Origin of the sequence: Alkalibacillus salilacus, assembly GCF_030812915.1 — a bacterium.
GTDB lineage: Bacteria > Bacillota > Bacilli > Bacillales > Alkalibacillaceae > Alkalibacillus > Alkalibacillus salilacus.
The window spans coordinates 114029-171699 of record NZ_JAUSTQ010000004.1 but is presented as its reverse complement, the minus strand read 5'-3'; the positions used below and the strand labels follow the sequence as shown (position 1 = coordinate 171699).

Sequence of the window (57671 nt, the reverse complement as noted above, 5' to 3'; positions counted from 1 at the left end):
AAGCAGGGTTTATGCTGATGCCTGGTGCTGTTTTAATGGGGATGATGAATCCTATTACGGGTCGACTATTTGATAAATTCGGACCTAAATGGTTGTTGTATGTCGGTTTAACACTAATGACGGTAACAACATTCATGTTCTCTATTTTAACGCCAGAAACGACTTACCTGTACTTAGTTACAGTTAATGCAGTTCGAATGTTTGGTATTGCGATGGTGATGATGCCAGTGACGACAGCTGGTTTAAACGTCTTGCCAGAGCATTTAATTGCACACGGTTCAGCGATGAATAATACATTTAGACAAATGTCAGGCGCGATTAGTACGGCATTGATGGTGACGGTAATGGTCACGTTAGCTGATCCGAATGGCGGTATTCAGGGAGAGCTTCAAGGAGTGAATGCCTCATTCTTCTTAGCTGGTCTATTCTCACTACTTGGATTAGTGTTAGCATTCTATATGACAAGAATCAGTCGAAAAGAAAATCAAGATTTAGCTTCATAATAAAAATCAGGCGCCCATTTAATGGGCGCCTGATTTTTTAGTTTAAGAAATGCTTTTCTACATACGCTTTAACATCAGCGTTGGTTGATTGTGATAGGATTTCAGTTGTTGCTTCCTGTAATGTGCTATAGCTTAAGTTTTGAATTTGCTTTCGCGCTGGCAGAACAGCTGAAGCACTCATACTAAATTCGTCTAAGCCTAGACCGAGTAAAATCGGAATGGCAACTTCATCGCCAGCCATTTCTCCGCACATGCCTGTCCATTTGCCTTCTGCATGCGAAGCATCAATGACTTGCTTAATTAAGCGAAGGACTGCAGGATGGTATGGCTGATAGAGGTGACTTACATGTTCATTCATGCGATCAGCAGCCATCGTATACTGAATCAAATCATTCGTACCGATACTGAAGAAATCGACTTCTTTGGCGAATTGATCAGCTAAGGCGGCAGTGGACGGAATCTCAACCATAATACCAACCTCAATATCATCACTGATATCATGACCTGCTTGAATTAAACTTTGTTTTTCTTCTTCAAGAATGGCTTTCGCCTGACGGAATTCTTCTAATGTAGCTACCATCGGGAACATGATTTTGAGATTGCCGTACACACTAGCACGTAATAAAGCGCGCAATTGGACACGGAACAAATCATCTCTTTCTAGACATAGACGCAATGCACGAAAGCCTAAGAATGGATTTAGTTCCTCTGGTAAGTCTAAATAAGGTAAGTCTTTGTCGCCACCAACGTCTAAAGTACGAATCACGACAGGTTTATTGGCCATTGTGGACAGGACTTGTTGATAAGCTTGGAACTGTTCTTCTTCTGTCGGCAGGCTGTCACGGTCCATGTATAAGAATTCAGTTCTAAACAATCCGATTCCTTCGCCATCATTCTCAATGACGGTTTCTAAGTCTTTCGGCGAGCCAATGTTCGCAACTAATTCGACAGTATGGTTGTCTGTTGTGTTAGCGGGCTGACCGATTAATTTCTTCAACTGCTCAGCTTCTTCTTGTTCTTTTTGTTGCTTTGCTTGATATGAATTGAGTTGATCATCACTCGGGTTTATGATGACATCACCTGTTTGACCGTCAATAATGACTGTCATACCAGCATCCACTGAATTTGTGACTTCCGAGGTACCAACAACAGCCGGAATGCCCATCGAACGGGACATGATAGCTGAATGTGACGTTCGTCCACCGATATCCGTCACGATTCCTTTAACATATTTTCGGTTTAGCTGAGCCGTATCAGAAGGAAGTAAATCATGCGCAACTAGAATTACTTCTTCTGTGATATCACTTGTTGTGACTAAAGGTTCGCCTAATAAGTACGAAATCACACGTTTGGAGACATCGCGGATATCAGCTGCGCGTTCTTTCATATAATCGTTGTCCATGCTTTCGAACATGGAAATAAATTGGTTCGCTGTATCATTTAAAGCCTTGTCGGCATGAACTTGTTCGGACTCAATCTTTGTATTGACCGCATTCAATAGCTCAGGGTCTTGTAAAACGAGCAAATGAGCACCAAAGATTTTCGCGTGATTTTCGCCCATCTCTTGTTCGACATGCTTTTGGATTCGTTCTAAATCAAGCTTAGCTTGTTCAACAGCATCATTAAGTCGATCCTTTTCCTGTTGAACGTCGCTCGCTTTATCTTCATTAATCGTTAATTTAGGGTCTTGAAGTACAAAGGCTTTTCCTATTTGAACGCCGTTCGAGGCTCCGATACCTTTTATTTCAGTCATAATCAATCAACTCCTTGAGTGAATTTTATCATAAATGGATGAAGTGTTGGGAGTCAACTTTCAACAAAATCTTTGACACCGCTTACATCATCTATTATAATCAAAATCAGTCAAATACAATCATAAACAATCAAAAGTGATCATATCAGTGATTAAGAGAGGTGTTGTTTATTTGCTTTATGGTGAAGAGCGGAAACAGCTAATCCAAAACTATATCGAAAAACATCAACGTGCTTCAGTTCTACAATTATGTGATGCATTCAATGTGTCAGAATCGACAATCCGTCGTGATTTAAAGGAATTAGAACTAGATCATGGGATCAAACGAACGCATGGAGGCGCCATTGCGCTTGAAAGTGTCAATTTCGAACCGACTGTTACAGAAAAATCTGATCGGTTTCTGGCAGAAAAGCAAGCCATTGCCAAACGCGCAGCATCGTATATCCAAGAAGGTGACACCATCTTAATCGATGCAGGAACGACAACACTTCCGTTAGTTTATGAAATAAAACAGTTTCAATCCTTAACAGTTGTTACGAATTCGGTTGTCCATGCTGAGCTGTTAAAAGATTCACCCCAATTTGAAGTAATCGTTCCAGGTGGTCGTTTGCGTCATGAAACGCAAGCATTAGTCGGACCAATCACTGATCAAACTTTATCCATTTTGCATGTTGATAAAGCGTTTATCGGAACGAATGGTATTGATTTGGAAGATGGGCTCACGACACCGAACTTAATCGAAGCCTCAACTAAGCAATTGATGGTTCAACAAGCATCGGATGCCATCGTGTTAGCCGACCATAGTAAGTTTGATAAAGTAACGTTTGCGAAATTCGCTGAGCTTAGTAAGATTCATCATTTAATTACAGATGATCGTGTTGATGATTGGTATCAAACAGAATTAGACCGGATAGGTGTCAAATTAGATATTGTAAAGCTTCAGGAGGATTAAATCATGACCAAACCACTGACAGTGACACTTAATCCCGCCCTGGATAAAACGATCTCATTACCCGAGTTTGAAATTGGTGGTTTAAATCGTTTGAAGTCAGATCCTGTGACTGATCCAGGTGGCAAAGGAATTAATGTCGCTAAAGTATTAACACAGCTAGATATAAAAACACAGACAACTGGTTTCAGCGCCGGGTCGACTGGCCGCATGATTGAAAATGCGTTGGATCAGTTATCGATCGATTATGATTTCCAACAAGTTTCCGGAGATGTCAGAACCAATTTAAAAATCGTTGATGAATCTAAAGGTGTCACGACAGAAATTAATGAGCCAGGTATTAAAGTATTAGAGGATGACTTACAAGCATTCGAACAAAAATTAACTAAACTATTGACTAATACAAACTACTTAGTTTTAAGCGGAAGCACCCCAGATGGTGTAGATGATTATCAATATAATCGCTATATTAACCTCGCACGAGAACATGGTGTGAAAACGGTTTTAGATGCAAGTGGTCCCGCTCTAAAAGAAGGGATTAAAGCTAAGCCACATGTCATTAAACCGAATATCCATGAGTTAGAGGAATTATTTGAAACTAGTTTTGATTCGAGCGAAGCAATCATTAAAGCATGTCAGGAATTAGTTGAGTCAGGCATCAACATAGTCGTTGTTTCTTTAGGTGGAGACGGTGCACTATTTGTTAGTCAAACAGAAACTTATCAAGTAAAACCGTTTTCAATTACACCGCAGAGCACAGTTGGAGCGGGCGATTCAATGGTAGGTGCTATGGTGTATGCGCTTAACCAAGGATATGATTTTGAAACACTAGCCAAGTGGGCGACAACAGCAGGAACGATTACGGCTTCGAAACCAGGGACAACGGTTTGCACCTTAGAGGAGATCGAAGCATATGTCGAGTCAGTTTCTGTTGAGAAAATAGGATTAAATGATTTGGGGAGGTTAGAAACATGACAAAGTTAGTAGCAGTCACAGCTTGTCCAACGGGTATTGCCCATACTTACATGGCAGCCGAGGCATTGGACCAAGCCGCAAAAGGTAAAGACATTGAGATGAAAGTGGAAACGCAAGGGAGTGTCGGTGCTGAAAACGAATTGACAGCAGAAGACATTCGCGAAGCTCATGCCGTCATTTTAGCCGTTGACACGCATGTGGATGAAGAGCGTTTTGCAGGGAAAAATATCATTCGTGTTGGTGTCAGTGAAGCGATTAAAAATGCGGATGGCTTAATTGATCGCGCTGTGAACATGGAAGAGAAATCAACTGAAGAACATGACGCACAAGTCAGTAAACAAGAAAAAGGTGAAGGTAAAGGTTTTTATAAACACTTAATGAACGGTGTTTCCTTCATGATTCCATTGATTGTAGCTGGTGGTTTATTGATGGCATTGTCTTTTGCCTTTGGTGTAGAAGATTCGCCAGAAGAAGGGACGCTGCCTTTCTACCTAAATGAAATCGGTGGATTAGCGTTCTCGATGATGGTTCCAATTTTAGCTGGTTTTATTGCTTATTCAATCTCAGATAAACCTGGTCTTGCCCCTGGTTTAGTTGCTGGTTTGATTGCGGATGAAGTGGGAACTGGTTTCTTAGGTGGTATCATTGGTGGTTTCTTAGCAGGTTATGTCGCCCTTGCGATCAAGAAGTATGTGAAAGTACCGAAAAACCTAGAAGGACTCATGCCTGTATTAATCATACCTTTATTAGCTACTTTAATCACAGGTCTATCGTTATTTTATTTTATTAATGATCCTGTAGCGGCGATGATGACAGGATTAGAAAATTGGTTAGAATCAATGTCTGGAGCTAATGCTATACTCTTAGGTCTCATCTTAGGTGGAATGATGGCTGTTGACATGGGTGGTCCTGTAAATAAAACAGCTTATGCCTTTGCCTCAGGTTTACTTGCTAGTGACTTATTTGGTCCAATGGCAGCAGTGATGGCAGCAGGTATGACGCCACCATTAGGTGTTTGGTTAGCAACTATATTTGTGAAAAATAAATTTAACCGTGAACAACGTGAAGCCGGTAAAGCAGCTGGTGTTATGGGGATATCATTCATTACTGAAGGTGCGATCCCGTTTGCGGCGGCTGACCCATTCCGTGTTATTCCGGCATTTGTTATTGGTTCAGCCACAGCAGGTGCATTAACGATGGCATTTGATGTATTATTACGTGTGAACCACGGAGGAGTCTTCGTATTATTTATAGGCGATGCCGTCACGAACGTCTTCTTATACGCATTAGCGATTGCAATTGGTGCTATCGTAACAGCTTTATTAGTTGCACTATTTAAGAGAAAACCCGAACAAGTCACAGAAGCTTAAAACAGCAAGAAAAAAGGAGATCGATTTAAATGGAATTAAAAGAGTTATTGAAAAAAGAACATGTCTTACTTGATCTTGACGCAAGTTCTCGAGAAGAAAGTCTTGACGAATTAATCAAAGTGATGCAAAATACAGGCGTTGTAGAAGATGCAGCCGTCTATAAAGAAGCGGTGCTAAATCGTGAAGCAGAAGGATCGACAGGGATTGGTTTTGGTGTGGCTATTCCGCACGGCAAATCAACAGGTGTTAGTGAACCGGGTCTTGCCTTTGCACGTTTGACCAATGAAGTCGATTGGCAATCATTAGACGGTAACCCCGTGACGTCAGTATTTATGATTGCGATTCCTGAAGAGCAAGCAGGTAATGAACACTTACAAATCTTGTCGCAACTATCACGAAAACTCATGCATGAAGATTTCCGTCAGAAGTTACAAGACGCTTCTTCAAGTGACGAGTTGTTAGCAGCGCTCGAAGCATAAGGAGGACCTATCATGAAGCAAGTAGAAGTAGTTGTTCAAAATGAAACAGGTTTACACGCTCGACCAGCACAACAATTTGTGCAAGAAGCTAGTAAGTTTTCTTCTGATATTAAAATCGTAACAGGCGAAGAGCAGAAAGAAACTGAAGCTAAAAGTATTCTCGGCGTTATGACGCTAGGAATTGAAAAAGGGACGACAATTGGCCTTAAAGCGGAAGGCGAAGATGAAGAAGAAGCTATTGATACACTAGTTAATTTAGTCAAAAATAACTTCGAATCTTAAGAAAAAAGGTTGGCGCTAATATGGCGCCAACCTTTTTTTATTCCACTCGCACAAAAGTATCATAAAATCGCTAAAATCTATTTTAGCAAGTGATCACTTATTCAAAATCAATATCAGGATTAATCGACATCAATTGTTTCACAAATAAACTGTTATCGGATGGGGATACGCGAATCACTTGGTGATCGTATCCGTATGTAATTTCGAGTCTTGTCAGCGCCAGTGCTGGTGAAAACTTAAGACTACGAACTAAACGAATTTTTTCAATATCATGAATGTCGATTGATTTTTTAAATGGTCCATAATAAGCGGTCAAATGGCGTTCCTCTACATGATAACGAACTGTCAGCCAGAACCAAACTGCTATAATTAACGCGATGACGCTAATACTTAATAAAAGCATATCATTATTTATGAATGTCCAGATGAGAGCAATTGCAATGATGCCAAACCATAATATGGCGGTCCAAATATCTTTTCGGGATGGGTAAGTCATGTCGTCACTCCTTTAAAGTTAATAATAAATATGATTAAATGAAATTGTTAAATTTTATTTGCGAGGTATTAAGATGTCAAGTGTTATGATTATATATTTAACATGTGTCTTCGGATTGTTCATGTTAATGTTCCAATTCGGTTTTCGGTACGTCTTTGGTATGGAAGCGACAGGTGATGCGATTTTTCGCCAGCAACCATATCACGATCAGAAAAAACGGATGCAAAATAGAATCATGCAGATTATTATAGGGTTGTTATTGGTTTCTTCACTAATCGAAACAAATATATCAGATATAATAGAAAATGTGTTCCTAATCTTGTTGTTAGCTTACTTTTTTGTATCTGCGATTCTATCTTTCATACATAATCCAGAATCCAAAGAGCATTGGTTGATCATCATTAATCGTATCCTAACAATTGCTTTTATTATCTTTTTGATGTGGTTATTTTAAATCGTCATATCATGATACAGAACCATTTCAATTTCATGGACATAACGATGAGCATGCGGGACGTCATTTAAATTAGAAAGCATCCCTGTAATAACGGGTTTTCTGACTTGTTTTCGGTTCAGTTCATCGCGAATGACATCAATCGAAACTTGATAATCGCTAGCCTGAGGCAAGTTTTGCACGACTTCTTCTAACTTTGATAAGCGTAGTTCAATGGCATCGTACCACGATAGCTGTTGATCATGCGCTTTTTTTAATAATTGTTTTACTTGAATGTCGTTTAAGAATGGTAAATCTTCGCGCGTGCTAAATCCGTTAACAATATCATCGACTCGTTTGAGCACAAAACGTATGAGTGATTCCATATCATAATGTGAATTAGCATGAATGATGACAGGGATGTAAGCGCGAATCATGCCTTCTAGCATTAAGGCTAAATCATATAGAATGGGTTTGATAGGTTGTCCATAAATGGCTTCTAAACCTTGCATATAAAATCGATGAACGTCAGTATACTTATCTCGAATGACTTGGCGGATCGATTCGCTTAAGTAACCACCTTGTTCATAAGGGAGTTCCATGAATTCGCGGTGCTCAATCACATTCTCGAAAAAATAGGTTAATTGAGTGACTAATCGTTCATGCGGGTCCTTAGGTTCTGCAATGGTCGAAATCCGAACTAATATACTGTCAAAATAGTATTCTAATGCAGCAAATAATAAATCGTTCTTCGATTTGAAATAAGCATACAACGCACCTTTAGATATATCGCATTCATCAGCAATCGCTTGCATCGATGTTTGGGAGAACCCTTTGTGAGAAAATAGCTTAATTGCATTATTTAGGATGAGTTGTTCCTTATCAGTCATGGTGCGTCAACCTTTCCTCATGCTGTAAAAACGCTTGAAAGGTTTGGTAAGCACGACCTGGATTGGCTTTAAGGTCGCGTATATAACGTTCAATGGCTTGAGCAGGTACAGTTTCGCTTTGCTGAATGCGTTTGTAAATATAGTTCAGGCTTTGCTGTTGCAATGAACGATTATGGTGCATGGACTCTTTGAATAGTGCCATTCCAACAGCACCAAGAACAGCTAGCACACCGATGATTATAGCCGTATCCTGATTAATCGAAGTGGTGGTTAATAGATAAATAAGGTTAAAGACAGATATTGTAATGAGTGGAAAGGCAATCATTGAATAAATAATACTCTTCTTAAGTATAGGGGATAAGTAACTTTCCATTTCACTAAAGCCTTGTTTAACGTATGGAGATGCTTTTTTCGGTGTTAAGAGTTTCATAATTTAACACTCCTTTAACGCTGGCTACGAGCAATCATAATAAATTTAATTAACTGCAAGACAGCCATGAGTGTGCTTGCTACATAAGTTAATGCAGCAGCATTTAACACTTTTCCGACTCCACGGACTTCTTGGTTTGAGATCATACCGAGTTGAACGAGCTGGTTCTTTGCTCTACGGCTGGCGTCATATTCGACAGGCAATGTCACGACTTGGAATAACACCGCAGCCGAAAAGAGTACGATCCCCACGGTTATTAAGTTCGCCATTTCTAAAAGGAAACCACCTATGAGTAGAAAAGGGGCCATTTGCGAACCAATATTAGCAGCAGGAAATAATTTATGACGTAATAATAACATTGAATAATTCGTTGAGTCTTGAATCGCGTGACCAACTTCATGCGCTGCTACGGACAATGATGAAATAGAGTTGCCGTTATGGACTGGGTCAGATAATCGAATCGTTTTCGCTTTAGGGTCGTAATGATCGGAGAGGGCTCCTTGTTGCGAATGTGTCACTTGCACATGATGAAGCCCCTCAGCATCCAGTATACGACGTGCAACTTGAGCTCCGTTCATTCGAGCAGATGCCTGGACTTGTGACCACTTTTCAAAATTCCCTTTGACTTTTGATTGTGCCCACATGGCTAATCCGAGTGCAGCAAATATTAAAATATCCATTGGATGAAAAAACATCGTTCACATCGCCTCGCTTCAATTATTGACTACATGGTCATTATGTGACTTAATGGTCACAAGATTATTTTACTGCATAGAACACACGGGTTCAAGTAACTAGTCTTAGTTGAATGAGATTAAACTTTTTTAGCTAAATAAACAATATCATCAGGCCCTTTTGGCTGAGGAATGGACACAGTTTTAACGTCATCAAAGTAGTCGTTTAACATCCGAACAAAGGCTTCAGATGGTTGAGCGCTCCAAAAGGCGATGATTCCTCCTGGAGATAGAAGCCTTTTGAGTTGCTTTAAGGCTTTTGGCTCATAAAGAGATCCATTCTCATCATACACCGTCCAATCAGGTCCATTATCTATATCAAGACAAATCGCATTAAATTGGTCGGTAGTACGATAAATCCATTCAATTAAGTCACCGTGAATAATGTTCGTTCGTTTATCTTCAATAGCATGATTGGTCATAGGAGCTAAAGTGTCGTGATTCCATTTAATAATCGCATCTTCAATTTCCACGACTTTTACCTCGCGAACGGCATCATCTTGGAGTGCCTCTTCTAGTGAGAAGCCCACTCCAAGCCCGCCGATTAATACATGTTTGTCGCCACTTAAATCTGCCAATGCTGAACGTACAAGTTCTCGTTCAGATTCTCCATTATAGGTTGCCATTAAAAATGTGCCATTACTGATAATTTCATAGTGTTCACCGCGTTGTTGTAACTGCAAATCGCCTCGGTCTGTTTCAAGTCGTTCAATAATATTGAGTGTGGTCATATTAGTTAACTCCTTTTGCCAGAAAATTCAGGCTAACTCTATTGTACGTTTGGTATAAAAAATAAACAATCAAGAGTTATGCCTTATATTGTAAAATTTTGTCTGGTTTAAGCTGATAACTGTGTTAAACTATATACTTGTGAGGTGTTCGGCAAACAATTATGAAAATCAGGAGGTTTTCGATGAAGAAGTGGATGATGCTATCCATCATTTCATTGCTAATGATTTTGGCATCTTGTGGAAATGATGAAGGTGGAGAATCAGAAGGATCTGGAGAAACAGAAGATAAAGGTGAAATCTCAATTGGCATGAATAATTGGGCTGAAAACGTAGCCGTATCAAATATGTGGAAGATCATACTTGAAGAGCAAGGTTATGAAGTGACATTAGAAAACGTGGATAAAGCGATTCTTTATGAAGGTTTAGAGAGTGGCGACATTGATATTGGTATGGAAATTTGGTTACCGAACACAGATGGTAAATTTTACGAAGAATATCAAGATGTTATTGATTGGCGTGAAGAATGGTATGAAGGTACAGATTTAGCTTTAACTGTACCATCTTATGTTGAAGATGTTAATAGTATTGAAGACTTACAAGGTAACGCTGATCAATTCGAGGGCGAAATTGTAGGGATTGATCCAGGTGCAAGTATCATGGAATTAACAGAAGAAGTGATGAGTACTTATGAATTAGACAACTATGAATTATTAAGCTCATCAGAGCCAACAATGCTTACAGAACTTCAAACGAAGATGGACAATGAAGAACCTGTAGTTGTAACCCTTTGGAAACCACATTGGGTGTTTGCAGAGATGGATTTAAAATTACTTGAAGATCCTGAAAATGTATATGGTGATTCAGAAAATATTTCTTACGCAGCACGCCTAGGATTAGAGGACGAACATCCTGAAGTGGTAGAATGGTTCGACAATTTCATGCTAAATGATGATCAACTTGGTAGTCTAATGGCAGAATTAAACGAAGCAGATGAAGAAGCAGAAGGCGCACAGAACTGGATTGATGACAACCAAGATGTTATTGATGAATGGTTAACAACTGATGAATAATGGAAAAGGTAAGTAGCTGAGCTACTTACCTTTTAGTTTATATTTTAGCATTTGTAAAGCTAAAAGTGTTTTAAATTAAGTACGATGTGTTGAATTAAACTAGCTTTAGGTTTGATAGCTTGTTTAAAAAGAGTAAAATAAAGTTAATAAAGTGAGAATAGAGGTGGCAATAATGACTGATAACCAAAGAAGAATTCCATTGTATTTACAAATTAAACGGAAGCTAATTGATCGCATCCATAACGGTGACTTATCTCCAGGCGACCCTATTCCATCTGAAAGTCAACTTATGCAACAATATAATGTTAGCCGAACAACTGTTAGGCAAACGATTCGCGATTTGGCTAATGATGGAATAGTTGAGACGCGCCGAGGTGCTGCCTCCAGAGTGAAGGAAGAGCCGCAGGAAGATTTACATAATCCAGGAATTGTACATCATGAGTTAGGCACGGGGTTTTCAGTGAAAGTTCTTCGGTCTCAGTTTATGAAGGAACACTCCTTTGCTAAGAAGGAATTAGAGCTAAGAGAAAAGGAGCAAGTATATTTACTTGAAAGAATACGGCTGGCAGATGGATATCCTATTGGTTTACAGCAATTATTTGCACCTGTTTATATTAGTGACATGTTAACTGAAAAAGAAAACGAATGGTTTGATATATTCCCAGTACTGGGGATGCATGGAATTAACTATTCAACAATCAAAGAAAGTGTTACTGCCATTATAGCTAATCGTGATGAAGCTGATTTACTTGGTATAACAAGTGGTGATCCATTGATTGAAATAAATCGTGTCACGTTAGGTGAGGATCAGAATCCAATAGAATACTCAAAAACTAAATATCTGCCGAGTGCTTTTAACTATAGAATAGAAGTTGGACGTAAATATTAATCATTAACTTACCCTCAACATGTATTTTAGTTGGTAAACTTATTGCAATATGTTTATAACATGTTACAATAAGTTTACTGAAAGATATAAATACAGTGTTGGGGGTAAAATTTTTGGTTCAATACAATAGTGTTCGTCATGACAAAACTCAAATTGACTTAGTTAGAATGCGAAAATATCGCTTGAATCGTGTGCGAGAACAATTGAAATCACTTGGTTATGGTGGAATAGTCATTTTTGATCCTGTTAACTTGCGCTATGCAACAGGTAGTCGTAATATGCAAGTATTCATGCTACGTAATCCAGGCAGGTACGTGTTTATTCCTACTGAAGGTCCTGTGGTGTTGTTCGACTTTCCTAATTGTGAGCATTTGTCGGAAGGTATAGAAACCATTGATGAAGTTCGTCCTGCTTTGACAATGTCTTATGTCGCCTCAGGTTATAACCTTGAAGATACAGCAAAACAATGGGCACAAGAAATTGCATCATTAATGCGAGAACATGCTGGTAGAAACAATAAAATTGCCGTAGATCGAATTCATCCATCCGGCGCGATTGCCTTAGCTAATGAGGGAATGCGAGTCGTTGACGGGCAGGAGCCGATTGAGCATGCTCGTAGTATTAAGAGTAAAGAAGAAATTGAAGCCATGAAAATTTCTGTACAAACGGCCGAAGCTGGAATGGTTCGTATGGTAGAAGCTTTAGAGCCTGGTATCACAGAAAATGAACTTTGGTCTTATCTTCATCAGACAAACATTGCACAAGGTGGAGATTACGTTGAAACACGCTTATTGAGTTCTGGTGAAAGAACCAATCCATGGTTTCAAGAATGTAGTGACAAAGTCATTAATGAAGGTGAATTAGTTGCATTTGATACAGATATGAATGGTCCATTCGGTTATTTTACTGATATTAGTCGAACGTTTTTCTGTGGAGATAGTCAGCCTACAGATGAGCAACGCCGTCTATATCAAACAGCCTATGAACAGATTCAGTACAATATGGAGTTGTTAAAGCCTGGTATGACATTCAGAGAATATGCGGAGAAAAGTTGGCAAATACCTGATGAATTCTTTCCGAATCGCTATTTTACAGTAGCCCATGGAACAGGCTTAAGTGGGGAGTACCCATATATTGTGTATCCACAAGATTTTGATGTAAAAGGTTACGACGGTGTTATCGAAGAGAACATGGTGATTAGTGTTGAGAGCTATATTGGTTCTCCTGGTGGAAAAGAAGGCGTGAAACTAGAGGAACAACTTCTTGTTACAGAAGATGGAGTAGAGAATTTCTCAGCATTTCCGTTTGAAGAAAGATTATTAAAATAATAGGTGAAGTGATCCAACGAATTAAGGAAGCTTATCTAGGAGGTTATTATGAATAATATAAAAACATTAATCGTCGTATTATTGATTTCTGTTTTATTTGTGCTTGTTGCTTGTGGTGACGAATCAGGTGATGATGCGGAGTCGAAAGGCGAAATCTCAATTGGTATGAATAATTGGGCTGAGAACGTAGCTGTATCTAATATGTGGAAAATAATTTTAGAGGAAGAAGGTTATGAGGTAACATTAGAAAATGTTGAGAAGGCGATTCTTTATGAGGGTTTAGCAAATCAGGATATTGATATTGGTATGGAAATTTGGATGCCAATAACTGATGTCCCATATTATGAAGAGCATGAAGAAAATATTAATTTGCATGAAGCATGGTATGAGGGGACGGAATTAGCACTTGTCGTACCTTCGTATATGGAAGATATCAATAGTATAGAAGATTTGAGTTCAAACAAGGAGCAATTTGATTCGAAAATAGTTGGTATCGATCCAGGATCAAGCCTGATGGGATTAACTGAAGATGTCATTAGTGAATATAATTTAGATTATGAATTGCAGAGTTCTTCTGAGCCAACAATGCTTACGCAGCTCCAATCAAAAATGGATAACGAAGAGCCTGTTGTGGTCACACTATGGAAACCGCATTGGGCATTTGCTGAAATGGATTTGAAAAGTTTAGACGATCCTAAGAATGTGTATGGCGACTCTGAAAACATTTTATATGGAACACGTACAGGTTTCGAGGGTGAACATCCAGAAGTTGTTGAATGGTTTAATAACTTTAAGTTGGATGACCAGCAACTTGGTAGTCTAATGGCAGAATTAAACGAAGCAGATGAAGAAGCAGAAGGCGCACAGAACTGGATTGATGACAACCAAGATGTTATTGATGAATGGTTAACAACTGATGAATAAAATGATAAGGTAAGTAGCTTTGCTACTTGCCTTTATTTTTATTTGATTAGGATACAAGTTAAGTAAACAGATTTAATCATAAAACAAAATTTCATCAAATCGATTGTAAATTATTTGTTTTAGAACTTTTAATATGAGCAGTGATTTTCACATAACCGCTGACAGTATGGTATAAAATCTTATGAGAAAGGAAGGTGACTGTCATGTCTAAGCAGATGTGGGATAATAGTTTTTCTGATGATGATTTTATCTATGGACGAGAACCGAATCAATTTATTAGACAGCATTACTCGGTGTTACCTGAAGGTGGGAGAATTGCTTGTTTTGCAGAAGGGGAAGGGCGTAATGCTATCTTTCTAGCTGAACAGGGTTACGAGGTCACCACATATGATCAATCTGAAATAGGTCTTGAGAAAACGAAACAGTTAGCTGAAGAACGAGGTGTTTCAGTTCGAACGGTTCAGAAAGATTTAACAGTTGAAAAAGTCGACCCTTACTTATACGAAGGTGCGATTATGGTGTTTGGTCATGTGCCAAAAGATGACCAAGCATTTCTTATTAAGAGCATGATCGACTCAGTTAAGCTAGGTGGCTACATTATGTTCGAAGTGTACTCTGACGACCAGTTGCCTTATCGCTCAGGTGGACCGAAAACAGAAGAGATGCTTTATAACCCAAGTGATGTGTTAGATTGGATTAATGATTACAAATGTCTGCATTTCTATTATGGTGAAGCTGATCGAGTTGAGGGGAAGCGTCATTTAGGGTTAGGTCACGTCATCCAAGTTATTATCCAGAAGATATAAAAGAAGAGCTGGTTCTTAAGCCAGCTCTTCTTGTTCGTTTGATTGAGAATCTTGTTTGAGTGCATCAGGCTTTTCATACGTCACGTATGTATTGGCCATGAAGTCATGCATGGAACGTTTGTCTTCACGAACCCCAACCATAATTGCACTAACGAGGGCTGCGAGACCTAATGTTAATGCATAAACAATACCTGCAACCAATTGACGTAATAGCATAGTGCCGATCGTAACTTTTTCGCCATCAAGGCGCGCAATACGAATGCCCATTGCTCGTTTGCCTAGTGTATAACCATACCAGACAACTGGTAATATTAAGAAATAAAGCAAGTTTAATAAATCTAAAGGCGTGTATTCATCCAATACAAATTCTCCATAAATAGCAGCAGATAATAAAGCTAGAACAGCTCCGACGGCGATACTATCAACAATAGAAGCGACTAGTCGTATCCAAAAACCTGCTGGTGACGGTGTAGACATATACATTCTCCTTCTCTTCAAACATTACAGGTCACAATAGGTAAGATCAGCATTTGTAATAGTGATAACACCTAAAGTGAGCCAGAAGTAAGCAATCTCAGTTCATATTATGCAAACATTCAGTACAAATCGTCTTGCTATTACGATCAATAAATATTCACATGTCGAACCGATTGCTTACTATACTACCATATTTTATGGTTTGAAGAGAATGGATATTATTATTTTCTTTTAAAACATGCTTTCAACCTCGCCATTATCAGCATCAACGATATACCAGCCATAGGTTGCTGTATGCGAACCTTCTTCACGTTCGACGACTTCGAATACTTGAACGACATAATCACCGTCATCATTTTTGTGGTCAAATTCTACACGATAATTGCCTTCGTCTGGGAGATCAATTGATTCTCTAACGCGTTCTTCTGCCTCAGATTCAGTTGTGCCCGATTGGTTACCTTCTTCTGATTGACTATTTTCATTTGAAGAATTGCCCTTTTCTGCTTGGTCACCATTTTCGCCTGTTTCATTGTTTTTCTCAGATGAGCTGTTTTCTTTAGATTGATTATTTTCTTCAGTTTGCTCTTCTTTTTCTGGTTCCCCAATGGTAATGGATTGTTTGTCTGAATCAGTATTCTCTTGTTCCTCATAACCTGATGATTCTTTTGCTTCGACCGCGTCTTCACCTGCTTGATCTGTCGCAAATGAATAAACTAGAATGATTAATCCTAGTGTGACTAACGTTGTAAAAGTAAATGTTAAAAACCGTATCATATAAATAACACTCCTCTTCGCTGGTTTTATAACATTAGACGGAATTAGAGTCGATTTAGTGACATTAATTTAGAAAGATTTAAGCATGGATTAAATTTTAGTAAGATAGAATAAAAGGAGTGTAAGACATGCTAGTTCGTTTTAATTTTATGCTTTCGTTAACCGTATTCGTCCTGATTTTATTAAACTATTTTACCAATTCAGTCCAAACATCTCCGTTTATTATAACGGGTTTAATCAGTGTCGTTATTGGCTTGATTGGTGTTGAAAATGTAAGGAATGGCCTTAAATTTCAAGCTGCGTCTTTTTTGTTTGCGGCCAGTTTACTCATGCTAGTTGCAATCTTAGGTTTCGCTGGCGTCATTGAATTATAACTCAAAATATAAATGATGATGATTCAGGCAATACCGATTAAACGGTGCTTGGCAATTTGTGCAAGCTTTTGGATTGCTTAAATAGGTTTCAATAGTCAATTCCGAATGACAAGCCCCACAAAAAATGGCGTGATGATGACGTTCATCTTTATTCCACCGTTCAATCTCATGTTCCGTGTGTTCTTGATGACATTCGTAACAAGGGAAATACGTGTTGCAACATTTGAATTTAATCGCAATCCGGTCGACCTCTGAATGATAGTGCTTGCAACGCGTTTCCTCATCAATGCTTCCAATTACATTTTGTATGTTCATAAAACCTCTCCTTAGCGTCACGAAATTTTTTCTTCATTTTTATTCCAACAATCCCTATCTTAAGTTATAATAATAAGAAATGTTTAAATTATCAAAAAATATTTCTTGGGGGAATCGCAATGTTGAAGTTTCCGAAACCGACTGTTGAGCAATTTTTTCGCTCATATGTCATTTCTGATTTTACCGTAAGTCCGAATGAAGACAAATTATTATTCGCATCCAACTTAGACGGCAAAATGAACGTATGGGCCATGAACTTACCGAATCATTACCCTTATTTATTCGCGCATCATAACCAGTCTGTTGGTGCATTAAAAGTTGACCCTGAAGGGCGGTATGTGATTGCAGGTTATGATCAGGAAGGCGATGAAAATTATCAACTGTATGCATTGCCACCTGAAGGCGGATTACCACAGCCTTTAATCACTGGGGAAGAAGAGGACAAATACTTATACGGTCATTTATCTGAGGATGGTAATCGTTTGTATTACTACACATCCAAGGGAAATCCGAGCTATTTGAATACTTATGTACGTGACTTAGAATCAGGCCACGATACATTATTACATGAAGGAGATGGCGGAGCTACATTCTTATCAACTGTTTCCAACGATGAAGAAGCTGTCGTGTTCACAACACTTTATGCGAATACATACATGTTAAGCTTTGTGAAAGTGAATGGCGAAACCCACTATTTAACACCTGACCCTGAAAACGTCCATGTAACAGGAGGAGCGACATTTGTTGGCGATGATATTTACTTTGTGACAAACTATAATAGCGAATATCATTATTTAGCGAAGTTTAATCTCCAATCGAAGTCGTTTGAGTCTGTCTTGTCACTTGAAGAAGAAAGTATTGAAGATTTGAAATATGATAAAGAAAATGAGCAATTTTATATCGTAACGGTCAAAGGGGTTCAAAATTACCTTTATCGCTATGATCTCAAAAACGGCACATTAGAAGATCTTGATTTACCAGTCGATATTGTCGAAAAGCTACACGTAGCGAAGTCAGGCAATGTCTATATGCTAGGTCGGAATGCTGTTATGCCACATAATATCTTTGTACTAAATAATCAAGTTTGGCAGCAATTAACCGCTAACCATGTACTCGGCGTTAGTTCGGAAGATATGGTGGATCCTGAGATTGTTTCATATGAATCTTTTGATGGTATGGAGATTGAATCATTATTGTTTAAGGCGAAACCGGAAAATGATAACGGGTATACGATTCTATGGCCACATGGGGGGCCTCAAGCATCGGAGCAAAAGTTTTATCGTGCGATGTTCCAATGTTTATTGAATCGAGGCTATACCATCTTCTGTCCGAACTTTAGAGGCAGTACAGGTTATGGATCCTCATTCGTGAAGCTAGTAGAGCATGATTGGGGCGAAGGACCTCGATTAGATAATGTTTATGGCATTGAATGGTTGTTTGATCAAGGCATTTCAAGTCCAGATAAATTGTTCTTAGTTGGCGGAAGTTACGGTGGTTATATGGCCTTATTATTGCACGGACGCCATCCAGAATATTTTAAAGCAGTTGTCGATATTTTCGGCGTGTCGAACTTGTTCACCTTTGTCAATTCAGTGCCTGATCATTGGAAGCCGATGATGAAGAACTGGTTGGGTGACCCAGAGGAAGACTACGACCGCTTTGTCAAAGATTCACCTGTTACTTATCTAGATAGCATGGAAAGACCAATGCTCGTCATACAAGGTGCTAAGGACCCTCGAGTTGTCAAAGAAGAGTCAGATCAGATTGTTGAGAAATTACGTGGGGAAGGTCGAGATGTAGATTATCTCGTGCTTGAAGATGAAGGTCACGGGTTCTCGAAAAAAGAAAACGAAATCAAGGTTTATCAAACGATGCTCGATTTCTTAGAAAAACATCAAGGTTAATGAATTGTTTATAGGAGTGATCACCCATGCGCGAACTTGTCACAATGGACCGTGAATTGTATCCATTTGATCTATTCGGCGTACCGCATATGGTGGCGCTCCTTTTTTGTTTGGTCGTCATTTGGTTTCTCTATCGGTTTCGTGACAACCTCCGAAAACAATCGCGTAAGCCATGGACATATAGTCTGATCGGGATATTACTAATAGGAGAAATAAGCTTCCATGCTTGGTATATCGCATATGGAGAATGGAATACAACCGTTAATTTACCTCTTCAATTAAGTTCGATTTCCGTTTATTTAGTCGTGTTCATGTTATTGCTGAAGCGGCAATGGTTATTTGAAATTACATTTTTTATTGGTGTCACGGGCGGGATGATTGCCATGTTGACTCCAGAATTATTTTTCGGCTTCCCACATTTGCGATTCTTTCAATTCTTTATAGTACATGCGGCTATTGTAGTGGGTTGTTTTTATATGCTGATTATTGAACGGATGGAGTTAAATTGAACATCGGTTTTAAAATCTTTCTTGGCTTTAAACGTCATTGCTGTATTGGTATTTATGGTGAATGGCTTACTTGATGCTAATTATATGTTTTTAAATGACAAACCAGCTCAAGCTACATTGATTGACCTTTTGGGACCATATCCTTGGTATATGGTGACGTTAGAAGTTTTGGCAATAGGATTGTTTTGTCTGATATATCTTTTAGTGACTAAACAGAATGAATGATAAACCCCAAAAATTTCCACAATCTATTTGAAATATCGTCTATTATTTTAGTAAAGTATAATTAATGACGTTTAAAGGGGGCAATCATCATGAAAGTGATTTTAATTCATGGTTTCTTTAGGTCTGATCGTGATATGCAAGACATGGCGAATTATTTAAAACGAGAAAATTATGAATGTTATACCCCTAATTTGCCCCTGACCTTTAATGAATTCGATGTGATTGTCTCCCAAGTAGAAGATTTACTCGAGGCGATTGTCAAAACAGGTCTGTCACCCGGTGAGGAGATTCATTTGGTAGGTCATAGTACTGGTGGCCTCGTCATTCGAAAATTATTAACAGATACAAAATATTTAGATGCCATTGGTCGCTGTGTTCTAATCGGTACCCCGAATCGCGGCAGTCAATTGGCGGATTTAGCCAGTAAGATACGAGGGTATGTTAATATCTTTAAAACTGTAAAATCTTTACGCAAAGAATATCTAGATAATATCGAATTTCAGAACGAAACAGGCATTGATATAGGTGCAATTGCAGGTAATAAAAGCAAACTCGGTTTTGATCCACTAATTTCTGGTGAAAATGATGGGTTTGTTGAAGTCGATTCTGTTTACTTTCCAGGGTTACGTGACTTCAAAGTATTACCACTTACACATCGAACGATCCATCATGACGTTGAAACCTTCCAACAAGTCCAGCAGTTCTTAGAAACAGGCCAATTTAAGTCATAAAAAAAGCCATCAACCAAAAGGGGAAGGTTGATGGCTTTGCTATATCTATATCTAACAAACTACTATTCTAAGGAGCTATTCTTGCTGTATTTGTTTGGTTGCGCTAATTAAAAGATTTTGAAAAAGTGAAAGATGGAGCTTGATGGCTTTTCGACTTTTTTACTTGGTTGTGTGTATTGTTTTCTCTTATCAGTCACAATAGCATCGCGTAACATTTGATGATCAAACATGTAAATCGCCTCCTTATAGCGAATGGTAATTTTTTCTCTCGTTTATCCATTATTAAGTATACCCACATCTTATGTATTTGTAAACAATTTGGCACTCAAAAAATATAAAAAGTTTCATTTTGTTTTAGATGTCTAATTATATAAAACTTTCTGACAATGAATAACCATTCAATTCAAACATAATGTTAAAATTTTCAGAAAACATACAATAATGAAAAATTAGGTCTATCGTCCGACAAAAATTTTAAAAGGCTAAAGGTTGGTTCAGTTATGGCTGGATTTTATAGTGTGGCCATGATAGAATACCAATAAAAGCGAACGTATGTTTGTTGTTTCTGTCCGATTATGGTGAAAGGGGAATTCTATGAAAATATTCCATACAGCTGACTGGCATCTTGGTAAAATTGTTCAAGGTGTTTACATGACGAAAGATCAAGAGTATATTTTAGATCAATTTGTAAGGGATGTCACTGAAGAACGACCAGATGTGGTTGTGATAGCAGGTGATTTGTATGATCGTGGAGTGCCGCCTACCGAAGCAGTACATGCATTAGATCAATGTTTAGCCCATATTGTTTTAGAATTGAATATACCTGTTGTTGCAATATCAGGAAATCATGACAGCCCAGGACGTTTGCGGTTCGGTAGTCAGATGATGAAAGATCAAGGGCTTCACATTGTTTCTGAGCCATCGAAACAACCTGATCCTGTCGTGTTATATGATGATGCTGGAGCAGTTCATTTTCATTTGATCCCTTATACAGAACCAGGGACAGTGAGGCATTTATTTAATGATGACATGATTAGAAGCCATCATGATGCAACAGAAGCTTTAGTTAACTCTATTAAAGAAACGATGGATGAATCTGCACGCCATGTTATGGTAGGCCACTTGTTTGTAACTCCTAAAGGACAAGAACAGGATAATACAAGTGATTCAGAGCGACCACTGGCGATTGGTGGGGCGGAGCATGTGGATGCATCACTATTTGAAGTGTTTGATTATACGGCATTGGGCCACTTGCACCAAGCGCATTTTGTCGGACAAGAAACAATTCGTTATTCAGGCTCGCCTTTAAAGTATTCCATTTCTGAAGAAAACCACCAAAAAGGATATTTAGTTGTTGATTTAGATCAAGATGGAACAGTTAGCATTGAAAAGCGCTCGCTACAACCGAAACATGATATGCGTACGGTGGAAGGCTACATAGATGACTTGCTTAAGGGAGAAGTGAATGAAGACTATGTGTTCGTTCGTTTACTAGATGAAGAAGCGGTTCAATTTCCAATGGAGCGAATACGTTCTGTGTTTCCAAATGCCTTGCATGTTGAAAGGCGATTACCTCAGTCTAGTCATCATGCTGAACAAGAAGAGCGGGTAGCACGGCATCGAATGTCAGATATGGAATTATTTCAGGCATTTTATCAGGATGTCAGAGGAGAGAATCCTACTGAAGAAGAAGAGGCTATTATGGCCGAAGTATTCCATGACGTATTAAATCATGACTAGTATGAGAGGAGAAGCACGGCATGAAACCTTTAACCTTAACTTTAACGGCATTTGGCCCTTACCGAGAACGTGAAGTGATTGATTTTCAACAGTTAAAACATCATCGTTTATTCGTAGTATCTGGTAGAACAGGTGCTGGGAAGACGACCATTTTTGATGGAATTAGTTATGCGCTTTATGGGACAGCGAGTGGGGAAGACCGTGATCATGAACAATCGTTAAGAAGTGATTTCGCCAATGATCAATTACATACTAGTGTTGATTTAACATTTGAAATTGGTGGCGAAAGATATCGTGTTTACCGGCAAATGCCGCATATTAAAGAGGGAAACAAGACAGCAACAGGAGGGCGACATGAATTATATAACTTAACAGAAAGTGGAGAAGTACCTTGTGTTGATCGGCAAAAAAAGTCTGACGTCGATGAGCAGATTAAAGCAATTGTCGGTTTAACCCAAGATCAATTTCGTCAAATTGTCATGTTACCACAAGGGGAATTTCGCAAACTGTTAACATCTGATACAGAGAATAAAGAAGCGATTCTACGCCGAATATTTAATACCATGCCTTATCAAGAATTAAGTGAACGAATTAAAGAAAAACGTGAAGAAGCCAAAAAAGAAAATGAGCATGCTCTCAAAATGCGCGATCACTATGTGCATGCGATTTTAAACAAATTGCCTGGACGTGACTCCCGCTTATTTAATGTCTTAAATCAAGACTATTACAACATTAATCAGGTTATTGATGGCTTGACTGAAGAAAGGAAACATTATGTTGAGCTTGTGAATCAACTTGAACAAGAAAAACAACGGTTGAATAAGGAAATTGAAAAGCAAACAAGTCATATTCAACAAGCTAAAACTACACAAGAAGAAACCAAGAATTTAGAGCAAAAGTCAACGCGCTTGAATCAGTTGTTAGAACGAGAAGATGAGATGAAATACAAGGACCAATTATTACAACAAGCTGAACGCGCAGCACAGATCGAACCTTATGAACAACAGTACCGTGATCTTAAACAAGAGCTAACAGATCAACAAAAAACAGTCGAAACACTAACACAGAAACAAGAAAGAGCGAATCAGCAGTTAAATCACGCAACAACAAACTATCAGAAAGAAAAGGCAAAAGAAACGAAACGACAAGAAATCCATGTTGAATTCACCCGATTAAAGGACATACATCCCAAAGTCCAAGCTCTTCATGAACAAGAAACAAAACTTGACCAGATGAAGATCAACTTAAAAAATGCAGAGAAGCAAAGTTATGACTTAAATAAACAATATGATGAACAATTTGAAATTCTACAATCAAAACGGAAACAAGTAGAGCAATTGGAGCAAGCTGTAGAGAATTATTTATCATTAGTTGAACAACGCCAAACAAAGCGGGAACAATACCAATTCGTAAGGGATTACGCGAAACAATCCAAAGAAAAACAAGCATTGGAACAATCAATTCAAGAACAAAATCGACTCTATGAACAGGCTAAGTCAGAGTATGATGCACTGCAGAATCATTGGTTGAATAGTCAAGCGAGCATATTAGCGTCTCATTTACATGATGGTGAAGCGTGTCCAGTCTGTGGAAGTGTTGACCATCCAGATAAGCAGACTGCGACAATTGATGCTCCTTCAGATGATAAGTTAGAACAAACAAGGCAGAAGATGGATCAAGTCTATGGAAAACTCAATCAGTTGGAAGGGCAGAAAGAATCGGTTGAGTCGAATCTGAAATCGCTTGAACACCAAGTGATTGAAATGGGAGAGTCGGTTGAAGATATTGATCAAACACTTCAAAGAATAGAACGTGAAGGACAAAAATTAAAAGAACAAGTAGAAAAGAAAGAAAAACAGAATCAGGAGTTAAAACAATTAAAGCAAGATGTGAAATTGGCTGAAGACCATCTCAACACACTTCGTCAGCAGAAGGAAAAGCAAAATGAAGCACATCAAAAATTAACTGCAAATGTACTGTCTGAAGAACGGACTTATCATAATTTATTAAATGATATTCCCGAAGAAGTACGTCAACTTTCCCAACTAGAAGAGAAGCTCGCTCAATTAGATGCTGAGCAAAACCAACTTCAGAAGGATTGGGAAAATGCACAGAAGACCTATGAGCAGGCGCAAGAACAAAAAACGACCATTGATACTCAATTAAACGAAGCTCGTCATCAATTAAACCAACTTGAAGATAAACAAACACGTTTACATTCGGTGTTTGAAATGAAACGACAAGAAGCTGGGTTTACGAATGCTGAGGATTATGAAAAAGCTAAGTTACCAACTGAAAAGCGGGAACAAATGAAGCAAGAGAACGAGCAATACCGACAAGAAGTGTCTGTGCTAAAAGAGCAGATTGAAGAGTTGAAGCAGCGTTTAGAAGGGAAACAACTCGAAGATATAGAAACGTTAGAGGAACAATTACAAGCCGTTAAGAACGCCTATGAACAAACATTGAATAACTACAATACACATTTGCGACAACTTGAGACGATTGATGAGCTCATTAATAATCTCAAAGAAAACCAAGAGACTATTGCTGAGAAAGAAAAGCAATTAGGTCAGTTCACTGATCTGCATGATTTGATTCGTGGTCAAAATGAACAGCGCTTATCATTTGAACGTTATTTACAAATTGATTATTTGAATCAAATTATTGAAGCGGCCAATATGCGATTACGACATTTATCGAATGGGCAGTTTTACTTGGTAAGAAGTCAGCGTCAAGAAGCGCGGGGTAGGCAAAGTGGTTTAGGGTTAGATGTGTTTGATGCTTACACAGGTCAAGAACGAGATGTGAAGACTATGTCAGGGGGCGAAAAGTTTAATGCATCCTTATGTCTTGCGCTTGGTATGTCTGATGTGATTCAAAGCTATCAAGGGGGCATCTCGATTGAGACGATGTTCATTGATGAAGGTTTTGGTTCATTAGATGATGAATCTCTTAATAAAGCAATCGACACGTTAATTGATCTACAACAATCCGGAAGAATGATCGGTGTCATTTCACATGTCGATGCCTTGAAATCAGCTATACCAGCTGTGCTAGAAGTGTCGAAAACAATGGACGGATACAGCCAAACACAATTTATCGTAGATTAGACTCCATTAAAAGAGCGAACATAACCAATGTGGTATGTTCGCTCTTTTTGTTTAACAGAATATATGACGGGCGATGATATTTTACGCTCACTCGCTGGTATTATGTCTTCACTCGCTGGAAAGTCTCACTCACTCGCTGGTATTGCGCCTCAACTCGCTGGTATTGTCCCATCACTCGCTGGTATTGCATCCATGCTCGATGGAAACCACCTTCGACTTGCTGGAAAAATGCCTGGTCGTAAACAATCAAATCCATTAATAGATAAAATATCCACTTAAATCAAGTCAGATTAAAACAGAATTATAGATGATAGTCATCATCTTTCAAAAGAATACGTAGTTTCCGTTTCGCAGCTTGTCCCCAACCCTTAACTGCATCAATGGTTGCTCCTTCTTTTTCGGCAATTTCAGCAAGTCCATAGCCTTGAATGATTCGCTTTTCAACGAACAACCATTGTTTATCTGTTAAATAAGCACGCACAGATGACCAAAAATGTGGGTCGAATTGCTCCATCTCTATGGGCGTAAATGGTTGTTCTTCCATAAACTCTTTCATAACTTCGCGGTCTTGAATGCGTGTCCGTTTGCGGATTAAATCAATAAGTCGACTTCGGATATGAATCGAAGCCATTTTTGAAAAAGTATCCGTCTCCCCGTATTTCTTCCATGCTTCCCATAGTGCAAGCATACCTTCTTGATAGAAATCACCATGAGGGTCACGTATATTTAAGCGGTGAATATGGTAGTGAATCATTCGTTTGTATTGGTCTAATATTTGGTCAAAATGATCGGTTTCCATTTATTTGCTCCTCTAATTAAGAGGCCGGCCTTCAAGTAATACTGTAATTAACATTTACAAATTTGTCATTTCGGGTTTTGCGCGAATAATTAGTGAGATAATGCTTTTTTCTTTCAAATTAAAGCAGTTATTTACAAAAAGTCATGACTTTTTAACATTATAAGTGAATTTTCTACAAATCAGCTGATAGGATTTCAAATATACAATCGTTTAATCATCACTAAAAGTGTTAAAAAAGCGGTTTACCACATAAAGTGATAAACCGCTTATCTTGATTAACCAAATGGATACTGATAATTAATTTCTTCATTAAATTCCACATAATCAAGGTAAATCATTAATAGTAAGTACCATTTTCCGTTCTGTGGATCTCGCACCACAATATGATCTTTACCTGCTTCCTCAACAATGCCAGTAAACGTCATATCGTTCCATGCTTCATTATTTTCAAATGTCATATAAAAGGTAGCTTCTTTTCCTGTGTTCAAACGTAGAATGTTTTCAATATATGATTGTTCACGCGGGATTCCACTGACTCCGCCTGGACCACCAGGACCACCTGGGCCTCCAGGGCCGTTTCCATTTTGCATCCAAGGTGGCATCCCTTGCATGCCTTGATTTTGCCCCATATTGGATTGCGGTGGCATATTAGGGTTCATTTGCTGACCATACATATTTTGTTGAGGCATTTGCTGTTGAGGCATTTGTTGCTGAGGCATTTGCTGGCCTTGGCCTTGACCTTGCCATTGATTTTGTTGGGAAGGGGAGCCTTGGTATGGAGGCATATTTCCCCCTTTAACATTAGGGTTATAGCCCCATGGTTTGTTGTTTGGTCCGCCTTTGTTCATTCCCATTTGTCCTCCTTTGTAAGGTGGTTTATAAGATGATCCACCTTGGTTCGATGATTGTTTACCTTTGTTTGGATACCATCCTTGTTGGTTATGTTTAGGTTGGTAAGGTTTTTGGGCGGGCTGTTTGTAGGGTTCTTTTTTGAATGATGGTTGAGATCGTTCATTGTCGTTTTGATGATCTTGGTTATTGTTAGACTGATCCAAAATAATCAACCTCCTTAAATTAGTTAATGAAGTTAAGCCCGACTATAAGATATTAGGGCATTCTCCCGGATACGGATTATAAAAACAATGTGACTTGTATCTTCCAGACGATGGTTGCCCGAACCATTCAGGTGGGCATTCTCCTTCTGGACGGAAAAACCACAGTGAGAACTGTCCAGGACTGAATGTTTCACCCCTCACTGCTCTTCTGGCCAATCGAAGGTCCTTTTCACGAGCTCGTTGATAAAAATAAGAATCTTGAACAGCTTCAAATCCACCTGGCGATTGATAAATCATGTCAGGGAGTGATCGAATATCTTCAAAGTCTAAACAATCTCCTAATACTCGATTAACTCCAACATTTCCGACTAGTAACATACCAAGTTGGCCGTCACCTTCTGCTTCAGCACGCATGAGTCGAGCAAGTTCTTTTAGTTGTGCTTCTGTATATTTAATTGCGGCCATAAGATCACACCTTTATTAGGGCCAATTTTCATCACTAGTTCATGTATATGTAGGCCACCGTAATTCATGATAGGTTTTATCTAAAAAAATCCCCCTTAAGCCAGATATTGGCTTAAGGGGGGTGAATATTTGTGCTTATTAAACTTGTAAGAGTTTTTCTAATTGATCGCGTTCTTGGCGATGGCCGATATAAAAGGATCCGAATTCAGCGAATCGTGCGCTCACTTCGTCAAAACGCATTTCATAGATAAGTTTCTTAAATTGAAGCATATCATGGGCAAATAAAGTAACGCCCCACTCCCAGTCGTCTAAACCTTGACTTCCAGAGATGATTTGACGAACCTTACCAGCGTATTTACGTCCAGTCATGCCATGCTGATACATTTGCTTACCGCGTTCTTCTTTCGGAAGCATATACCAATTGTCATCACCTTCACGACGTTTATCCATTGGGTAGAAACAAATATGGTTCCATTTAGGTAAGATCGGCTTTAGACGAGCCTGTATTTCAGGGTCTGTTTCAGGATCTTTACCTTGAGCCATATAAGTTGATAATTCCACAACAGAAATGTAGGAATACGGTTGAGTGAAAAATTCCGCCATTTTGGTTTTGTCTAGGGCGAATTCAAGATCAGTTAATTCTTCGGTTGTTGGTCGAACATTTAAGAATAATAAATCTGCTTTATGTCCAATCATTTTAAAGAAACCGAAGCTTCCTTGTTTGTCAGCTTCAACATCTTGCCATGAGGCCATTAAGTGATTAAGTTCGCTAACAGCTTGATCGCGTTCTTCTTGGCTAGCTTTTTTCCAAGCGGTCCAATCAATTTGGCGGAAATCATGAAGCATGTACCAACCGTCTAGCGTTTCAACTGCTTCTGGCATTTGTGTCACTCTCCTTCAAATAAATCATCCATTAACTACTATAACACAAGGCATGTCTGGGGTTAAAAGAAATACATATGAACGTTTTGTTAACTAAGAAATGGTTCGATTACGTTTGTTCATAAGGTTCAATCTATTATCAAACCATTGTTGTTCTGTCTCGGTAAACGTTTGGTTAAAGACTTCTATATTTCGCTGTTTTAACTTGGTTAGGAGCTGATCTATTACTTCTTTCGTTGATAAAGATTTGCCCAGTAACTGTTCTAGAGAAGCCATCATTTCTGGTTTGATTGAAGGATAGTTGAATTTCGTTTCTTCACCTTGCACAGCCTTTTCATAAAATTGCTTAATCACGTCTGCTCGTTGTTGTCCATCGCCTTCAATACATAAGTAAATTTGCACAGCTGTTCCTTGTTTGACCCGTCTTTGTGAAATACCAGCGAATTTCTGCCCGTTAATACTTAAATCATAAGTGCCAGGACAGTACGATTCTGATATTTCATAAGCATCGATAGTATAAGGCTCGTCTTCGAATAACCAACGAATAAATTCAACCATCGCTTGATAACTGTCATGGATATCGAATTGTTTTTCTTCTGGAAAAATGAGTGAAAGGTTAAGCACCCCTTCGTCTAATAAAACAGCTAGACCCCCAGAGTTCCGAATGATCACTTTGTATCCTGCATCGTTTAAAAACTGAATGCCATCATTTATGTGCGGTGTTCGACTGTCAGGGATCCCCAATACAACCGTGGGGCGGTGAACCCATAAATGGATTGCAGGTTGTTTTGTTTCAGTTGCTGTTAAGCACAGCGTGTCATCAATCGCAAATGACGTCATGATATCAGATTGGTTAATATCACTATCATCAACGAGTCGCAATTGATCAAATTGTAATAACGCATGATTCATCTTCATCGATCCTTTTTTCTTTATTAAGGCTTAGTGTTGATTATTAAGTGATATAGCACTGAGTTGTTGAATTGTGAGAAGCGAAGGTGGCGACTCCTGTGAGAATAGCACGTGTCTCGAGACCCCCAGAGGCCCACAGGATGTGGGTCACTTCGGCGTTCGGACAGGACGTCCGGCACTTAGCCGAAGTTCCTTTAGTTGCCGAGGAGGCTCGAGCCGTGCCCACGGAAAGCGTCCACCGAAAGCGGATCACAATATCAGCAACGGACTTTAACTGAGTGATTCAACTAAACTTCCTTTATTATAGCAAACTTGAACAATTAAAAGAAAAACTAATAAAGCTTAATGGAAGGGGCGAAAAATGTTAAAATAGTTATAATTTTAAAATAGTTAAGGTGGAACAATAATGAAGAAACTACTATTAACAGGTTTTGAACCGTTTTTAAATTTCCCGATCAATCCAACAAAAACAATAGCCGAAGCTTTAGATGGGCAACAAATAGGCAATTATCAAATTATTAGCCGTATATTACCCGTTGATTTTGCAACAAGTGGCGAAGCAATTACTCAAGCAATTAGTGACCTAGAACCTGATGTCGTTGTGGCATTAGGCTTAGCGGGAGGACGACACAAGATCACACCTGAAAGAATTGCGATTAATTGCAACGGAGGAGTTGAAGCAGATAATCAAGGTTATATCCCTGATGGAGAACCGATTATAGAAGGTGGTCCAGATGGAATCTTCTCAACATTGCCGATTCAAAAAATGGTCGATCAAATGAAAGAAGCAGGTTATCCAGCTGAGATATCTAATTCAGCTGGGACTTATCTGTGTAATCATGTGATGTATCGAGCGCTTTATACTATTAGATCGCAAGCTATACAGATACCGTGTGGTTTCATTCATATGCCGGCTTCTCATGAACTGGCGATTAAGCACGGGAAACTACCAAGTTGGTCACAGTCAGATCTACAACAAGCTGTAGAAATTTGCCTGAAAACCATTGGGGCCAATTCATAATGCGTTTTACATTGTATCCATTGGGTAATGAAGCTGTCGTCGTGGTCCTAGGTGAAACGATCTCGCCCGCCATTCATGATGATGTGGTGCATTATTATCAAATGATCCAACAGGCAGACTTACATTATGTCACAGATATTGTTCCAACTTATCGGTCCATTGCTGTTTATTATAATTGGCGCCAAACGAATTATGGTGAGATGACAGATTTGATTGAAAAAATATTAAATCAAGATGACTCGTCTAGTAGATCGCCACAAAGGCGGACAATTCATTTGCCTGTTTGTTATGATGAAGCGGTTTATGCTCCTGATTTGGCTCATCTTGCACAAGTCCATCAATTAACGGAGAAAGAAGTTATCGAGCGCCATACAGCACCTTGTTATCGTGTTTATATGATCGGGTTTCTCCCTGGATTTCCGTATATGGGTGGTTTGGATTCAACATTAGAGACACCAAGGTTAACGACGCCGAGAGCACATGTGCCAGCTGGAAGTGTAGGGATTGCAGGTGCACAGACGGGTGTTTATCCAGTAGATTCCCCTGGAGGTTGGCAAATCATTGGCCATACACCTATTCAACTGTATAACCCAGATTCTGATGACCCGACACTGCTAAAAATGGGTGATTGGTTAACGTTCCAGTCGATCTCAAAAGAAACATATGAACTGATTAAGCAAGAGGGACGAATAGAAGATTTTATCGAGGAGGGATGAGAATGGAAGTTGATTTAAATGCTGATATCGGCGAAAGTTTTGGCCCTTATGAAATAGGTGATGATCAACGTCTAATGGATATTGTTTCGTCTGTTAATGTCGCCTGTGGTTTCCATGGTGGTGATTACCGTGTGATGCATCAGGTAGTCAAACAAGCCGTCGAGAAGAAAGTGAAAATTGGAGCGCATCCTGGCTATCCAGATTTAATCGGTTTTGGACGTCGTCATCTCGAGATGGCATCAGAAGAGATCTATCAATTAATCGTTTATCAAATTGGAGCACTGCAAGCTGTATGTCGTGCTCACCAGACAACATTACATCATGTGAAACCTCATGGCGCTTTATATAACTTAGCTGCCAAAGATCAAGTAGTGGCTCGTGCTGTCGCCCAGGCTGTTTTTGATGTCGATCGTGATTTATTGTTATTTGGATTAGCAAATAGCGCTTTGCTTGAAGCAGGAGAGGCTGTTGGTTTAAAAGTGATTTCAGAAGTGTTCGCTGACAGAACGTATACAGAGGAAGGTTTGTTGACACCACGTAGTCAAAGTCGGTCTGTATTGACTGAGATGGATGATATAAAAGAACAGGTGCAACAAATTGTTTTTCATCATGGTGTTACAACCCCAGGTGGCGAGCGAATTCATTTAAAAGGCGAAACGATTTGTTTTCATGGTGACGGGGATCAAGCGTATCAACATGCACGATTTATTCGTGATTATTTGCAAGATGAAGGGGTCGTAATTAAGGCGTGTGATTATCATGACTAATCAGACGCTACCATTATTACAAGTCGATTCCGCTCAGTTACCTTTAACTGTACAAGACTCAGGAAGACCAGGTTATCAGCATTTAGGTATTCCTGTTTCTGGAGCTATGGACCGTTACGCTTTAATTACTGGGAATCAACTATTGAATAATGATCCAGGGTATGCAGCGTTAGAAATCACATTAGGTGGTGTAACACTTACTTTTACGCTTTCGGCCGTTATTTGTGTAACAGGTGCTGATTTAAATGCAACATTAGACGGAGAAAATATTCCTTCATGGCAAACGATCAAGGTTGAATGTGGACAAACACTTTCATTCGAACGCCCAGTGAAAGGGGCGCGTGCTTACCTTTGTGTGTCGGGTGGAATTGTTTCTGATTCTTGGTTAGATAGTCAATCAGTTTTTGAGAAGGGTCAGTTAGGCCGTAAATTAACAAGAAGTGATCAGGTGTACGCAACCGATAAAGCCACTGAAGCAGTAGTCGACTATAGATTATCATCTGATTTAATCCCTGAATATACGCAACACATGACATTACGGGTTATCTTAAGTCCCTACGCTCAACGTTTATCGAACGAGTCTTTGGAGCACTTCTTCCAGGTGACTTATACCTTTCGAAAAGGTGATCGTATGGGGTGCCAATTACACCATGATCAACCATTAATTCATCAAACAAGTGACAATATGGTCTCTGACGTCGTTAGTTTTGGAACGATTCAAGTGCCTGCAAGTGGGCAGCCCATGATGCTATTAGCAGACAGGCAAACAACAGGTGGTTATACAACGATTGGCACAGTCATTACGGCTGATCACTGGAAATGCGCCCAGTTAAGACCGGGATCAACTATCCGATTTCAAAGTGTTTCGATACATGAAGCGGATCAATTACTACAACCATGGAAAGAAAAATAATAATTTTTTTAAGTTGTTGCCATGCCTAGTAAGTAAGCGGTTTGATTAAGGATGTTAGGTAGGAGGTTGGGTTTTAATGGATGTCGAAACAAGCTATAATATGACTAGAGAAAACGAAATAAGAGTTGTGAATAGAAAGGTCGGGAAAAATGGCATATCGTGATGAAAAATTAGACGAAGAAAAAGTGTTTAAAGATCCTGTTCATCGTTATATTCATGTACGTGATCGCGTCATTTGGGATCTTATTGGTGCTCGTGAATTTCAACGACTCAGACGTATTAAGCAACTCGGAACGACTTATTTGACCTTTCATGGTGCCGAACATAGTCGCTTCAACCATTCCTTAGGAGTCTATGAGATTGTTAGACGGATTATCGAGAACTTCCGTGAAGAGCCATTTTGGAATGATGACGAGCGGTTGTTATGTTTATGTGCAGCCCTTTTACATGACTTAGGCCATGGCCCTTTTTCCCATTCATTTGAAAAAGTTTTCGATTTAGACCACGAAGATTTCACACGGAAAATTATTTTAGGCGATACGCAAATTAATGCTATTTTAAAACGTGTCGACCCACAATTTCCGCAAAATGTCGCTGATGTCATACATAAGACGTATTTTAATAAGTTGGTTGTTAGTTTAATTTCGAGCCAAATTGATGCAGATCGAATGGACTATCTTCAGCGTGATGCGTATTTCACAGGCGTCAGTTATGGACATTTTGATATGGAAAGAATTCTCCGGGTCATGCGACCGAAAGAAGATCAAATGGTGATTAAAGAAAGTGGGATGCATGCCGTAGAAGACTACATTATGAGTCGTTATCAAATGTACTGGCAAGTGTATTTCCATCCTGTGACTCGAAGCGCAGAAGTTATTTTGTCAAAGATTTTACATCGTGCTAAAGAATTGTATTTTGCCAATGATTTTCAGTTCAAATTAAAACCTCGTCATTTTGAAAGTTTCTTTGAGCAAGAAGTGAGTTTAGATGATTATTTGAAACTAGATGAAAATGTGGTGTTTTATTACTTTCATATTTGGCAGGAGGAAGATGACGAGATTCTAGCGGATTTATGCCGACGATTTGTCGATCGTGATTTGTTTAAGTATATAGAATTTGATCCAGCTGATCAGTACCAACAATTAATCGAGCTGAAAGAAAGTTTTATTCAAGCAGGTGTCGATCCTACTTATTATTTAGAGGTTGATTCGTCTTCGGATTTACCGTATGACTTTTATCGTCCTGGTGAAGAGGAAGAGCGATTGCCAATTCATCTACAGTTACCTTCAGGTGAATTGAAAGAACTCTCTAGGCAATCGGAAATTGTGGAATCCATATCAGGTAAAAAACGAACCGACCATAAGTTGTATTTTGCGAAAGATTTAATTGATCAGTTGCCAGATAATGATGTTAGTAAGCAACGAATATATGACATTTTAAAAGGGTAAGGAGTTGTGCTCATGTTAGAGGATCATGCGAAGTTGATGGCGTTTTTTGACCAGGCAGATGAAATTGTCGGACGTAAACGACTGCAAAAGATGGTTTATATTCTTAAAAAATGTGGCTTTGATTTTTCAGAACGTTATACTTTTCATTTTTATGGTCCATATTCTGAGGAGCTATCGACGCGAATAGAGGAGTTATGTAACTTAGGATTCATCGAAGAAGAGCGTGAAAAAGAAAAAGGCTATTATCAATATCGTTATCATTTAACAGATCGAGGCATTCACTTTTTAGAGCAATCAGATTTAAGGCCAGAGAATATGACAACCCTAATTGAAGAAATGGATGAACATAGTTCTAAATTTCTTGAATTAGTCTCGACCATACTTTATTTTCAAGATTTCTCGAAGGATGAAATCGAGGAAAAAGTACAAACCGTTAAGAGTCAACAAAACTACACAGCTGATGATTTTGAAGCGGCTTGGCAGTTTATTGACCGATTAAACGCACACTAAGAAGGGGAGTGACTGACCCCTTCTTTTAATTTGTTAAATTTGAGAATATTCTTGTGAGCCGTTATGATGGATGTGGTGAATTAAATAGCTTAGGGGTGACTCAAATTATGGAACGCAACTTAAAAGTCGTAGGTATTTGTGGTAGTTTGCGTGAAGACTCTTCAAATAAAAGGTTATTAGATTTAGCTAAAACAATGCTCCCGGATTATGTGGAATATGAGTCCTTAGAGTATCAAGATGTGCCGGTATTCAGTCAGGATATTGAAAAACCTGTCCCTGAACCTGTTCAACGGATTAAGGACCAGGTTGAAAGTGCTGACGTTCTACTCATTGCAACCCCACAATACAATGGTTCATTTCCAGGTAACCTAAAGAATGCAATTGATTGGATGACACGTCCAGGTGGCCATAATTCTATTTATGGCAAAATAGCTGGCATTGTAGGTTGTACCCCTGGTCAAAGCGGTACGATGCAAGCGCAATTACATCTTAGAGAAGTATTGAGCCATTTAGGGATTCAGGTTCCAGCTAAACCTCGTGTGATGATTAGTGGTGTACTCGATTTAATCGATGAAGATGGTAATTTACAATTACCAGAGGTAGAGGTTAATAACTATCAAAAAATGCTAAATGAAGTGTTTAAGCTAGCCCAAATTAAATCACTATAAATAAAACAGGTTAGCCTCATTAGTGAGGCTAACCTGTTTTATTTTTGTTCTAAACGGCGGATACGTTCATCTAAATCAGGGTGAGATGAAAGTAACTTCATGAGTCCGCCTTTATTATTAATTTTCATTGTTTGGATCGCATCATCATTCGTGTTGTCCTGTACAGTATTAACTGTGTTCTTAAGTGAACGAAGAGCATGTTGCATCTTATCTTTACCAGCTAAGTCTGCGCCTCCACGATCAGCGTGGAATTCGCGGTAACGTGAGAACGCCATGACGACCATGCTGCCTAAGATTGAGAATAGAATTTGGAAAATGATAATCGATGCAAAGTGTACGACGAAACGCATTTCTTCGTTTACAAAGTTGGAGACAATTGACGCAACAATACGAGATAGGAAGACGACAAAGGTGTTAATGACACCTTGTAGTAATGTCATCGTGACCATGTCACCATTTGAAACGTGTGCTACTTCGTGTGCTAAGACACCTTCAACGGCATCATCATCCATAGAATTAACCAATCCTGTTGAGACTGCAACAAGTGACCGTTTTTTAGTTGGGCCTGTCGCAAAAGCGTTCACTTCTTTTGAACGGTAAATACCGACTTCAGGCATATGCATTAGGCCAGCAGCACGTGATAGACGATGAACGCGTTCAACGAGCTGGCGTTCAGCTGTCGATAAATTATCATTTGGATCAAGGACTTGTACCTTCATCATCTTCTTAGCCATCCAGCGAGAGATTGCTAAGGAAATAAATGCACCGGCGAAACCGACTAATATACTGAAAACACCGAGTGAAACGTAGTCAATACCTACGCCAACCCCACCATTATAAATTGGACCAATATCAGTAAATGATGTAATGACTGACCAAACAATGACGATCGTTGTTAATACGAGAATGTTTGTTAATAAGAAAAATAAGATTCTTTTACCCACTATACTTCCCTTCCTTTCTTAATCGTCCATACGTATTATACCACGAAAACAAGGTAACGAAAATGTAAAAGCTTCCTTAACAATGACAATTTAACGAAATAGTAATACGATTCAGACGTCTAGAACATATGATGAATAATGTATGGTTTTAGATCACGAAGGAGGAATTGTTATGTATTATAATGATGAAGAATATCTTGTCCCGCCCACTTATTTGTATGCTCCGATGAGACAAAATTATGATGGAGAAACTATTAGTGGTGATACAACGTGGACTGAAGGTGGTTCTGTTACAAAGTGTAATTTAGCTTGGTCTGATATGAATCATATGACGACGGCTGTTAGTGCTGACAGTCCGTATACCTGTGGTCAATTATTAAATGTAAAATTTGAAGACACAGGTAAGGAAGTGACGGTGAAGGTCGTTGATACAGTAGCAGGTTATCCGCCGAATCGTTTGAATTTACATCGAAAAGCATTTGAAGCTTTAGGCGCTAATTTAGATTGGGGGATTATACCGATCCGAATTTCGGTCGTTCCAACAGATGGAAACGGTCAATTACGTGATGTTTTGTGGAATGTACTCGGGCAAACTTATCCAGGAGCCACAATTAAAAATAGCCAGTGGCAAGGAGAAGAGAATGTTTCAGGGGGGTATCGGAAAGAGTCTTATTTGTTTACATTAGGTACATCAGAAGGTGATATAACTGTAAGAGGAGATGTGGTCTTTCATCCGAATACGAAGCGAATTCGCTCGATCAATTTAACTGAAACGTCATGATAAAATAAGCGCGTTTTTGACGCGCTTATTATTAGATAGTCTCAGGTACAAGCTAGTTAGAGCGGGAGGAACCGTATTATTGATCGAATCATAACACTATTATTGTAATTCTTGCATCTTTGAATTACGATTTAACTAAGGAATTATTTATGAAAGAGCGAGGTATATATGGAAATACTTGATATTATATGGTGGATAGCCATCATTGCTTTATTTGCATTGAGTTACGCGGGAGTCATTTTCCCCGTCATTCCAGCACCGGTTGTGTTGTGGGCTGGCTTTTTCGTTTATCAATTTGGGTTGAATTCAGACGAGCTTACATGGGTTTTCTGGTTATCCATGGCGATATTGACGATTGTATTAATTGTAGCTGACATTATTGCAAACAGCTATTTTGTGAAGCGATATGGGGGTTCTAAACTTGGTGAGTGGACAGCTGCGGCAGGTGTTATTGTAGGTTCATTCGTTATTCCACCATTTGGAATAATTGTCGTGCCAGCAGTTGCTGTTTTCGTTGTTGAACTCATGCAAAACCGACAAGTAATGGAAGCATTACGTGCTGTGTTTGGCTCTCTAATCGGCTTTTTAAGTGGAGCATTAGCCAAATTTGTTGTCGTTACTATTATGGTCATATGGTTTTTTACTGTGATTATTTTTTAATTAACTTAAGAAATGAGGGGAGCACCCATGCGGAAGTGGATATGGTTAGCTTTAATTATTGTATTAATTGGGTGTACAAGTGAAGAAGAGCAAGTAACTGAAGAGCGGACGCTTGATGAATTATTGGGACAATGGCATGGAGCGATTGAAGTGCCTAATATGCCATTGGAAATACAACTAACGTTTGAAGAAGATGACGAAAATGAAGAGATAGTTGGTTTTATTGATATTCCTGCGCAAGGTATTGATCAATACCCGCTATCTGAGCTGGAGCTTGAAGAGGAACAAGTTCGTTTTAAAATGGATATCCCTGGCCAATTTGTGGAATTTGTGAGTGATTTACCTCATGATGATACATTGACAGGAGAATTTAGTCAGCAGGGACATACATTTGATTTCGAGTTAGAACGTGGTGAGCTTGAGACTGAACCTGAACAAGCGAGTGATGATATTAATTGGTTAACAATTTCATCAGATATTGGTGACTTAAAAGGTGAATTATTACAACCTAATAGTGAACAGACAGACCGGGTCGCTTTACTGATTCCAGGCTCTGGTCCAGTAAATCGTGATGGAAATAGTGCTGGAACAGAATCAGATACATTAAAATTATTGGCTGAATCTTTAGCTGAACAAGGCACAGCTAGTTTGCGTTATAGTAAGCGAGGTGTGGGGGAGAATCAAGAAGCGACGATTCCAGAAGAAGAAATGACCCTTGAACGCATGTCGGAAGATGCGGTGGCATGGGTGGAACGTTTAAATGAAGATTATGAGCAAGTCATTATAATTGGTCATAGCCAAGGAGCGCTTGTTGGTCAATTAGCTGCATTGCAAACCCAAGTAGATGGCTTTGTTTCTTTAGCGGGTGCTGGTCGTACGATTGATGATGTCTTAAATGATCAATTATCAAGTCAGTTACCTCAAGAATTTGAAGAAGAGGCTCAGAGCATTTTAAATCAACTAAGAGAAGGTGAGTTAGTAGAGGAAGAAGAGATCAGTAGTGAACTTTACAGTATCTTTCGACCAACGATTCAACCGTTTCTAATGTCATGGATGTCATATGATCCAGCTGAATTGATGACTCAAATGAATATTCCATCATTGATTATTCAAGGTACTCATGATCGCCAAGTGTTTGAAGAAGATGCGGAGCAACTAGCAGAAGCAAATAATCAAGCTGAATTAGTTATGGTAGAAGGAATGGACCACGTGCTTAAGCAATCCGATAGCGTAGAAGATACATTAAATTATCAAGATCCAGAACAACCGCTAGCTGACGAATTACTTACGGCCATTGAACAGTATATACAAAACTTATCTCAAAATGATAACTCTTAACCCGCTAATCTTATTCAAAAAGAATTCGTTTTAAAAAATTTAAAACGAATTGATAATATTTTCTGTTAATATCTTTATATTATGCTACAATGATTTAGAAGTCTGATAATTTAGAGAATACGTTTTGAGATAAACAATCCATTGATGGGGGAATCGTGTTGAAAGGTTTTGCAAAAGTCATGATGGTTGTTGGCATCCTTTCGGTTGTAGCGGGATTATTGTTTGTTGTGGTCGAGTCGATCACAAATGATTGGTCATCACTAATGAATTATGTTACATATATTTTATTGGAAGACTCTGAACGTGCTCTGTGGCAAGTAGGTGTTTTGATAGCTTTACTTGGTTATTGGTTATTATCAAGACAAAAACGAAAACAAAGAATATTTTATTAGTTGCTAGTTAAATTCAAGAGGATGAGACAAAAGAATAGTTAGCTATACAAAGGACGACTGTTTGAAACAGTTATAGGTAAGCAGTAATAAAGCGGAATCAAAACACGTAGACGCCCGCGGCAATCGAAGTGTTTTGCTGGAGCGTCATTTAAGCAGAAAACTCGAACGATTAATTTTTCAATTAAATCGTTCGAGTTTTACTTTGTATGATTAACTTTTGTCTTAGTTTCTTTTAGGTTTAGAATGTCATTTTTATTGATTATTAAAGAATAGGTATTTGAATTTCGGATAAATATTCTTCTGGATTATTTGTCATATACTGATCAATAATTGTTCGTTCAATGGCATCACCAGTAATAGTTAATTGATGTTTCTCAATATACTGAAACAGCCATTCGTAATAGGTTGGCGAATGAATACGTGCGTCTTGACAGTATAGACAGACGTATCTACCAGCTGGTAATTTCGTTTTAAGATCGTTTGTTATTTGATTATCATCAATAACAAGGAAAACTGAATTATAAGCATTGTATTTCATTTGTTTAATTCGGTCAATTGGAAGAGTGACACCAACAGATCCAATGAAGATAGATGGTGTTAAGTGAGATGTATTTTCAATTTTCCGTAATGATAGCTCAAGATCTGTCTGGGATTGAATGTCGTGATTTAACTGTAATATATGTTGATCTTCATAATGTCTTATAAATGGCTGATGAATGTAGTTAGACTGTTTTGCTAGATCAATCTCATTAATTCGGTTATTGACACGTTTATGAATTTGTTGCAATTCTGAAATTCTTTGAGCTATTTCTTCTTGGTGGCGTTTTAACAATTCGAGGAAATCGTCTGAATGACGTTCCTCGAATTGCTTTTTGATATCTTTTAAAGGTACACCTAAACTGCGCAAATAATTAATCGTGTTTAAATGTTCAAATTGCTCTGTTGAGTAGTAGCGATAATTGTTATTCGGATCAATTTCGGCTGGTTTGAATAAGCCGATTTCATCATAATAACGAAGTGTTTTAACTGATAGATTGTGTAGTTTAGCGATTTCGCCAATAGTAAAGCGATCTTTCATACTTGCCACCTCAATTGTTATTGCAATGCGTTATGGACTTCTTCAATCATGTTTTCAACTGCTTGTAATCCACCATCGGCTAAGTACCAATATTGCGGGTCAAGATAGTGAATTTGGTCTTCTTCATAAGCGGTTGTTCCTTTAATTAGGTCATTTTCAATCGTTTCTTTTGCTGCTGCTTCGCCGTTAACGACTTTATCACGGTCAATCACAAAGAGATGATCAGGATCCTGTTCAACGATATATTCAAAAGAAATGTTTTGTCCGTGGGTAGATGTTTCGATTGAATCATCGACAGGTTTAACACTCAATGTATCATGAATCATACCGAAGCGGGAACCTGAGCCATAAGCGCTAACTTTACCGCCAGTTGCTAAAGTAATTAACCCGGTTTCATCACTATTTGATGCGATATCATGTACCTCAGCGACTTGATCTTCTATATCACTTATACGATTATCCACTTGATCTTGAACGCCAAAGACGTCACCTATAATATTAGCGTTATGGGTAATGGAATCAACATAATTCTCTGAATCTGTTTCAACGTAAACGGTTGGTGCAATCTCAGCAAAATCCTCATATAGATCTTGTTGACGACCAGAGATGATAATCAAGTCAGGGTCCATTGCATTAACCGCTTCGAAATCAGGTTCTTTTAACCCACCTGCATTCTCGTAATCTTCACTACCGTAATCAGATAGGTAATCTGGTAAACTATCTTGCGGAACACCTTGAACAGGTAGCTCGAAAGCATCAAGCATATCTAGCATTCCGAAATCGAAGACGACGACGTTTTCAGGATTTTTTTCTACTTCTGCTGTTCCTAATTCATGTTCAATCGTTACGGTTTCACTACTATTATTTCCTTCCTCAGCATCAGCTGAACCGCAAGCTGCTAAAAATAATGCGACAACTCCTAATGTAAACCATAATACTATACGTTTCATTTAATCACCTCATATAATTTTTTAATTAGTTATCCGAAGTACACACATACTTTACAACGATCGAGTTGCTTGATTGGAATATCCATATCGTATATTTCTTTAAGTGAAGATTCTTCAATAATGTCATCGACTGGTCCTTGGTTAATAATTTCACCTTCTTTTAGCGCGACGATATAGTCTGAATAAAACGAAGCGAAATTTATATCATGAATCACAATGACGACTGTTTTCCCAAGTTCATCAACAAGTCGGCGTAAAACTTTCATAATCTGAACGGCATGCTTCATATCTAAATTGTTTAACGGTTCATCGAGTAAGATATAATCCGTATCCTGAGCAATAACCATTGCGATGTGAGCTCGTTGCTTCTGCCCGCCACTTAGCTCATCTAGATATTGGTTCTCTAGGTTTTCTAATTCCATAAAGGCGATGGCCTCGTCGATGTGGTCGATATCCTCTGGTGTTAGATTGCCTTGAGAATAGGGGAAACGACCAAATGAGACAAGCTCGCGGACGGTTAATCGAACAGTAATGTTATTTGCCTGTTTTAAAATCGCCATCTTCTTGGATAATTCCCGGTTTTTCCACTGACTGATTGATTGCTGATCGATATCAATATTGCCGATGTCATATTTAATCAGTCGGCTAACGGCTGATAATAGGGTGCTTTTACCAGCCCCATTAGGTCCAATGAAAGAAGTGATTTTCCCTTTTTGGATATTGACCGAGACATTGTTTACAACAGGTTTGTCACCATATGTTTTTGATAGCTCTTTTACTTCAATCATGCTCGACTCTCCCTTAATAAAAGATAAATAAAATACACACCGCCAGCGAAGTTGATAATGACTGAGATTGTTGTTGAAAATGTGAAGACACGTTCGACAATTAATTGTCCGCCGACTAAAGCAATGATACTAACCAAAATCGCACCTAAAATCAGTACACGATGCCGATAGGTTTTTAAGAACTCGTAAGCGACATTAGCAACTAATAGACCTAAAAACGTAATCGGACCAACAAGTACGGTGGCTATGGAGACTAAGATTGCTACAATAATAAAGATTTGCTTCACAATATAATCGTAATTAAGGCCAAGATTAATTGCTTGATCTTTGCCAAGTGATAAGACATCTAAAAACTTTGCAAACTTCAAGAAGTAGAGAGTTGTAACAGCCATACCTGCAAGCGCAATATAAAACAAATCTGTGTTCACATTGTTAAAACTAGCAAACATTTGATCTTGTACGACTTGGAACTCATTTGGGTCGATTAATACTTGCATAAATTCTGATAAACTATTGAAAAATGTCCCGAAAATCAACCCAACTAATAATAGAAAATAAATGTTTTCACCTTCACGCTTAAATAAAAAGTGATAGAGCAGTAAAGCAAAAACAATCATGAATCCAACTGAAATGAAAAAGTTAACGTATTGATTCATAAGTGAATGAGTTGAGCCAAACAGGAAGATGAGACCAGTTTGAATTAGTAAATAGAGTGAGTCTAACCCAATAATACTTGGTGTTAAAATGCGATTATTCGTGACTGTTTGGAAAATGACTGTTGAAAAAGCAATGGCACTCCCTGTTAAAACGATGGCGAAAATTTTCATCGCCCTTCTAGGTAGTACATAATCCCAATGCCCATCTAAGTTTGAGAAAAGGAATATCGCGATTAACCCGAGTGAGAGAATACTGAGAATGACAAGTTTCGTTCGGTTATGCATATGCCTTTCTCCTTAACAATAAATAGATGAATGTACCGCTGCCAATCACACCAACAGTCAAGCCGATTGGGATTTCGTATGGATAAATGATGACGCGACCGAGAATGTCACAAGCTAGAACGAACAAGGCACCGAGTATGGCTGTATGGGGTAAGTTTTTACGTAAATGATCCCCATGATAAATAGACACGATATTTGGAATAATGAGTCCTAAAAATGGAATGAGCCCGACAGTTAGGACGACAACAGATGTTGATACCGCTACAATAATTAGACCAATATTAACAACTTGTTTATGATTCAAGCCTAAGTTCGTTGAGAAATCTTCACCCATTCCAGCAATCGTAAATTTATTCGCGTAACCGTAAGCCACTGCTAGGAGCGGGATGCTTATGTACAGCAATTCATAACGACCCGCTAAAATCATTGAGAAATCGCCTTGTAACCAAGAAGACATGCTTTGAATTAAATCATGTTGATAGGCGAAAAACATCGTAATAGAGCCGATGATATTACCGAACATAATCCCGACAAGTGGAATGAAAATAGCATCTTTAAATTTAATTTTATCGAGTATTTTCATAAAAACCATTGTGCCAAGAACGGCGAATACCATTGCTGTCAGTGCCTGTAGCATTGGGCTAGCTGATGTGAATACTAAGAGTGAGACGAGAATACCAAGCCGTGCAGAATCCATGGTGCCTGCAGTAGTAGGTGATACAAATTTGTTTCGACTCAGTTGTTGCATAATTAATCCGCCTACAGCCATTGTAGCTCCAGCAATAATAATACTGATCAGCCGAGGGATTCGGCTCTGCCAAAGAATTTGCTGCTGTTGATCTGTTAGGCTCGTGATATCACTAATGTTTAGACTTGTTACGCCGATAAAGACTGAAAGAACGGATAACACGACTAGTACAATGAGTAAGTAGCGTTGTTTCATAGGACACAAACTTTCTAATGACATTCTCGTTTAATTGATAATGATTATCAATCTATATTAAATAATAAACTCTCCAGTGGGTGGAGAGTCAACAGAAATTGAGAATTATTTTCAATTATTTTTGGAAAATGGTGGGGATATGGATTTATGTTAACCAGACATTATCGATTAAGACATAAATAATTAGGATTGCTGTTACGATACGTAAGAGCGGTTTAATGTGGTTAGGATTAAGTTTACCAGCTAGGCGCACACCGATTTGAGCCCCGATTAATGAACCACATATTAAGGTGAATGTGAGGGACCAGATCACATGGCCTGAGGCAATATAACTGATCGCAGCACCAAAGCAACTAGCAAAGGTGGCTGCACGCATAAGGCCAACCGCACGGTAATAAGCAATACGAAGGTAGGAGAAGACATAAAGCATTAATGTGCCTTGACCTGGCCCAAACACGCCGTCATATATTCCGATCCCATATAAGAGCGGTGTTCCACGTGTTTTAAAACGAAATGTATTAGTGCCATCAAATGACGCTTTGCTAATAAATGAAAATAAAAAGGCAAAGATTAATAGACCAATTGCAATCTTATACATCAGATCAGGCGGAATAATAGACGCCACATAGCCCCCGGTTATACCGCCCGCTAAACTAATGGGTACGATTTTTAATCCTTCATTCAGTGTTACACCACGGTGACGCAGTACCATGAAGAAGATTATGAACGAACTGATTGAGTTGGTTACTTTATTGGCTCCAATTGCTGAATGGACGGGAATACCTAGTGCAAGCATTGCTGGTAAGCTGATTAAACCTCCTCCGCCGGCAAGTGTTCCTAAGACAGTTGCACTCATACCGACGAAAAAGAGGATGATGATCTCTAACATGGGATGTCACATCTTTCTATTGATTGTCTTTTGCATTAATTAAAGCGTGGATATGGTCGAAGTCATTAGCCTTTAAGCTTTGAATAATCTGGCTTCCAACAACCACACCGTCAGCCACTTCTGTCATGGACTGAACATGGTCTGGTGTCGATATGCCGAAACCAGCCAATACAGGGACATCACTATATGTTTGAAGTAATTCGAAATGTGTTGCTAAATCATCCGCAAATGTTTGACGAGCTCCTGTAATTCCATTAACCGTCACAGCATATAAGAAACCTTCTGACGCTTGAGCAATTTGTTTAATCCGTTCTTTGGAACTTGTTAATGAAACAAGTTGGATTAGGGCTAAGCCGTACTTTTCTTTTGCTTGTCGAATAAAACTTTCGTGTTCGAGTGGTAAATCGGGAATAATTAGTCCATCAATTCCTGCTGATTGAGCAACTTCCATAAAGCGATCTACACCAAATTGAAATATCGGATTTAGATAGGTCATGACAATAATCGGCGCTTTAATTGATTGGCGTTCCTCTGCCAGTTTATCAAGGATCTGTTGTAAAGTCACCCCTGTTTCACGAGCGCGTTTACCAGCTTCTTGAATGGTCGGGCCATCAGCTACTGGGTCTGAAAAAGGAATACCGATTTCAATGGCAGTAGCACCAGCTTGGTCGAGCTGCTGTAATGTAGGAATAAGTGATTCAATCCCTCCATCACCACCCATGATGTAGGGAACAAAGATTTTTTCGTTTTGTTCAAGCGTTTGATTAAAGACGACTTGCATATATTGTTTACCGTGCGTGATTGTTTCCATGATTGGCCTCCTAACTTTGTAAATGTTCTTGCACAGCTTCGACGTCTTTGTCGCCACGTCCAGATAAACAAATAACAAGTGACTCATCTGGGCTCATTGTCTTGGCAATCTTAACCGCTTCAGCAACCGCATGCGAACTTTCTAACGCTGGAATTATCCCTTCGGTACGTGATAATAACTGAAACGCTTCAAGTGCATCATCATCTGTGACAGCAAGATAGTGAACACGATCTGTATCTTTTAAATAGCTGTGTTCGGGTCCAACGCCAGGGTAATCGAGTCCTGCTGAAATAGAACTTGCTTCTAGAATCTGTCCTGCTTCATCTTGTAATAAATACATCATAGCCCCATGCAGAATTCCTGGTGAACCTTTTGTTAAAGTGGCTGCGTGGTGATCAGTTTCAACACCTTCACCCGCAGCTTCAATTCCGTATAATGCGACGTGATCATCGATGAATGGATAGAACATCCCCATCGCATTACTTCCGCCACCTACACAAGCGACGACGGCATCAGGTAATTGACCTTCTGCGTCTAGGTGCTGTTGTTTTGTTTCACGCCCAATCACACTTTGAAAGTCACGAACCATTTTAGGAAAAGGATGAGGACCAAGGACAGACCCCATAATGTAATGAGTATCGTCGACGTTGCTTACCCAATAACGAAGTGCTTCATTAACAGCGTCTTTAAGCGTTGCACTTCCTTGTTCGACTGCTTCGACTTTTGCACCAAGCAATTCCATACGAAAGACGTTCAATTTCTGACGTTTCATATCTTCCGCACCCATGAAGATTACGCAGTCTAAATTAAGTAATGCGCAAACGGTAGCTGTCGCGACACCATGTTGACCAGCGCCTGTTTCAGCTACGACTTTACGTTTACCCATTCGTTCGGTGAGTAGTGCTTGACCAATGGTGTTATTAATTTTATGAGCGCCAGTATGATTCAGGTCTTCACGTTTTAAATAGATTCTAGCGCCACCAATTTCTTCTGTTAGATTAGCCGCAAAATAAAGAGGGTTCTCACGACCAACATATTGTTTGAGTAATTGCTGTAATCGCGCTTGAAAAGCTTCATCTTGTATCGCTTCCTCGTATGACGCTTCTAATTCTTGTACAGCGCCCATTAATGTTTCAGGGATGAAGCGGCCACCATATGGACCGTACATACCATTTGATTGTTGAGTTTGTTCCATGGTTAGCTCTCCTTTACAAGTTTAATAAAATCTTTGATTAATTGATTACTTTTTTGACCATCTTCCTCGACACCACTAGAGACATCTACGATTGCTGGTGTCGTTTGTTCAATCGCTTGATTAATATTACGCGTGTTCAATCCTCCTGCGAGAATCAGTTGGTTTCTGTCGAATGGTAGATTGTCTAAAACACTCCAATCGAAAGTCGTGCCATTCCCGCCTTGATAAGGACCACTTGCACTATCGAGCAGTAAATAGCTTGCCCCAACATAATTTTTGGTTTTCTCTAAATCTGCCACTGTGTTAATCCGAAACGATTTAATATAAGGAACATTCAATTGCTCACAAAACTCTGGTGATTCATCCCCGTGTAATTGCACATAATCTAAGCCCACTTCATGAGCTGTTTGTTCTAAAGTGTCTTTCGATGCATTAACAAAGACGCCTACTTTTTGGATAGATCCAGGCAAAGTTGAAGCAATATGCTTGGCTTGCTCAACCGACACTTTTCGTTTGCTCTCAGCAAAGACGAACCCAATCATGTCGGCTCCCGACGTTGCTGCTATTTCCGCATGACTTGTTTGACGAATACCACAAATTTTCACTCCAGTCATGATTGAACCCTCCTTGTTGTTGGAACACGCATCTCTTTAAGTGCTTCTGAGACGTTATCGCTTTTCATAAAGGACTCCCCGACCAAGATGCCATCTACACCCATGTCAGCAACTTGTTTGGCATCATCAGACGTTTTAAAGCCACTTTCGCTAATAACGACAATGTCTGGATCATCGATTTGGTTAATCAGTGTTTCAGTTGTGTTTAAATCAACTTGGAATGTCGTGAGATCGCGGTTGTTAATACCAATGATGCTAGCCCCTGTTGCTAAAGCTAGGTTTAATTCTGCTGAATTGTGTACTTCAAGGAGTACTTCTAATCCAAGGTTAATCGCTTCATCGTATAAATACTGTAATCGTTCAGGTGATAGGGCTGCTGCAATTAATAAGACAACGCTCGCTCCTGTTTGTTTGGCCCGTTTTAATTGAATGGGATCGAGAATGAAATCTTTACATAAAACAGGTAAGTTCACCTTTGATTGGACTTGGTTCAAATCCTCGATTGATCCTTTAAAGTAAGGTTCATCTGTTAAGACGGAAATCGCCGAAGCACCTGATGCTTCATATAATTGTGCTTGTTCAGGTGGCTCGATTCCTAAGTTGATATCACCTTTCGATGGTGAGGCCCGTTTGATTTCTGCAATAATAGATAACTGATCGTCCTGTTTAAATGTTTCATATAATGACGGTTTAGTTGAGACTGGTAATGGTTGGTTAATTAAAGCGTCCTGTTCATAAAGTAGTTGAATTTCTTCACTTTTTTTATCTAAAATCCGGTCGAGAAATGTATCCATTATGAGATCCCCTTTCGTTTACGCTGCTCACTGAAATGGGTGAGGTGATTAAGTTTAGCTAAAGCTTTACCTGAGTCGATTGCTTCTCGGGCAAGGTCGACCCCTTCGCGGATTGAGTTTGTTTTGTTCGCGGCAAACAATCCGATGCCAGCATTGAATAAGGTGGTTTCGAAATAAGGGCCGCGCTCACCATTTAACACGTCTAGCAATATACGTGCATTATCTTTCGCATCACCGCCGATAATGGTTTCATTTGAATAGCTATTTAAACCGACGTCCTCAGGGCTTAAGGTGAACGGGATGAGTTCGCCATCATCTAATAAAACAAAATGATTTTCACCTGCAAGCGTTGCTTCATCAGTGTGACCAGCTCCATTAACGACGACGCTACGTTTTCTTCCTAGACGTTGTAGGACAGCTGCCATTTGCATTAACATATCGCGACGGTAAACGCCTAGGAATTGTGTATCTAAGGCAACTGGATTTGTTAAGGGACCAATTAAATTAAAAATGGTCGGTACATTTAATGCTTTGCGGACCTGCATAATACGTTTCAATTGGTGATGTACATGAGGTGCAAATAAAAAGGCGATTCCATTTGTCTCGATTAAATGCTCGACTTCATCACTTGTAAAATCGAGCGCAACTCCAAGTTCTTCTAATACATCTGCGCTTCCAGTACGGCTTGAGACGCTACGGTTGCCGTGTTTGGCAACTTTCACCCCAGCACCAGCTAATACGAAGGCTGACGTCGTACTGATATTAAATGTGTGTGCGCCATCACCACCTGTACCACAATTATCCGTGACATCTGCCAAATGTTTTTGAATCGGCATGGCTTTGTCACGAAGAACTTCAACAATCGCTGTAATTTCTTCAACAGATTCGCCCCGAACTTTTAAGGCGGTTAAGACAGAGGCGATTTCACTCTCTGAGGTCTGTTCGTCAAATAGTTGATAAGCGACTGATGTCATTTCGGTTTGGGTTAGTTTTTCACCATTAATTAATTTCTGAAGTTGTTCCATGAAGATTCTCCTTTCGTGTATGATTCAGAAAACGATCTAAGACTTGTTTGCCTTCTGCTGTTCCAATCGATTCGGGATGGAACTGGATCCCAAACAGTGGGTAGTTGTCATGCGTGATCGCCATTAATTCACTGTCATCCATTGATATTGCTTGACGTTTAAAAATGGGAGGGACGGTCTTTTCGTCAACGACGAGTGAATGGTAACGCATGACTTGTAAGGGCTGACTTAAGTAACTGAATAGACCATGTCCTTTATGAAGAATTAGCGATTTCTTCCCGTGCATGACAGTATCGGCTTTCTTGACTTCAGCTCCGAATGTAGCGGCGATGATTTGATGACCAAGACAGACGCCTAAGATCGGCATCGACTGATAAAATTCATTAACAATCTCGCTTGTATTCGGGTAATCTTCAGGTTTCCCTGGACCGGGTGATAGGACGATTGCTGTTGGGTTCATTTCGTTGATTGTTGTGATATCAATGTTGTTATGCCGTTTTACAACAACAGTTACGCCGAGTTCTTCTAGATATTGATATAAGTTATACGTAAATGAATCGTCATGATCGATGAGCAGAATCACTTATAACACCTCCATAAGCGCTTTAGCTTTATTTAACGTTTCTTGATATTCACTTTCTGGATCAGAGTCATGTACGACTCCTGCACCTGCTTGCACATGTGCTAGACCGTCCTTAATAATCATCGTTCGAATCGTTAGCGCGAAATCTAAGTTACCGTTAATGTTCAAATAACCAACAGCGCCTGAATAGGCACCACGTTTAGTTGGTTCTAATTCATTTAATAATTGCATGGCTCTAATCTTCGGTGCACCACTTACTGTTCCAGCAGGTAAAGTCGCCTTTAATGCTTCAAGGGATGATATGTCAGGATTCATTTGCCCACTTACTTCGGAAACAATATGCATAACAAAACGATAGCGTTCAATCACCATGTATTTAGTTAGTTTAATGGTGCCAGGTTTTGCGATTCGACCAATATCGTGACGGCCTAAATCGACTAGCATTTGATGTTCAGCAATCTCCTTTTCGTCTGTGAGTAATTCATCTGCAAGCGCCTGGTCTTCATCAGTATTTTGACCTCTTTTTCTCGTTCCGGCGATTGGATTTGTCGTAACGGTTCTGTCTTGTACTTTGACGAGACTTTCAGGAGATGCGCCAATCACTTGATAATCTACAAAATCGATATAATACATATAAGGCGATGGATTTTGTTTACGAAGTTGTCGATAGAACTGAAAGGCGTCACCTGAACATGTCGCTGTCAATCTTTGCGATAACACTGTCTGAAACACATCACCTGCTTTAATCTTCTCTTTAATCAAATCTACGTACTGTTTATATTTAGCTTGAGAAAAGTTGGATTGGAACTCACCTAATGTAAAGTCAGTTTCAACTTCTGGCTGTCCTGTTTGAATATCATGCAATAGGCGGTTTGCCTCGGTATCGAAGTCGATTGACTCTTCAGTAATCCAACGATCAAAGATGAAGCAATGGATATCTTGTAATAAATGATCATAAACCACCACTTTTTCATAGAACATGAGATGGACATCAGGCATGTTCACATCATCATGTTGAGTGCCTCCGATTGATTCAAATTGCTTCGCTAAATCATAAGCCAGATAACCAACCCCTCCTGCAAAAAAAGGAATATCGATATCAACTGTGACATGCTCATCGATTAATGCATTTAAGGCGATTAACGGATCTTGCCTTGTTGTTGTTGATTGTTGAGTGATTAAATTTGTTTCTGTTATTTGGTTACCGTATGCTATAAATTCATAGAATGGATTCGCTCCAATAAACGAATAACGGCCATTGTCTTCATGTTTCAAAGAACTTTCTAAAAGAAATTTTCGACGCCCTGTTAAATTAGAATATATTGAAATGGGTGTATGTTGATCGCCTTCTATTGTGTCGTGATGATATCGCATGGGTTATTAACCTCCTAATTTTGGTATAAAAAAATCCCCTGCATACTTCAGCTGTATGCAGAGGACGATCGGCTCGCGGTGCCACCTCTATTGAACTCGTGATTAACACTTGTTCCACTTCATTTCGGGTACGGGAAGGATTATTGTTTGTAAAAAGGGGGGAATACAAATCCTTCCGATACCCTATCCGGTTAACGGTGGAATGCCGGGTTCCCATACTATAGTTCAGAGAACCTCTCGTAAGTCCATTCAACGAATCGTGTCATGCTAGTATCTCACCACCACTAGCTCTCTGTTATGAATCCGAATCGCCTACTCCTCTTACTCAACGATTTATTTTATAGTCATTTAATCATAAAAAAAGGTATTCCATCCTTATAGAAAAGGACGGAATACCCGTGGTGCCACCTTGGTTGACTGCTGACGAAGCAGTCCACTTAAATCGTATCGAAGCATTTGGCTTGAATACGTGTCTCTTGTAACGACGAGACGTTCGCCAACCTTATTAACTATTATTAAGCGTTCGGTTGGAGGCTCAGAAGTCCATTCATTCAGGCGTTCACACTAGTTCACAGCGACCACTAGCTCTCTGAAGTGACAGGCTGAACTACTTCTCTTCATCTTTGCCAATCCGTTTTAAGATTTGATTAACATCATAATTGATAGATATTATAATGTCAACATACAATTTTAAAATTATGTTATAGGATCTTAATTGTGTTTGCAGACGTAATCGTTTAGCATAAGCTATAATAGGGAAGTGTCACGTATTAATAATTCGAGGTGGAGGGTAATATGTTTCGCTTGTTTAAACGCAGCTTAGATGATTTTAAAACAACATACCCACAACATTTGGCATTTGCGATTGTCTATATGTTACTGACGAGCTTCATTTTCGTTCCCGTGGCTTCGATTATTTTCAATCGGATCCTCATGTATATTGATGCTCCTACACTGATTAATAATGAAGTGTATTCTGTTGCGCTTAGTTACAGTGGTATAAGTATTTTAATTCTAGTTGCTCTAATTGTTTTCATCTTATTATTCATTCAATTTGCAGTCTTTATTGTCATTGCCCAAAAGCAATACTTTAAAAAGCCTATTACGGTTGCCAATGCGTTTTTAACTGGACTATCCCGGTCAAGGAAGTTATTAAGTATTAGTGTGCTACCGCTAATACTAGTGTTGTTATTACTGGCGCCATTCATTAGGACACCCATTAATGAAATTGTGTATGATCTTAATATGTCGATTTTGTATTCCGGTCACCTATCGTTGTCATATGTATCATTAGCTGTTTATTTTGCCGTATTAATGTTCGTGCTTTATATTATATTACGCTGGATTTTTGTGATTCATTTTATTGTGATTGAAAAAAGTAATGTACGCCATGCGATTAAACGAAGTATGCAGTTAACCAAGCGTCATCAGAAATCGATTTTAATTAGCGTTCTCTCGATTAACGTCATGATTTTCTTGCTTAGCACGTTGATTTTATATCTGATTTCACTCATTCCTAACGTGATGACAGGGACGATTGTTGGTGACTTGATCGAACACTATTTGGTTACGATTACAAGTATTATTGCCACCTTGTCGACACTCATTTTGATCCCAGTCAACGTGATTATGTTGACCCGCTTGTTCTATCAATATAAACGTGAAAAAGAACAAGAGGTGACTGATGATCTCGATTTGACTCGAAGTATTCGTTTGGCTGTAGGGGAAAGAAAAGCCTATTCCTTTTTTAAACAGAAACGAATTTTGATTGTCTTCTTGTTTATCTTGTATGTCACAGGTGTATTTACTTATAACCAAACAATTAGTGGTAATTTGGTTTATTTAGATTGGAATGTCGAAGTTGCCGCTCACCGCGGGGATGCGACAAATGCACCTGAGAATTCGATGAGTGCTGTTGAGTCCGCAATTGAACAAGGTTTGAATGTGGTTGAAGTGGACGTTCAACTGACCCAAGATGATGTATTAGTCTTACACCATGATAAGAACTTATTACGCACTGCTGGAGTACCTGGACGTGTCAGTGACTTAACGTATGATGAGTTGAGTGTCCATGACATTGGATCGTCATTTTCTGAAGAATATGCTGGAGAAGCGATTCCGCGATTAGATCGTGTCATCGAAGTGACTCAAGACGCAGGGGTTAAATTACTGTTAGATGTTAAACCAGATGAAAATGAGGAAGCATTGGCACGAAGCTTATCTGATTTGCTTGAGGAAAAAGAAGTGATTAATGATATGTATGTTCAATCGTTTAATAGTCAGTTTTTGAAAGCTGTTAGACAACAAAACGAAGAGATTGAGATTGGGCAAATATTATTCACAGCTGTCGGGGACTTATCTCGTTTAGATGTGGACTTTTATACGGTTCATCAAACCATGTTGTCGGATGATCTAGTGAATGAGCTCAAAAGCAATGGTTATGGCATTTGGGTATGGTCAACGAATATCGACCGGACAGCGAACCAAGTCTTACAATACGATGTGGATGGGATTATCACGAAAACACCTGATGTGGTTTTACGAATGATTGAAATTAGACGATAAAAATAAAAGCTGGTTGCGGACCAGATTCAGGTTGTCGAGATTTTTTCGGCAGCCTGATTTTTTATGATCTTTAATATTTCACCGAACACGTAATAATGGTAAGTAGATTTCCAAGAGGTACTTAGGAAGATTGTGATTCCATATATGAATGTTCGCTTGCTGGGTGAATAGGGTTAACTTCTAATAAACTGAAGGAGAATGTAAATGCCAATCTATAAATCATATTCAATTACATTTGGCATAATAATGTAAGCGAATGGAATTAAACCAACGAGCCAAACAATTAATAAAGAAAAAATAATTTTTTTATATTTAGATAGACCACTGGGACTAAACGCATTGAGTTTTTCTCCTACTATAAAAATGGGGGCAGACAAGTAAAAATAAATAAAAAATAAAATGATCCATCGTTTTGAATCTGGCGTATAATACTCGAAAGAAAGAAATTCCGTAACCATCATGATCGGAACAAAAAGAGCATATATACTAAAAAATGCTATCCTATTCAACATATCAATCATTCCTTTATTATCCATTTTCTTATCATGTTAATGTGGACGTTTTACGCAGTTTCACTTTTATTTAATCAAATTATGTACAGGTCATATTCCTAAGAATATGACCTGAATTATTTTTTGAGGCATATAAGACGGTATAAATCTTCCTAGTATCGGAAAAGTTTTAAATCACTTACCTTGTATCTCATAGTTTACTATTATATTTTCTTTAGTTTACTTGATAACCGAAAATATTTAAATACCCGAAATAATATGACGCAACAAATGCTAAGAATAGGGCACCAACCATCATCCCGAGAAAACGCCAATCTCGTTTGGTGACGGTCATCTGGTGATAATGAGTTCGATCGTGCTCACCTGTAAACCCTTTCGATTCCATGGCGTTAGCAACGCGCTCAGCTTTACGAATTGAATTTGCGAGTAGGGGAATGCTGTAGCGTTTAAATTGTCTAATGCGGCCTCGAATTCCTTTCGCCCGACCAACTCCACGAACCCGATGAGCCTGCCTTAAAACTTCAAGTTCATGTTTGAAGGTCGGTAAGAAACGGTAACCCGCTAATACACCATACGTAATTTTCGGTGACAGTCGCAATTGTTGCATTAAGCTTAGCATAAACTTAGTGGAGTCTGTTGTCATAATAAATAGTAGTGACAAGGCAATAAAGCATAGCGACCTTAATGCCAAACTAACCGCAACAAGAAGACCACCCGTTGTGACTTCAAAAGCCCAAAATGAGAACAGCACGGAACCATCTTGGAATGTCTCACTAGTGTATAGTAAACGTGCCCAAGAAAACGATGCGATAAATAAGAAGAACGGAACGAAAAATTTAATCCATCGTTTAAACGATAAGTCCGATAATAAAAACGTCACACTGATAATAAATAGTAAATAAACAAGCGGTGTGAATACATCAAATGTCAGACCTAGTAGAATACCAGGGATCAACACCGCAATTGCTTTAACAGTGGGGTTAATGGCTGAGATCATGGGCAACACCAACTTTCTCACGCATTTCTAATCGAAATGGTTTTCTTAATCTTGCCTGGTCTAATAACTCATCATGCTCCCATAGCTTTGCTGGTCGCCCGTGAAATTGTATTGACTGTTCATTAAGAACATAAACCGTATCACAATACTGATCAACTAAATCCATATCATGAGTAACGAATACAATCGTTGTACCTTGTTGCTGAATTTCTGTCATGATCTCCATTAATTCATGAGTCGTTTGGGCATCCTGGCCAAATGTAGGCTCGTCAAACAGTAGTAGATCAGGAGTTTCATCTAACATAGTCGCAACACTAAGCCGACGTTTTTGGCCACCACTTAGGGCGAATGGATTCTGCGATTTTTCATTAATTAAGTGAAAATGGTTTAGTAATTCTCTAGTTCTTGTGTCGATTGTTTCAGCATCATACCCGTTTAGTGTCATGCTAAAGGCGATTTCATCGTAGGTGGTATCTGTAATAAATTGATGTTCGGGATTTTGAAAGACAAATCCCATATGCTGACGTAACGACTGTTCTTTCCACTTGGCGAGAGGCTTGTTTAAGAAAGTCATGGTGCCTGCTTCTGGTTGTAAGAGCCTTGCCATTAATTGTAACAAGGTGGACTTACCTGCACCATTTTCACCAACGATTGCTGTCATTTCACCTTTTTTCAGCGTTAGATTAATATTTTTTAAGATTTGTTTATTCTTTCTGGAAAAAGAGATGCTTTCCATAGTAAAACATGGCTCTGTGTTGTTTGTATGAATCGTCGGTTTTGGATTGGGTGGTGAGTCAAGATATTGTTTTGGGATGAAAATACCGTGGTCGATTAATTGCTGTTGCTTCGTTTGGAGAATAGATTCGACTTCACCATCTTCCATTAGTTCACCTTGTCGACTTAATACTAGAACACGGTCGATCAAATAGAGCCAGTCGTCAGCTTGATGTTCGATTAAAAGAATCGTTAGATCCATAGCTGATTGTAATCGTTCAATCAGTTGAATGAATTCAAGTTGACTCATCGGGTCTAAGTTAGCTGTCGGTTCATCGAGAATGAGGACGTCTGGTTCTAGTAACAGTACAGAAGCTAGGGCGATTTTTTGTTTTTGACCACCTGAAAGGGTATGAATCGCTTCGTACTTATAGTCATCCATGCCAATCGTATTTAACATCTCATCAATTCGCGCTTCCATCTCTTCGCGAGGGGTCTGAATATTTTCAAGGGTAAAGGCAAGTTCATCTTCAACCGTTATCATACAAAATTGACTGTCTGGATCTTGGAAGACAATCCCAATTTGTTGGTTAACCTGACCCTTTTCGAAATCATGAACAGGTTGGTCTTGGAAACGAATTTCCCCTGATGCGACACCTTCAACTGCATCAGGGTATAATCCATTTAAACAGAGGGACAGACTGGACTTGCCTGACCCACTTGGACCGATTAAAAGCGTTGTTTCACCTTCATACAAAGTGAAATTGAGATTATTTAGTAATGGATCGTTTAATGTTTCGAAGTCGAACGAGTAATCATGAACCGATAATAATGAATTACGCTGCATCTTGGTCACGGTTTTGTTGATGCTCCTTTCCTAACGCATAGCCACGTAGAACACCTGTTTTCGCCAATTGATCGCTAATCCACTTACCGAGTAGAGCCATGATCAGTATGCTACTTATAATGCGTGTGATCAGCATAACGCCAACTAACCACGCTTCATATGCAAAGAAACCAGATGAATAGAAATGCCAAGCGAAGCTAATGATTGCGGTTAATACAGCAGCTAATATTAACACTCGCTTCCGATAATCTTGCCATTTCGTCACAGCAAATGCACTTTCGGCGCCAAGTCCTTGAACAGCTGCACTGATTATCAGTTGTGGGCCAGCTGGACTACCGATTAAGACTTGGACAACCCCTGCGATTAATTCAGATATAAAAGCTGCGCCAGGTTTTCGAATGATATATGCAGCAATGATCGAAACAATAAACCAGATCCCATAGATGAATTCATAACCTAGTGGCCCAATGCCAAAAGGTGTAAGAGCGCCAACAAGCCCTTGGCCGATTCCAAAGGCTAATAGATAGATTACCGCAAATACGACCCCTAATATCGACAGCAAAACAATTTCTTTCAGTT

General features: G+C 39.0%; 62 protein-coding genes, 1 pseudogene and 2 other annotated features (2 of these 65 running past the window's edge). Of the genes and pseudogenes, 31 read left to right on the top strand and 32 right to left on the bottom strand.

Annotation, left to right across the window (positions count from 1 at the left end):
- Positions 1-503 carry the end of a DHA2 family efflux MFS transporter permease subunit gene (locus J2S77_RS06755; protein ID WP_306975837.1) on the top strand. 913 nt of this gene lie to the left of the window's left edge, so the window shows 503 of its 1416 coding nt (coding positions 914-1416); its start codon lies beyond the left edge, outside the window; it ends in the stop codon at positions 501-503.
- A gap of 37 nt (positions 504-540) precedes the next feature.
- Here J2S77_RS06755 and ptsP read toward each other — a convergent pair whose 3' ends face one another.
- Positions 541-2256, bottom strand: a complete 1716-nt coding sequence (gene ptsP / locus J2S77_RS06750) for a phosphoenolpyruvate--protein phosphotransferase (protein ID WP_306975835.1) — start codon at positions 2254-2256, stop codon at positions 541-543.
- A gap of 148 nt (positions 2257-2404) precedes the next feature.
- On the opposite strand from ptsP, the gene J2S77_RS06745 reads away from it, so the two are divergent.
- Genes J2S77_RS06745 through J2S77_RS06725 form a run of 5 tightly spaced genes read left to right on the top strand, consistent with a single transcriptional unit; the run spans position 2405 to position 6311 of the window.
- A complete protein-coding gene (locus J2S77_RS06745; protein WP_306975834.1) occupies positions 2405-3208 on the top strand; it encodes a DeoR/GlpR family DNA-binding transcription regulator in 804 nt (267 codons plus the stop codon).
- 3 nt (positions 3209-3211) lie between these two features.
- Positions 3212-4180, top strand: a complete 969-nt coding sequence (gene pfkB, locus J2S77_RS06740) for a 1-phosphofructokinase (protein WP_306975833.1) — start codon at positions 3212-3214, stop codon at positions 4178-4180.
- Positions 4177-5550, top strand: a complete 1374-nt coding sequence (locus J2S77_RS06735; RefSeq protein WP_306975831.1) for a PTS fructose transporter subunit IIC — start codon at positions 4177-4179, stop codon at positions 5548-5550. Before pfkB ends, J2S77_RS06735 begins: the two co-directional genes overlap by 4 nt.
- Positions 5551-5579: 29 nt before the next feature.
- Entirely contained in the window at positions 5580-6029 is a 450-nt protein-coding gene (locus J2S77_RS06730; RefSeq protein ID WP_306975830.1) for a PTS sugar transporter subunit IIA, read from the top strand.
- A 12-nt stretch (positions 6030-6041) separates the two neighbouring features.
- The gene (locus J2S77_RS06725) at positions 6042-6311 is read left to right on the top strand and encodes an HPr family phosphocarrier protein (RefSeq protein WP_306975828.1); all 270 of its coding nucleotides are present in this window, start codon (positions 6042-6044) and stop codon (positions 6309-6311) included.
- 97 nt (positions 6312-6408) lie between these two features.
- On the opposite strand, the gene J2S77_RS06720 is transcribed toward J2S77_RS06725, so the two are convergent.
- Complete coding sequence (locus J2S77_RS06720) at positions 6409-6807, bottom strand: PH domain-containing protein (RefSeq protein WP_306975827.1); 399 nt, start codon at positions 6805-6807, stop codon at positions 6409-6411.
- 73 nt (positions 6808-6880) lie between these two features.
- On the opposite strand from J2S77_RS06720, the gene J2S77_RS06715 reads away from it, so the two are divergent.
- Positions 6881-7261, top strand: coding sequence for a hypothetical protein (locus tag J2S77_RS06715; RefSeq protein ID WP_306975825.1), 381 nt, complete (start codon positions 6881-6883; stop codon positions 7259-7261).
- Here the strand turns inward: J2S77_RS06715 and J2S77_RS06710 are convergent.
- From J2S77_RS06710 to J2S77_RS06695, 4 genes are all read right to left on the bottom strand, one after another.
- The gene (locus J2S77_RS06710; protein WP_306975823.1) at positions 7258-8130 is read right to left on the bottom strand and encodes a TetR/AcrR family transcriptional regulator; all 873 of its coding nucleotides are present in this window, start codon (positions 8128-8130) and stop codon (positions 7258-7260) included. The two genes, J2S77_RS06715 and J2S77_RS06710, sit on opposite strands and share 4 nt — an antisense overlap.
- Positions 8123-8560 (bottom strand): DUF5392 family protein, encoded by a 438-nt coding sequence (locus J2S77_RS06705; RefSeq protein ID WP_306975822.1) that lies wholly within the window; start codon positions 8558-8560, stop codon positions 8123-8125. The genes J2S77_RS06710 and J2S77_RS06705 overlap by 8 nt, the downstream gene beginning before the upstream one ends.
- A gap of 14 nt (positions 8561-8574) precedes the next feature.
- A complete protein-coding gene (locus J2S77_RS06700) occupies positions 8575-9255 on the bottom strand; it encodes a zinc metallopeptidase (protein ID WP_306975819.1) in 681 nt (226 codons plus the stop codon).
- A 119-nt stretch (positions 9256-9374) separates the two neighbouring features.
- On the bottom strand, positions 9375-10025 hold the full coding sequence (locus J2S77_RS06695) for a spermine/spermidine synthase domain-containing protein (RefSeq protein WP_306975818.1): 651 nt from the start codon (positions 10023-10025) through the stop codon (positions 9375-9377).
- A gap of 182 nt (positions 10026-10207) precedes the next feature.
- Here J2S77_RS06695 and J2S77_RS06690 point away from each other — a divergent pair, with 182 nt between their 5' ends.
- From J2S77_RS06690 to J2S77_RS06670, 5 genes are all read left to right on the top strand, one after another.
- Complete coding sequence (locus J2S77_RS06690; RefSeq protein WP_306975815.1) at positions 10208-11095, top strand: glycine betaine ABC transporter substrate-binding protein; 888 nt, start codon at positions 10208-10210, stop codon at positions 11093-11095.
- Between the two features lie 172 nt (positions 11096-11267).
- Positions 11268-11984 (top strand): GntR family transcriptional regulator, encoded by a 717-nt coding sequence (locus J2S77_RS06685; RefSeq protein WP_306975813.1) that lies wholly within the window; start codon positions 11268-11270, stop codon positions 11982-11984.
- A 113-nt stretch (positions 11985-12097) separates the two neighbouring features.
- Positions 12098-13312: a M24 family metallopeptidase gene (locus J2S77_RS06680; RefSeq protein WP_306975811.1), complete on the top strand. Its 1215-nt coding sequence runs from the start codon at positions 12098-12100 to the stop codon at positions 13310-13312.
- Positions 13313-13360: 48 nt separating this feature from the next.
- On the top strand, positions 13361-14236 hold the full coding sequence (locus J2S77_RS06675; protein ID WP_306975809.1) for a glycine betaine ABC transporter substrate-binding protein: 876 nt from the start codon (positions 13361-13363) through the stop codon (positions 14234-14236).
- A gap of 203 nt (positions 14237-14439) precedes the next feature.
- The gene (locus J2S77_RS06670) at positions 14440-15042 is read left to right on the top strand and encodes a class I SAM-dependent methyltransferase (RefSeq protein ID WP_306975807.1); all 603 of its coding nucleotides are present in this window, start codon (positions 14440-14442) and stop codon (positions 15040-15042) included.
- Positions 15043-15057: 15 nt separating this feature from the next.
- Here J2S77_RS06670 and J2S77_RS06665 read toward each other — a convergent pair whose 3' ends face one another.
- Positions 15058-15519 (bottom strand): RDD family protein, encoded by a 462-nt coding sequence (locus J2S77_RS06665; protein ID WP_306975805.1) that lies wholly within the window; start codon positions 15517-15519, stop codon positions 15058-15060.
- Positions 15520-15750: 231 nt separating this feature from the next.
- Positions 15751-16293: a hypothetical protein gene (locus tag J2S77_RS06660; RefSeq protein WP_306975803.1), complete on the bottom strand. Its 543-nt coding sequence runs from the start codon at positions 16291-16293 to the stop codon at positions 15751-15753.
- Positions 16294-16421: 128 nt separating this feature from the next.
- Between J2S77_RS06660 and J2S77_RS06655 the strand changes: the two genes are divergently transcribed.
- Positions 16422-16667, top strand: a complete 246-nt coding sequence (locus J2S77_RS06655; protein WP_306975801.1) for a hypothetical protein — start codon at positions 16422-16424, stop codon at positions 16665-16667.
- Here J2S77_RS06655 and J2S77_RS06650 read toward each other — a convergent pair.
- Positions 16662-16982: a CHY zinc finger protein gene (locus J2S77_RS06650; RefSeq protein WP_370871794.1), complete on the bottom strand. Its 321-nt coding sequence runs from the start codon at positions 16980-16982 to the stop codon at positions 16662-16664. The two genes, J2S77_RS06655 and J2S77_RS06650, sit on opposite strands and share 6 nt — an antisense overlap.
- A gap of 119 nt (positions 16983-17101) precedes the next feature.
- Between J2S77_RS06650 and J2S77_RS06645 the strand changes: the two genes are divergently transcribed.
- From J2S77_RS06645 to J2S77_RS06635, 3 genes and pseudogenes are all read left to right on the top strand, one after another.
- A complete protein-coding gene (locus J2S77_RS06645; protein ID WP_306975799.1) occupies positions 17102-18886 on the top strand; it encodes a S9 family peptidase in 1785 nt (594 codons plus the stop codon).
- A gap of 26 nt (positions 18887-18912) precedes the next feature.
- A pseudogene (locus tag J2S77_RS06640) lies at positions 18913-19620 on the top strand (YwaF family protein).
- Between the two features lie 89 nt (positions 19621-19709).
- Positions 19710-20351 carry an esterase/lipase family protein gene (locus J2S77_RS06635; protein ID WP_167262204.1) on the top strand — a complete coding sequence of 214 codons (642 nt, stop codon included), beginning with the start codon at positions 19710-19712 and terminating at the stop codon, positions 20349-20351.
- Between the two features lie 107 nt (positions 20352-20458).
- On the opposite strand, the gene J2S77_RS06630 is transcribed toward J2S77_RS06635, so the two are convergent.
- Positions 20459-20581: a hypothetical protein gene (locus tag J2S77_RS06630; RefSeq protein ID WP_306975796.1), complete on the bottom strand. Its 123-nt coding sequence runs from the start codon at positions 20579-20581 to the stop codon at positions 20459-20461.
- Positions 20582-20945: 364 nt separating this feature from the next.
- Here J2S77_RS06630 and J2S77_RS06625 point away from each other — a divergent pair, with 364 nt between their 5' ends.
- Genes J2S77_RS06625 through J2S77_RS06615 form a run of 3 tightly spaced genes read left to right on the top strand, consistent with a single transcriptional unit; the run spans position 20946 to position 25480 of the window.
- Positions 20946-22091 carry an exonuclease SbcCD subunit D gene (locus J2S77_RS06625; protein WP_306975793.1) on the top strand — a complete coding sequence of 382 codons (1146 nt, stop codon included), beginning with the start codon at positions 20946-20948 and terminating at the stop codon, positions 22089-22091.
- A gap of 20 nt (positions 22092-22111) precedes the next feature.
- Positions 22112-25201 carry an AAA family ATPase gene (locus J2S77_RS06620; protein ID WP_306975791.1) on the top strand — a complete coding sequence of 1030 codons (3090 nt, stop codon included), beginning with the start codon at positions 22112-22114 and terminating at the stop codon, positions 25199-25201.
- A gap of 27 nt (positions 25202-25228) precedes the next feature.
- On the top strand, positions 25229-25480 hold the full coding sequence (locus tag J2S77_RS06615) for a hypothetical protein (RefSeq protein WP_306975789.1): 252 nt from the start codon (positions 25229-25231) through the stop codon (positions 25478-25480).
- A 22-nt stretch (positions 25481-25502) separates the two neighbouring features.
- Here J2S77_RS06615 and J2S77_RS06610 read toward each other — a convergent pair whose 3' ends face one another.
- From J2S77_RS06610 to J2S77_RS06590, 5 genes are all read right to left on the bottom strand, one after another.
- Positions 25503-26000 carry a sigma-70 family RNA polymerase sigma factor gene (locus tag J2S77_RS06610; RefSeq protein WP_306975787.1) on the bottom strand — a complete coding sequence of 166 codons (498 nt, stop codon included), beginning with the start codon at positions 25998-26000 and terminating at the stop codon, positions 25503-25505.
- A 275-nt stretch (positions 26001-26275) separates the two neighbouring features.
- Positions 26276-27055, bottom strand: coding sequence for a spore coat protein GerQ (gene gerQ, locus J2S77_RS14440; protein ID WP_370871792.1), 780 nt, complete (start codon positions 27053-27055; stop codon positions 26276-26278).
- 42 nt (positions 27056-27097) lie between these two features.
- Positions 27098-27520 (bottom strand): cell wall hydrolase, encoded by a 423-nt coding sequence (locus J2S77_RS06600; RefSeq protein WP_306975785.1) that lies wholly within the window; start codon positions 27518-27520, stop codon positions 27098-27100.
- 138 nt (positions 27521-27658) lie between these two features.
- A complete protein-coding gene (gene hemQ, locus J2S77_RS06595; RefSeq protein WP_306975784.1) occupies positions 27659-28402 on the bottom strand; it encodes a hydrogen peroxide-dependent heme synthase in 744 nt (247 codons plus the stop codon).
- Between the two features lie 93 nt (positions 28403-28495).
- Positions 28496-29314 carry a lipoate--protein ligase family protein gene (locus J2S77_RS06590; protein WP_306975782.1) on the bottom strand — a complete coding sequence of 273 codons (819 nt, stop codon included), beginning with the start codon at positions 29312-29314 and terminating at the stop codon, positions 28496-28498.
- 406 nt (positions 29315-29720) lie between these two features.
- Between J2S77_RS06590 and pcp the strand changes: the two genes are divergently transcribed.
- From pcp to J2S77_RS06555, 7 genes are all read left to right on the top strand, one after another.
- A complete protein-coding gene (gene pcp / locus J2S77_RS06585) occupies positions 29721-30335 on the top strand; it encodes a pyroglutamyl-peptidase I (protein ID WP_306975780.1) in 615 nt (204 codons plus the stop codon).
- Positions 30335-31051: a 5-oxoprolinase subunit PxpB gene (gene pxpB / locus J2S77_RS06580; protein ID WP_306975778.1), complete on the top strand. Its 717-nt coding sequence runs from the start codon at positions 30335-30337 to the stop codon at positions 31049-31051. The genes pcp and pxpB overlap by 1 nt, the downstream gene beginning before the upstream one ends.
- A 2-nt stretch (positions 31052-31053) precedes the next feature.
- Positions 31054-31818, top strand: coding sequence for a LamB/YcsF family protein (locus tag J2S77_RS06575; RefSeq protein ID WP_306975776.1), 765 nt, complete (start codon positions 31054-31056; stop codon positions 31816-31818).
- On the top strand, positions 31811-32731 hold the full coding sequence (locus J2S77_RS06570; protein ID WP_306975774.1) for a 5-oxoprolinase subunit C family protein: 921 nt from the start codon (positions 31811-31813) through the stop codon (positions 32729-32731). Before J2S77_RS06575 ends, J2S77_RS06570 begins: the two co-directional genes overlap by 8 nt.
- Positions 32732-32880: 149 nt before the next feature.
- Positions 32881-34179, top strand: coding sequence for an HD domain-containing protein (locus J2S77_RS06565; protein WP_306975772.1), 1299 nt, complete (start codon positions 32881-32883; stop codon positions 34177-34179).
- 12 nt (positions 34180-34191) lie between these two features.
- Entirely contained in the window at positions 34192-34689 is a 498-nt protein-coding gene (locus tag J2S77_RS06560) for a YwgA family protein (RefSeq protein WP_306975770.1), read from the top strand.
- A gap of 107 nt (positions 34690-34796) precedes the next feature.
- Entirely contained in the window at positions 34797-35357 is a 561-nt protein-coding gene (locus tag J2S77_RS06555) for an NADPH-dependent FMN reductase (protein WP_306975768.1), read from the top strand.
- A 38-nt stretch (positions 35358-35395) separates the two neighbouring features.
- Here J2S77_RS06555 and htpX read toward each other — a convergent pair whose 3' ends face one another.
- Positions 35396-36301, bottom strand: coding sequence for a protease HtpX (gene htpX, locus J2S77_RS06550; RefSeq protein WP_306975766.1), 906 nt, complete (start codon positions 36299-36301; stop codon positions 35396-35398).
- A gap of 172 nt (positions 36302-36473) precedes the next feature.
- Between htpX and J2S77_RS06545 the strand changes: the two genes are divergently transcribed.
- From J2S77_RS06545 to J2S77_RS06530, 4 genes are all read left to right on the top strand, one after another.
- Complete coding sequence (locus J2S77_RS06545) at positions 36474-37082, top strand: RlpA-like double-psi beta-barrel domain-containing protein (RefSeq protein WP_306975764.1); 609 nt, start codon at positions 36474-36476, stop codon at positions 37080-37082.
- A gap of 168 nt (positions 37083-37250) precedes the next feature.
- A complete protein-coding gene (locus tag J2S77_RS06540) occupies positions 37251-37742 on the top strand; it encodes a DUF456 domain-containing protein (protein WP_306975762.1) in 492 nt (163 codons plus the stop codon).
- Between the two features lie 27 nt (positions 37743-37769).
- The gene (locus J2S77_RS06535; protein ID WP_306975761.1) at positions 37770-39080 is read left to right on the top strand and encodes an alpha/beta hydrolase; all 1311 of its coding nucleotides are present in this window, start codon (positions 37770-37772) and stop codon (positions 39078-39080) included.
- A 158-nt stretch (positions 39081-39238) separates the two neighbouring features.
- On the top strand, positions 39239-39472 hold the full coding sequence (locus J2S77_RS06530; protein WP_306975760.1) for a hypothetical protein: 234 nt from the start codon (positions 39239-39241) through the stop codon (positions 39470-39472).
- Positions 39473-39734: 262 nt separating this feature from the next.
- Here the strand turns inward: J2S77_RS06530 and J2S77_RS06525 are convergent, their stop codons facing one another.
- The 13 genes from J2S77_RS06525 to trpE form a co-directional block, all read right to left on the bottom strand.
- Positions 39735-40550: a MerR family transcriptional regulator gene (locus tag J2S77_RS06525; RefSeq protein WP_306975758.1), complete on the bottom strand. Its 816-nt coding sequence runs from the start codon at positions 40548-40550 to the stop codon at positions 39735-39737.
- Between the two features lie 17 nt (positions 40551-40567).
- Positions 40568-41500 (bottom strand): siderophore ABC transporter substrate-binding protein, encoded by a 933-nt coding sequence (locus tag J2S77_RS06520; RefSeq protein ID WP_306975756.1) that lies wholly within the window; start codon positions 41498-41500, stop codon positions 40568-40570.
- 29 nt (positions 41501-41529) lie between these two features.
- Complete coding sequence (locus tag J2S77_RS06515) at positions 41530-42288, bottom strand: iron ABC transporter ATP-binding protein (RefSeq protein ID WP_306975754.1); 759 nt, start codon at positions 42286-42288, stop codon at positions 41530-41532.
- Positions 42285-43229 carry an iron chelate uptake ABC transporter family permease subunit gene (locus tag J2S77_RS06510; protein WP_306975752.1) on the bottom strand — a complete coding sequence of 315 codons (945 nt, stop codon included), beginning with the start codon at positions 43227-43229 and terminating at the stop codon, positions 42285-42287. Before J2S77_RS06510 ends, J2S77_RS06515 begins: the two co-directional genes overlap by 4 nt.
- Positions 43222-44172, bottom strand: coding sequence for an ABC transporter permease (locus J2S77_RS06505; RefSeq protein WP_306975749.1), 951 nt, complete (start codon positions 44170-44172; stop codon positions 43222-43224). The genes J2S77_RS06510 and J2S77_RS06505 overlap by 8 nt, the downstream gene beginning before the upstream one ends.
- Positions 44173-44317: 145 nt before the next feature.
- The gene (locus J2S77_RS06500) at positions 44318-45061 is read right to left on the bottom strand and encodes a sulfite exporter TauE/SafE family protein (protein ID WP_306975748.1); all 744 of its coding nucleotides are present in this window, start codon (positions 45059-45061) and stop codon (positions 44318-44320) included.
- A 16-nt stretch (positions 45062-45077) separates the two neighbouring features.
- Entirely contained in the window at positions 45078-45872 is a 795-nt protein-coding gene (gene trpA / locus J2S77_RS06495; protein WP_306975746.1) for a tryptophan synthase subunit alpha, read from the bottom strand.
- 10 nt (positions 45873-45882) lie between these two features.
- Positions 45883-47067, bottom strand: coding sequence for a tryptophan synthase subunit beta (trpB, locus tag J2S77_RS06490; RefSeq protein WP_306975744.1), 1185 nt, complete (start codon positions 47065-47067; stop codon positions 45883-45885).
- A gap of 2 nt (positions 47068-47069) precedes the next feature.
- A complete protein-coding gene (locus J2S77_RS06485) occupies positions 47070-47681 on the bottom strand; it encodes a phosphoribosylanthranilate isomerase (protein ID WP_306975743.1) in 612 nt (203 codons plus the stop codon).
- The gene (gene trpC / locus J2S77_RS06480; protein ID WP_306975741.1) at positions 47678-48475 is read right to left on the bottom strand and encodes an indole-3-glycerol phosphate synthase TrpC; all 798 of its coding nucleotides are present in this window, start codon (positions 48473-48475) and stop codon (positions 47678-47680) included. The genes J2S77_RS06485 and trpC overlap by 4 nt, the downstream gene beginning before the upstream one ends.
- Complete coding sequence (gene trpD, locus J2S77_RS06475) at positions 48475-49500, bottom strand: anthranilate phosphoribosyltransferase (RefSeq protein ID WP_306975739.1); 1026 nt, start codon at positions 49498-49500, stop codon at positions 48475-48477. Before trpD ends, trpC begins: the two co-directional genes overlap by 1 nt.
- Positions 49475-50083 (bottom strand): anthranilate synthase component II, encoded by a 609-nt coding sequence (locus J2S77_RS06470; protein WP_306975736.1) that lies wholly within the window; start codon positions 50081-50083, stop codon positions 49475-49477. Before J2S77_RS06470 ends, trpD begins: the two co-directional genes overlap by 26 nt.
- Positions 50084-51457, bottom strand: coding sequence for an anthranilate synthase component I (trpE, locus tag J2S77_RS06465; protein ID WP_306975734.1), 1374 nt, complete (start codon positions 51455-51457; stop codon positions 50084-50086).
- Positions 51458-51514: 57 nt separating this feature from the next.
- Positions 51515-51795 (bottom strand) — a binding site (T-box leader).
- Between the two features lie 42 nt (positions 51796-51837).
- Positions 51838-52090 (bottom strand) — a binding site (T-box leader).
- A 162-nt stretch (positions 52091-52252) separates the two neighbouring features.
- On the opposite strand from trpE, the gene J2S77_RS06460 reads away from it, so the two are divergent.
- A complete protein-coding gene (locus J2S77_RS06460) occupies positions 52253-54022 on the top strand; it encodes a glycerophosphodiester phosphodiesterase family protein (RefSeq protein WP_306975733.1) in 1770 nt (589 codons plus the stop codon).
- 726 nt (positions 54023-54748) lie between these two features.
- Here J2S77_RS06460 and J2S77_RS06455 read toward each other — a convergent pair.
- The 3 genes in view from J2S77_RS06455 to J2S77_RS06445 are tightly spaced (each overlapping or abutting the next) and all read right to left on the bottom strand, a layout consistent with a single transcriptional unit that may run on beyond the window.
- Entirely contained in the window at positions 54749-55531 is a 783-nt protein-coding gene (locus J2S77_RS06455; RefSeq protein WP_306975731.1) for an energy-coupling factor transporter transmembrane component T family protein, read from the bottom strand.
- Complete coding sequence (locus J2S77_RS06450; protein ID WP_306976009.1) at positions 55515-57092, bottom strand: ABC transporter ATP-binding protein; 1578 nt, start codon at positions 57090-57092, stop codon at positions 55515-55517. The genes J2S77_RS06455 and J2S77_RS06450 overlap by 17 nt, the downstream gene beginning before the upstream one ends.
- Positions 57082-57671, bottom strand: the 3' portion of a protein-coding gene (locus tag J2S77_RS06445) for an ECF transporter S component (RefSeq protein WP_306975729.1). 16 nt of this gene lie beyond the right edge of the window; 590 of the gene's 606 nt are visible here — the last part of the coding sequence; the start codon falls outside the window, past its right edge; its stop codon occupies positions 57082-57084. Before J2S77_RS06445 ends, J2S77_RS06450 begins: the two co-directional genes overlap by 11 nt.

What these genes read in the sequence shown, in the direction of transcription:
- ptsP (WP_306975835.1), bottom strand. Translation starts at nt 2,256, where the DNA reads ATGACTGAAATAAAAGGTATCGGAGCCTCGAACGGCGTTCAAATAGGA.
- pfkB (WP_306975833.1), top strand. Translation starts at nt 3,212, where the DNA reads ATGACCAAACCACTGACAGTGACACTTAATCCCGCCCTGGATAAAACG.
- J2S77_RS06735 (WP_306975831.1), top strand. Translation starts at nt 4,177, where the DNA reads ATGACAAAGTTAGTAGCAGTCACAGCTTGTCCAACGGGTATTGCCCAT.
- J2S77_RS06730 (WP_306975830.1), top strand. Translation starts at nt 5,580, where the DNA reads ATGGAATTAAAAGAGTTATTGAAAAAAGAACATGTCTTACTTGATCTT.
- J2S77_RS06725 (WP_306975828.1), top strand. Translation starts at nt 6,042, where the DNA reads ATGAAGCAAGTAGAAGTAGTTGTTCAAAATGAAACAGGTTTACACGCT.
- J2S77_RS06720 (WP_306975827.1), bottom strand. Translation starts at nt 6,807, where the DNA reads ATGACTTACCCATCCCGAAAAGATATTTGGACCGCCATATTATGGTTT.
- J2S77_RS06715 (WP_306975825.1), top strand. Translation starts at nt 6,881, where the DNA reads ATGTCAAGTGTTATGATTATATATTTAACATGTGTCTTCGGATTGTTC.
- J2S77_RS06710 (WP_306975823.1), bottom strand. Translation starts at nt 8,130, where the DNA reads ATGACTGATAAGGAACAACTCATCCTAAATAATGCAATTAAGCTATTT.
- J2S77_RS06705 (WP_306975822.1), bottom strand. Translation starts at nt 8,560, where the DNA reads ATGAAACTCTTAACACCGAAAAAAGCATCTCCATACGTTAAACAAGGC.
- J2S77_RS06700 (WP_306975819.1), bottom strand. Translation starts at nt 9,255, where the DNA reads ATGTTTTTTCATCCAATGGATATTTTAATATTTGCTGCACTCGGATTA.
- J2S77_RS06695 (WP_306975818.1), bottom strand. Translation starts at nt 10,025, where the DNA reads ATGACCACACTCAATATTATTGAACGACTTGAAACAGACCGAGGCGAT.
- J2S77_RS06690 (WP_306975815.1), top strand. Translation starts at nt 10,208, where the DNA reads ATGAAGAAGTGGATGATGCTATCCATCATTTCATTGCTAATGATTTTG.
- J2S77_RS06685 (WP_306975813.1), top strand. Translation starts at nt 11,268, where the DNA reads ATGACTGATAACCAAAGAAGAATTCCATTGTATTTACAAATTAAACGG.
- J2S77_RS06675 (WP_306975809.1), top strand. Translation starts at nt 13,361, where the DNA reads ATGAATAATATAAAAACATTAATCGTCGTATTATTGATTTCTGTTTTA.
- J2S77_RS06670 (WP_306975807.1), top strand. Translation starts at nt 14,440, where the DNA reads ATGTCTAAGCAGATGTGGGATAATAGTTTTTCTGATGATGATTTTATC.
- J2S77_RS06665 (WP_306975805.1), bottom strand. Translation starts at nt 15,519, where the DNA reads ATGTCTACACCGTCACCAGCAGGTTTTTGGATACGACTAGTCGCTTCT.
- J2S77_RS06660 (WP_306975803.1), bottom strand. Translation starts at nt 16,293, where the DNA reads ATGATACGGTTTTTAACATTTACTTTTACAACGTTAGTCACACTAGGA.
- J2S77_RS06655 (WP_306975801.1), top strand. Translation starts at nt 16,422, where the DNA reads ATGCTAGTTCGTTTTAATTTTATGCTTTCGTTAACCGTATTCGTCCTG.
- J2S77_RS06650 (WP_370871794.1), bottom strand. Translation starts at nt 16,982, where the DNA reads ATGAACATACAAAATGTAATTGGAAGCATTGATGAGGAAACGCGTTGC.
- J2S77_RS06645 (WP_306975799.1), top strand. Translation starts at nt 17,102, where the DNA reads ATGTTGAAGTTTCCGAAACCGACTGTTGAGCAATTTTTTCGCTCATAT.
- J2S77_RS06635 (WP_167262204.1), top strand. Translation starts at nt 19,710, where the DNA reads ATGAAAGTGATTTTAATTCATGGTTTCTTTAGGTCTGATCGTGATATG.
- J2S77_RS06630 (WP_306975796.1), bottom strand. Translation starts at nt 20,581, where the DNA reads ATGTTTGATCATCAAATGTTACGCGATGCTATTGTGACTGATAAGAGA.
- J2S77_RS06625 (WP_306975793.1), top strand. Translation starts at nt 20,946, where the DNA reads ATGAAAATATTCCATACAGCTGACTGGCATCTTGGTAAAATTGTTCAA.
- J2S77_RS06620 (WP_306975791.1), top strand. Translation starts at nt 22,112, where the DNA reads ATGAAACCTTTAACCTTAACTTTAACGGCATTTGGCCCTTACCGAGAA.
- J2S77_RS06615 (WP_306975789.1), top strand. Translation starts at nt 25,229, where the DNA reads ATGTGGTATGTTCGCTCTTTTTGTTTAACAGAATATATGACGGGCGAT.
- J2S77_RS06610 (WP_306975787.1), bottom strand. Translation starts at nt 26,000, where the DNA reads ATGGAAACCGATCATTTTGACCAAATATTAGACCAATACAAACGAATG.
- J2S77_RS06600 (WP_306975785.1), bottom strand. Translation starts at nt 27,520, where the DNA reads ATGGCCGCAATTAAATATACAGAAGCACAACTAAAAGAACTTGCTCGA.
- hemQ (WP_306975784.1), bottom strand. Translation starts at nt 28,402, where the DNA reads ATGCCAGAAGCAGTTGAAACGCTAGACGGTTGGTACATGCTTCATGAT.
- J2S77_RS06590 (WP_306975782.1), bottom strand. Translation starts at nt 29,314, where the DNA reads ATGAATCATGCGTTATTACAATTTGATCAATTGCGACTCGTTGATGAT.
- pcp (WP_306975780.1), top strand. Translation starts at nt 29,721, where the DNA reads ATGAAGAAACTACTATTAACAGGTTTTGAACCGTTTTTAAATTTCCCG.
- pxpB (WP_306975778.1), top strand. Translation starts at nt 30,335, where the DNA reads ATGCGTTTTACATTGTATCCATTGGGTAATGAAGCTGTCGTCGTGGTC.
- J2S77_RS06575 (WP_306975776.1), top strand. Translation starts at nt 31,054, where the DNA reads ATGGAAGTTGATTTAAATGCTGATATCGGCGAAAGTTTTGGCCCTTAT.
- J2S77_RS06570 (WP_306975774.1), top strand. Translation starts at nt 31,811, where the DNA reads ATGACTAATCAGACGCTACCATTATTACAAGTCGATTCCGCTCAGTTA.
- J2S77_RS06565 (WP_306975772.1), top strand. Translation starts at nt 32,881, where the DNA reads ATGGCATATCGTGATGAAAAATTAGACGAAGAAAAAGTGTTTAAAGAT.
- J2S77_RS06560 (WP_306975770.1), top strand. Translation starts at nt 34,192, where the DNA reads ATGTTAGAGGATCATGCGAAGTTGATGGCGTTTTTTGACCAGGCAGAT.
- J2S77_RS06555 (WP_306975768.1), top strand. Translation starts at nt 34,797, where the DNA reads ATGGAACGCAACTTAAAAGTCGTAGGTATTTGTGGTAGTTTGCGTGAA.
- J2S77_RS06545 (WP_306975764.1), top strand. Translation starts at nt 36,474, where the DNA reads ATGTATTATAATGATGAAGAATATCTTGTCCCGCCCACTTATTTGTAT.
- J2S77_RS06540 (WP_306975762.1), top strand. Translation starts at nt 37,251, where the DNA reads ATGGAAATACTTGATATTATATGGTGGATAGCCATCATTGCTTTATTT.
- J2S77_RS06535 (WP_306975761.1), top strand. Translation starts at nt 37,770, where the DNA reads ATGCGGAAGTGGATATGGTTAGCTTTAATTATTGTATTAATTGGGTGT.
- J2S77_RS06525 (WP_306975758.1), bottom strand. Translation starts at nt 40,550, where the DNA reads ATGAAAGATCGCTTTACTATTGGCGAAATCGCTAAACTACACAATCTA.
- J2S77_RS06520 (WP_306975756.1), bottom strand. Translation starts at nt 41,500, where the DNA reads ATGAAACGTATAGTATTATGGTTTACATTAGGAGTTGTCGCATTATTT.
- J2S77_RS06515 (WP_306975754.1), bottom strand. Translation starts at nt 42,288, where the DNA reads ATGATTGAAGTAAAAGAGCTATCAAAAACATATGGTGACAAACCTGTT.
- J2S77_RS06510 (WP_306975752.1), bottom strand. Translation starts at nt 43,229, where the DNA reads ATGCATAACCGAACGAAACTTGTCATTCTCAGTATTCTCTCACTCGGG.
- J2S77_RS06505 (WP_306975749.1), bottom strand. Translation starts at nt 44,172, where the DNA reads ATGAAACAACGCTACTTACTCATTGTACTAGTCGTGTTATCCGTTCTT.
- J2S77_RS06500 (WP_306975748.1), bottom strand. Translation starts at nt 45,061, where the DNA reads ATGTTAGAGATCATCATCCTCTTTTTCGTCGGTATGAGTGCAACTGTC.
- trpA (WP_306975746.1), bottom strand. Translation starts at nt 45,872, where the DNA reads ATGGAAACAATCACGCACGGTAAACAATATATGCAAGTCGTCTTTAAT.
- trpB (WP_306975744.1), bottom strand. Translation starts at nt 47,067, where the DNA reads ATGGAACAAACTCAACAATCAAATGGTATGTACGGTCCATATGGTGGC.
- J2S77_RS06485 (WP_306975743.1), bottom strand. Translation starts at nt 47,681, where the DNA reads ATGACTGGAGTGAAAATTTGTGGTATTCGTCAAACAAGTCATGCGGAA.
- trpC (WP_306975741.1), bottom strand. Translation starts at nt 48,475, where the DNA reads ATGGATACATTTCTCGACCGGATTTTAGATAAAAAAAGTGAAGAAATT.
- trpD (WP_306975739.1), bottom strand. Translation starts at nt 49,500, where the DNA reads ATGGAACAACTTCAGAAATTAATTAATGGTGAAAAACTAACCCAAACC.
- trpE (WP_306975734.1), bottom strand. Translation starts at nt 51,457, where the DNA reads ATGCGATATCATCACGACACAATAGAAGGCGATCAACATACACCCATT.
- J2S77_RS06460 (WP_306975733.1), top strand. Translation starts at nt 52,253, where the DNA reads ATGTTTCGCTTGTTTAAACGCAGCTTAGATGATTTTAAAACAACATAC.
- J2S77_RS06455 (WP_306975731.1), bottom strand. Translation starts at nt 55,531, where the DNA reads ATGATCTCAGCCATTAACCCCACTGTTAAAGCAATTGCGGTGTTGATC.
- J2S77_RS06450 (WP_306976009.1), bottom strand. Translation starts at nt 57,092, where the DNA reads ATGCAGCGTAATTCATTATTATCGGTTCATGATTACTCGTTCGACTTC.